The sequence below is a fragment of the Terrimonas alba genome (genome assembly GCF_042434975.1).
Classification (GTDB): Bacteria; Bacteroidota; Bacteroidia; order Chitinophagales; family Chitinophagaceae; genus Terrimonas_B; species Terrimonas_B alba.
The window spans coordinates 115,344-170,868 of record NZ_JBHMQM010000004.1 but is presented as its reverse complement, the minus strand read 5'-3'; the positions used below and the strand labels follow the sequence as shown (position 1 = coordinate 170,868).

62 protein-coding genes, 3 tRNA genes, 1 pseudogene and 1 riboswitch (1 of these 67 running past the window's edge) are annotated in these 55,525 nt (G+C 41.5%); of the genes and pseudogenes, 36 read left to right on the top strand and 30 right to left on the bottom strand.

The features are described 5' to 3' along the window. Positions 1-68 precede the first annotated feature (68 nt). The 5 genes from ACFEL9_RS12755 to ACFEL9_RS12735 all read left to right on the top strand — a co-directional run bounded on the left by ACFEL9_RS12755 (position 69) and on the right by ACFEL9_RS12735 (position 2,491). Positions 69-1,142, top strand: a complete 1,074-nt coding sequence (locus tag ACFEL9_RS12755) for a DNA topoisomerase IB (protein ID WP_385890468.1) — start codon at positions 69-71, stop codon at positions 1,140-1,142. A gap of 53 nt (positions 1,143-1,195) precedes the next feature. Further along, positions 1,196-1,369, top strand: a complete 174-nt coding sequence (locus tag ACFEL9_RS12750; protein ID WP_385890465.1) for a hypothetical protein — start codon at positions 1,196-1,198, stop codon at positions 1,367-1,369. A gap of 46 nt (positions 1,370-1,415) precedes the next feature. Continuing rightward, entirely contained in the window at positions 1,416-1,877 is a 462-nt protein-coding gene (locus ACFEL9_RS12745; protein ID WP_385890462.1) for a PA2169 family four-helix-bundle protein, read from the top strand. Positions 1,878-1,947: 70 nt separating this feature from the next. Then, positions 1,948-2,307, top strand: a complete 360-nt coding sequence (locus tag ACFEL9_RS12740) for a hypothetical protein (RefSeq protein ID WP_385890461.1) — start codon at positions 1,948-1,950, stop codon at positions 2,305-2,307. Further along, entirely contained in the window at positions 2,285-2,491 is a 207-nt protein-coding gene (locus ACFEL9_RS12735) for a hypothetical protein (protein WP_385890459.1), read from the top strand. The genes ACFEL9_RS12740 and ACFEL9_RS12735 overlap by 23 nt, the downstream gene beginning before the upstream one ends. Before the next feature lie 232 nt (positions 2,492-2,723). On the opposite strand, the gene ACFEL9_RS12730 is transcribed toward ACFEL9_RS12735, so the two are convergent. Then, positions 2,724-2,891, bottom strand: a complete 168-nt coding sequence (locus tag ACFEL9_RS12730; RefSeq protein ID WP_276503993.1) for a DUF1328 family protein — start codon at positions 2,889-2,891, stop codon at positions 2,724-2,726. A 223-nt stretch (positions 2,892-3,114) separates the two neighbouring features. Here ACFEL9_RS12730 and ACFEL9_RS12725 point away from each other — a divergent pair, with 223 nt between their 5' ends. Further along, positions 3,115-3,984, top strand: coding sequence for an SDR family oxidoreductase (locus ACFEL9_RS12725; RefSeq protein ID WP_385890456.1), 870 nt, complete (start codon positions 3,115-3,117; stop codon positions 3,982-3,984). 50 nt (positions 3,985-4,034) lie between these two features. Next, positions 4,035-4,129: riboswitch (TPP riboswitch) on the top strand. A gap of 34 nt (positions 4,130-4,163) precedes the next feature. On the opposite strand, the gene ACFEL9_RS12720 is transcribed toward ACFEL9_RS12725, so the two are convergent. Beyond that, positions 4,164-4,502 (bottom strand): DUF6970 domain-containing protein, encoded by a 339-nt coding sequence (locus ACFEL9_RS12720; RefSeq protein WP_385890453.1) that lies wholly within the window; start codon positions 4,500-4,502, stop codon positions 4,164-4,166. A gap of 60 nt (positions 4,503-4,562) precedes the next feature. Here ACFEL9_RS12720 and obgE point away from each other — a divergent pair, with 60 nt between their 5' ends. From obgE to ACFEL9_RS12695, 5 genes are all read left to right on the top strand, one after another. Beyond that, complete coding sequence (gene obgE / locus ACFEL9_RS12715) at positions 4,563-5,564, top strand: GTPase ObgE (protein WP_385890450.1); 1,002 nt, start codon at positions 4,563-4,565, stop codon at positions 5,562-5,564. A gap of 146 nt (positions 5,565-5,710) precedes the next feature. Further along, entirely contained in the window at positions 5,711-7,876 is a 2,166-nt protein-coding gene (locus ACFEL9_RS12710; protein ID WP_385890447.1) for a S46 family peptidase, read from the top strand. Positions 7,877-7,978: 102 nt separating this feature from the next. Further along, positions 7,979-8,647 carry a hypothetical protein gene (locus ACFEL9_RS12705; RefSeq protein ID WP_385890445.1) on the top strand — a complete coding sequence of 223 codons (669 nt, stop codon included), beginning with the start codon at positions 7,979-7,981 and terminating at the stop codon, positions 8,645-8,647. A gap of 20 nt (positions 8,648-8,667) precedes the next feature. Then, entirely contained in the window at positions 8,668-9,783 is a 1,116-nt protein-coding gene (locus ACFEL9_RS12700) for a mandelate racemase/muconate lactonizing enzyme family protein (RefSeq protein ID WP_385890442.1), read from the top strand. A 550-nt stretch (positions 9,784-10,333) separates the two neighbouring features. Next, positions 10,334-10,999, top strand: a complete 666-nt coding sequence (locus ACFEL9_RS12695; protein WP_385890441.1) for a hypothetical protein — start codon at positions 10,334-10,336, stop codon at positions 10,997-10,999. Between the two features lie 337 nt (positions 11,000-11,336). Here ACFEL9_RS12695 and arsN2 read toward each other — a convergent pair whose 3' ends face one another. The 7 genes from arsN2 to ACFEL9_RS12660 form a co-directional block, all read right to left on the bottom strand. Beyond that, the gene (arsN2, locus tag ACFEL9_RS12690) at positions 11,337-11,768 is read right to left on the bottom strand and encodes an arsenic resistance N-acetyltransferase ArsN2 (RefSeq protein WP_385890440.1); all 432 of its coding nucleotides are present in this window, start codon (positions 11,766-11,768) and stop codon (positions 11,337-11,339) included. A 44-nt stretch (positions 11,769-11,812) separates the two neighbouring features. Then, on the bottom strand, positions 11,813-12,004 hold the full coding sequence (locus ACFEL9_RS12685) for a hypothetical protein (protein ID WP_385890439.1): 192 nt from the start codon (positions 12,002-12,004) through the stop codon (positions 11,813-11,815). A 44-nt stretch (positions 12,005-12,048) separates the two neighbouring features. Next, entirely contained in the window at positions 12,049-12,897 is an 849-nt protein-coding gene (locus ACFEL9_RS12680) for an arsenite methyltransferase (protein WP_385890437.1), read from the bottom strand. A 54-nt stretch (positions 12,898-12,951) separates the two neighbouring features. Further along, positions 12,952-13,284, bottom strand: coding sequence for an ArsR/SmtB family transcription factor (locus ACFEL9_RS12675; protein WP_385890435.1), 333 nt, complete (start codon positions 13,282-13,284; stop codon positions 12,952-12,954). A gap of 124 nt (positions 13,285-13,408) precedes the next feature. Then, positions 13,409-13,702 carry an NIPSNAP family protein gene (locus tag ACFEL9_RS12670; protein ID WP_276503979.1) on the bottom strand — a complete coding sequence of 98 codons (294 nt, stop codon included), beginning with the start codon at positions 13,700-13,702 and terminating at the stop codon, positions 13,409-13,411. Positions 13,703-13,846: 144 nt separating this feature from the next. Continuing rightward, complete coding sequence (gene xth / locus ACFEL9_RS12665) at positions 13,847-14,572, bottom strand: exodeoxyribonuclease III (protein WP_385890432.1); 726 nt, start codon at positions 14,570-14,572, stop codon at positions 13,847-13,849. Positions 14,573-15,119: 547 nt separating this feature from the next. Beyond that, entirely contained in the window at positions 15,120-15,335 is a 216-nt protein-coding gene (locus tag ACFEL9_RS12660; RefSeq protein ID WP_276503972.1) for a hypothetical protein, read from the bottom strand. Positions 15,336-16,062: 727 nt separating this feature from the next. Here ACFEL9_RS12660 and ACFEL9_RS12655 point away from each other — a divergent pair. Beyond that, positions 16,063-16,260 carry a hypothetical protein gene (locus ACFEL9_RS12655; RefSeq protein ID WP_385890429.1) on the top strand — a complete coding sequence of 66 codons (198 nt, stop codon included), beginning with the start codon at positions 16,063-16,065 and terminating at the stop codon, positions 16,258-16,260. Positions 16,261-16,270: 10 nt separating this feature from the next. On the opposite strand, the gene ACFEL9_RS12650 is transcribed toward ACFEL9_RS12655, so the two are convergent. The 10 genes from ACFEL9_RS12650 to ACFEL9_RS12605 all read right to left on the bottom strand — a co-directional run bounded on the left by ACFEL9_RS12650 (position 16,271) and on the right by ACFEL9_RS12605 (position 22,830). Beyond that, positions 16,271-16,690 carry a hypothetical protein gene (locus tag ACFEL9_RS12650; RefSeq protein ID WP_385890426.1) on the bottom strand — a complete coding sequence of 140 codons (420 nt, stop codon included), beginning with the start codon at positions 16,688-16,690 and terminating at the stop codon, positions 16,271-16,273. Positions 16,691-16,745: 55 nt separating this feature from the next. After that, a complete protein-coding gene (locus tag ACFEL9_RS12645; protein ID WP_385890424.1) occupies positions 16,746-17,192 on the bottom strand; it encodes a hypothetical protein in 447 nt (148 codons plus the stop codon). Beyond that, a complete protein-coding gene (locus ACFEL9_RS12640; RefSeq protein WP_385890421.1) occupies positions 17,186-17,797 on the bottom strand; it encodes an RNA polymerase sigma factor in 612 nt (203 codons plus the stop codon). The genes ACFEL9_RS12645 and ACFEL9_RS12640 overlap by 7 nt, the downstream gene beginning before the upstream one ends. Beyond that, positions 17,775-17,915 (bottom strand): hypothetical protein, encoded by a 141-nt coding sequence (locus tag ACFEL9_RS12635; protein WP_385890418.1) that lies wholly within the window; start codon positions 17,913-17,915, stop codon positions 17,775-17,777. Before ACFEL9_RS12635 ends, ACFEL9_RS12640 begins: the two co-directional genes overlap by 23 nt. 259 nt (positions 17,916-18,174) lie before the next feature. Continuing rightward, the gene (locus tag ACFEL9_RS12630) at positions 18,175-19,302 is read right to left on the bottom strand and encodes a multinuclear nonheme iron-dependent oxidase (protein WP_385890415.1); all 1,128 of its coding nucleotides are present in this window, start codon (positions 19,300-19,302) and stop codon (positions 18,175-18,177) included. Between the two features lie 34 nt (positions 19,303-19,336). Continuing rightward, the gene (locus ACFEL9_RS12625) at positions 19,337-19,510 is read right to left on the bottom strand and encodes a chryseobasin-related MNIO class RiPP peptide (protein WP_385890412.1); all 174 of its coding nucleotides are present in this window, start codon (positions 19,508-19,510) and stop codon (positions 19,337-19,339) included. A 177-nt stretch (positions 19,511-19,687) separates the two neighbouring features. Then, positions 19,688-20,815, bottom strand: a complete 1,128-nt coding sequence (gene chrA / locus ACFEL9_RS12620; RefSeq protein WP_385890409.1) for a chromate efflux transporter — start codon at positions 20,813-20,815, stop codon at positions 19,688-19,690. Beyond that, entirely contained in the window at positions 20,812-21,234 is a 423-nt protein-coding gene (locus tag ACFEL9_RS12615; RefSeq protein WP_385890406.1) for a DoxX family protein, read from the bottom strand. The genes chrA and ACFEL9_RS12615 overlap by 4 nt, the downstream gene beginning before the upstream one ends. A gap of 252 nt (positions 21,235-21,486) precedes the next feature. Further along, positions 21,487-21,810, bottom strand: coding sequence for a hypothetical protein (locus tag ACFEL9_RS12610; RefSeq protein ID WP_385890404.1), 324 nt, complete (start codon positions 21,808-21,810; stop codon positions 21,487-21,489). 312 nt (positions 21,811-22,122) lie between these two features. After that, positions 22,123-22,830: a Crp/Fnr family transcriptional regulator gene (locus tag ACFEL9_RS12605; protein WP_385890402.1), complete on the bottom strand. Its 708-nt coding sequence runs from the start codon at positions 22,828-22,830 to the stop codon at positions 22,123-22,125. Between the two features lie 100 nt (positions 22,831-22,930). Between ACFEL9_RS12605 and ACFEL9_RS12600 the strand changes: the two genes are divergently transcribed. From ACFEL9_RS12600 to ACFEL9_RS12575, 6 genes are all read left to right on the top strand, one after another. Next, entirely contained in the window at positions 22,931-23,338 is a 408-nt protein-coding gene (locus ACFEL9_RS12600; protein WP_385890400.1) for a glycine cleavage system protein H, read from the top strand. Beyond that, positions 23,313-23,969: a methyltransferase domain-containing protein gene (locus tag ACFEL9_RS12595; RefSeq protein WP_385890398.1), complete on the top strand. Its 657-nt coding sequence runs from the start codon at positions 23,313-23,315 to the stop codon at positions 23,967-23,969. Before ACFEL9_RS12600 ends, ACFEL9_RS12595 begins: the two co-directional genes overlap by 26 nt. Positions 23,970-23,986: 17 nt before the next feature. Next, positions 23,987-24,283, top strand: a complete 297-nt coding sequence (locus ACFEL9_RS12590) for a hypothetical protein (protein ID WP_385890395.1) — start codon at positions 23,987-23,989, stop codon at positions 24,281-24,283. Between the two features lie 15 nt (positions 24,284-24,298). Continuing rightward, on the top strand, positions 24,299-24,553 hold the full coding sequence (locus ACFEL9_RS12585; RefSeq protein WP_385890394.1) for a hypothetical protein: 255 nt from the start codon (positions 24,299-24,301) through the stop codon (positions 24,551-24,553). Positions 24,554-24,987: 434 nt separating this feature from the next. Next, positions 24,988-25,278, top strand: a complete 291-nt coding sequence (locus ACFEL9_RS12580; RefSeq protein WP_385890392.1) for a hypothetical protein — start codon at positions 24,988-24,990, stop codon at positions 25,276-25,278. Then, positions 25,271-26,926: a SulP family inorganic anion transporter gene (locus ACFEL9_RS12575; protein ID WP_385890391.1), complete on the top strand. Its 1,656-nt coding sequence runs from the start codon at positions 25,271-25,273 to the stop codon at positions 26,924-26,926. The genes ACFEL9_RS12580 and ACFEL9_RS12575 overlap by 8 nt, the downstream gene beginning before the upstream one ends. Positions 26,927-27,607: 681 nt before the next feature. Here ACFEL9_RS12575 and ACFEL9_RS12570 read toward each other — a convergent pair. After that, on the bottom strand, positions 27,608-28,399 hold the full coding sequence (locus ACFEL9_RS12570; RefSeq protein ID WP_385890389.1) for a fibrobacter succinogenes major paralogous domain-containing protein: 792 nt from the start codon (positions 28,397-28,399) through the stop codon (positions 27,608-27,610). Positions 28,400-28,725: 326 nt separating this feature from the next. Continuing rightward, positions 28,726-28,799 (bottom strand) — tRNA-Asn (locus ACFEL9_RS12565). Positions 28,800-29,140: 341 nt separating this feature from the next. Here ACFEL9_RS12565 and ACFEL9_RS12560 point away from each other — a divergent pair. Next, the gene (locus ACFEL9_RS12560; protein WP_385890387.1) at positions 29,141-30,970 is read left to right on the top strand and encodes a PAS domain S-box protein; all 1,830 of its coding nucleotides are present in this window, start codon (positions 29,141-29,143) and stop codon (positions 30,968-30,970) included. Between the two features lie 78 nt (positions 30,971-31,048). Here the strand turns inward: ACFEL9_RS12560 and ACFEL9_RS12555 are convergent, their stop codons facing one another. The 3 genes from ACFEL9_RS12555 to ACFEL9_RS12545 all read right to left on the bottom strand — a co-directional run bounded on the left by ACFEL9_RS12555 (position 31,049) and on the right by ACFEL9_RS12545 (position 33,521). Further along, complete coding sequence (locus ACFEL9_RS12555; protein ID WP_385890385.1) at positions 31,049-31,402, bottom strand: Rieske (2Fe-2S) protein; 354 nt, start codon at positions 31,400-31,402, stop codon at positions 31,049-31,051. Positions 31,403-31,489: 87 nt separating this feature from the next. After that, entirely contained in the window at positions 31,490-32,707 is a 1,218-nt protein-coding gene (gene hflX, locus ACFEL9_RS12550) for a GTPase HflX (RefSeq protein ID WP_385890383.1), read from the bottom strand. Between the two features lie 88 nt (positions 32,708-32,795). Further along, positions 32,796-33,521 carry an outer membrane beta-barrel protein gene (locus tag ACFEL9_RS12545; RefSeq protein ID WP_385890381.1) on the bottom strand — a complete coding sequence of 242 codons (726 nt, stop codon included), beginning with the start codon at positions 33,519-33,521 and terminating at the stop codon, positions 32,796-32,798. A 661-nt stretch (positions 33,522-34,182) separates the two neighbouring features. On the opposite strand from ACFEL9_RS12545, the gene ACFEL9_RS12540 reads away from it, so the two are divergent. From ACFEL9_RS12540 to ACFEL9_RS12510, 7 genes are all read left to right on the top strand, one after another. Further along, positions 34,183-34,256: transfer RNA gene (locus ACFEL9_RS12540), tRNA-Ile, on the top strand. A 74-nt stretch (positions 34,257-34,330) separates the two neighbouring features. Beyond that, positions 34,331-34,585 (top strand): GIY-YIG nuclease family protein, encoded by a 255-nt coding sequence (locus tag ACFEL9_RS12535; RefSeq protein WP_385891491.1) that lies wholly within the window; start codon positions 34,331-34,333, stop codon positions 34,583-34,585. Further along, positions 34,563-34,641, top strand: a tRNA-Gln gene (locus ACFEL9_RS12530). Before ACFEL9_RS12535 ends, ACFEL9_RS12530 begins: the two co-directional genes overlap by 23 nt. A gap of 375 nt (positions 34,642-35,016) precedes the next feature. Continuing rightward, on the top strand, positions 35,017-35,997 hold the full coding sequence (locus ACFEL9_RS12525) for a GDP-mannose 4,6-dehydratase (RefSeq protein WP_385890379.1): 981 nt from the start codon (positions 35,017-35,019) through the stop codon (positions 35,995-35,997). Positions 35,998-36,007: 10 nt separating this feature from the next. Beyond that, positions 36,008-37,576 carry an ArnT family glycosyltransferase gene (locus ACFEL9_RS12520; RefSeq protein ID WP_385890377.1) on the top strand — a complete coding sequence of 523 codons (1,569 nt, stop codon included), beginning with the start codon at positions 36,008-36,010 and terminating at the stop codon, positions 37,574-37,576. Between the two features lie 44 nt (positions 37,577-37,620). Continuing rightward, complete coding sequence (locus ACFEL9_RS12515) at positions 37,621-38,565, top strand: glycosyltransferase family 2 protein (RefSeq protein ID WP_385890374.1); 945 nt, start codon at positions 37,621-37,623, stop codon at positions 38,563-38,565. Next, the gene (locus ACFEL9_RS12510; protein ID WP_385890371.1) at positions 38,562-39,431 is read left to right on the top strand and encodes a lysylphosphatidylglycerol synthase transmembrane domain-containing protein; all 870 of its coding nucleotides are present in this window, start codon (positions 38,562-38,564) and stop codon (positions 39,429-39,431) included. The genes ACFEL9_RS12515 and ACFEL9_RS12510 overlap by 4 nt, the downstream gene beginning before the upstream one ends. A gap of 4 nt (positions 39,432-39,435) precedes the next feature. Here the strand turns inward: ACFEL9_RS12510 and ACFEL9_RS12505 are convergent, their stop codons facing one another. Further along, positions 39,436-39,573 carry a hypothetical protein gene (locus tag ACFEL9_RS12505; RefSeq protein ID WP_385890368.1) on the bottom strand — a complete coding sequence of 46 codons (138 nt, stop codon included), beginning with the start codon at positions 39,571-39,573 and terminating at the stop codon, positions 39,436-39,438. Between the two features lie 286 nt (positions 39,574-39,859). Between ACFEL9_RS12505 and rimP the strand changes: the two genes are divergently transcribed. The 7 genes and pseudogenes from rimP to ACFEL9_RS12470 all read left to right on the top strand — a co-directional run bounded on the left by rimP (position 39,860) and on the right by ACFEL9_RS12470 (position 49,512). Further along, positions 39,860-40,330, top strand: coding sequence for a ribosome maturation factor RimP (gene rimP, locus ACFEL9_RS12500; RefSeq protein ID WP_385890367.1), 471 nt, complete (start codon positions 39,860-39,862; stop codon positions 40,328-40,330). Between the two features lie 144 nt (positions 40,331-40,474). Beyond that, complete coding sequence (gene nusA / locus ACFEL9_RS12495; RefSeq protein ID WP_276503946.1) at positions 40,475-41,722, top strand: transcription termination factor NusA; 1,248 nt, start codon at positions 40,475-40,477, stop codon at positions 41,720-41,722. A 108-nt stretch (positions 41,723-41,830) separates the two neighbouring features. After that, the gene (gene infB, locus ACFEL9_RS12490; RefSeq protein ID WP_385890364.1) at positions 41,831-44,725 is read left to right on the top strand and encodes a translation initiation factor IF-2; all 2,895 of its coding nucleotides are present in this window, start codon (positions 41,831-41,833) and stop codon (positions 44,723-44,725) included. A 124-nt stretch (positions 44,726-44,849) separates the two neighbouring features. Beyond that, the gene (locus ACFEL9_RS12485) at positions 44,850-46,229 is read left to right on the top strand and encodes a peptidylprolyl isomerase (RefSeq protein ID WP_385890361.1); all 1,380 of its coding nucleotides are present in this window, start codon (positions 44,850-44,852) and stop codon (positions 46,227-46,229) included. Positions 46,230-46,353: 124 nt separating this feature from the next. Next, entirely contained in the window at positions 46,354-48,201 is a 1,848-nt protein-coding gene (locus ACFEL9_RS12480; RefSeq protein ID WP_385890359.1) for an amidophosphoribosyltransferase, read from the top strand. 312 nt (positions 48,202-48,513) lie between these two features. Further along, positions 48,514-48,804: pseudogene (locus ACFEL9_RS12475) on the top strand (cysteine hydrolase family protein); the annotation flags it as partial. 213 nt (positions 48,805-49,017) lie between these two features. Beyond that, positions 49,018-49,512, top strand: coding sequence for a SixA phosphatase family protein (locus ACFEL9_RS12470; RefSeq protein WP_385890357.1), 495 nt, complete (start codon positions 49,018-49,020; stop codon positions 49,510-49,512). A gap of 243 nt (positions 49,513-49,755) precedes the next feature. On the opposite strand, the gene ACFEL9_RS12465 is transcribed toward ACFEL9_RS12470, so the two are convergent. Continuing rightward, positions 49,756-50,889 (bottom strand): glycosyltransferase, encoded by a 1,134-nt coding sequence (locus tag ACFEL9_RS12465; RefSeq protein WP_385890355.1) that lies wholly within the window; start codon positions 50,887-50,889, stop codon positions 49,756-49,758. A gap of 232 nt (positions 50,890-51,121) precedes the next feature. Here ACFEL9_RS12465 and ACFEL9_RS12460 point away from each other — a divergent pair, with 232 nt between their 5' ends. After that, positions 51,122-51,364: a hypothetical protein gene (locus ACFEL9_RS12460; RefSeq protein WP_385890352.1), complete on the top strand. Its 243-nt coding sequence runs from the start codon at positions 51,122-51,124 to the stop codon at positions 51,362-51,364. 68 nt (positions 51,365-51,432) lie between these two features. Here the strand turns inward: ACFEL9_RS12460 and ACFEL9_RS12455 are convergent, their stop codons facing one another. From ACFEL9_RS12455 to msrB, 3 genes are all read right to left on the bottom strand, one after another. Beyond that, complete coding sequence (locus ACFEL9_RS12455) at positions 51,433-52,689, bottom strand: pyridoxal phosphate-dependent aminotransferase (protein WP_385890351.1); 1,257 nt, start codon at positions 52,687-52,689, stop codon at positions 51,433-51,435. 149 nt (positions 52,690-52,838) lie between these two features. After that, positions 52,839-53,249, bottom strand: a complete 411-nt coding sequence (locus ACFEL9_RS12450; protein WP_385890348.1) for a hypothetical protein — start codon at positions 53,247-53,249, stop codon at positions 52,839-52,841. A 166-nt stretch (positions 53,250-53,415) separates the two neighbouring features. Beyond that, the gene (gene msrB / locus ACFEL9_RS12445; protein ID WP_385890346.1) at positions 53,416-53,997 is read right to left on the bottom strand and encodes a peptide-methionine (R)-S-oxide reductase MsrB; all 582 of its coding nucleotides are present in this window, start codon (positions 53,995-53,997) and stop codon (positions 53,416-53,418) included. A gap of 175 nt (positions 53,998-54,172) precedes the next feature. Between msrB and ACFEL9_RS12440 the strand changes: the two genes are divergently transcribed. Next, positions 54,173-54,760, top strand: coding sequence for an adenylate kinase (locus tag ACFEL9_RS12440; RefSeq protein ID WP_385890345.1), 588 nt, complete (start codon positions 54,173-54,175; stop codon positions 54,758-54,760). 100 nt (positions 54,761-54,860) lie between these two features. After that, positions 54,861-55,340, top strand: coding sequence for a hypothetical protein (locus ACFEL9_RS12435; protein WP_385890343.1), 480 nt, complete (start codon positions 54,861-54,863; stop codon positions 55,338-55,340). On the opposite strand, the gene ACFEL9_RS12430 is transcribed toward ACFEL9_RS12435, so the two are convergent. After that, on the bottom strand, positions 55,337-55,525 hold the end of the coding sequence (locus ACFEL9_RS12430) for a viral A-type inclusion protein (protein ID WP_385890340.1). Its footprint extends 285 nt past the window's final position; only the last 189 of its 474 coding nucleotides appear in the window; its start codon lies beyond the right edge, outside the window; its stop codon occupies positions 55,337-55,339. The two genes, ACFEL9_RS12435 and ACFEL9_RS12430, sit on opposite strands and share 4 nt — an antisense overlap.

The following is a 55,525-nucleotide window of genomic DNA, read 5'->3' as shown; positions in this document are numbered from 1 at the left end:
TTATGGATTCACTATGGTAAAAAAGCCTGGCACTCGTTTTTCAACAATTGTAATGCTATTATATTTATATGACTCAAAAGCTTCGCCTTTCGCATAAGAAAATATTACAACTGGATAAAAATACCCGGCAAGCTGCCCAGGCAGCCAATCTTTTATATGTCTCAGATCAAAAACCTGGCATCAGCCGGAAAAAGAAAGGGAAAAGCTATGTGTATATTTTCCAGGGCAAATTAGTTCGAAAAAAAGAAGTGCTGGAGCGGATAAAAAAACTCGCCATCCCACCATCCTGGACAGATGTCTGGATTTGTCCTTTCCCCAACGGGCACATACAGGCCACAGGTATCGACATGAATAAGCGAAAACAATATCGCTACCATAGTGGTTGGCATGGCCTGAGAACACATACAAAATTCCATCGGCTGTATGAATTTGGAAAATCACTACCCAGGTTGAGGCGAAAGACCAGGAAAGACCTGAAGGAAAATGGACTCACTGAAAAAAAAGTGCTGGCAACCGTCGTAAACCTGATGGAACAAACCCTTATCCGCGTAGGCAGTAACGGCTATGAAAAGCTATACGGATCCTATGGTCTCACCACGTTAAAGGACAAGCATGTAGCTATAAAAAAAGAAAATATCCGCTTTTCGTTTAAGGGCAAAAAAGGGATTGAACACTCCATTACGATCAGGAATAAAAAGCTGGCCCGGATCATCAAACAGTGCCGGGATATACCGGGTAAAGAGTTATTTCAATACTATACTGAAGAGGGACAACAAAAGAGCATTGACTCCGGAATGGTGAACAATTACATTAAAGAAGCGGCGGGAGAAGAATTCTCCGCTAAGGATTTTAGAACATGGGCCGGTTCATTGCATGCCCTGTGTTGTTTTCGAACGATGGCGAAGGGAGAAACAGCTACAGAGATCAGGAAAAATATTGTGTCTGTACTGGATGAGGTGAGTACAAAATTGGGCAATTCGAGGAGTATTTGTAGAAAATACTATGTGCACCCCAGCCTTATTCAACTGTATGAAGAAAGTAAATTAGAAAGTTATTGTAATTCTTCGCCCCCTGATCCAAAGGGGAATGGCCTTAGTGCTGAGGAAAAGATCTTACTCTCAGTGGTAAAAAAAACGATGTAAAAAATATCCGGAAAATTACTGGTATGGTTTTTATCCCACTTATAAAAAAGGTTATGAAAAACACGAGTCTTAATGCAAATCAAAGTAAACCAGTTGTTGGTAATAAGCCATCGCCTGAAATACGGGATAATCTTGACAGTCGCAAAAAGGAAGAACAGGATTTCAAAGGCGATGATATTACACACAACAAAAAAGAACACCATAAAGAACCTAAAACAAAAAAATAGTTTTTATACAACCGACCTTTTTTGTAAACCTTAAAAATGAATAATTATGAATATCAATGAAAAAACAGCCGAGGTTCTAAATGACCTGGTGCGTATTAATAACGATAGAATAGAGGGTTATACCAAAGCAGAAAATGAAACAAAAGCAGGTGATGCCGACCTGCAGTCGCTGTTCAGACAAATGGCTGCTGAAAGCCGCAGCTATGTAAATGATCTGAGCAAATACATTTCTGCAACCGGTAGCAACATCACAGATGATACTACCGTACGAGGCAAAATATACCGGGCATGGATGGATGTGAAGGCGACATTTAGCGGTAAAGACCGCAAGGCTATTCTCGCATCTTGTGAATATGGAGAAGATGCTGCACAAAAAGCGTATGATGCCGCTTTGTCAAGTGATGCAGAATTACCCACAGAGTTAAGACAGCTGATCATGGATCAAAAACAAAGTTTGAAAAAATCGCATGATCAAATCAAGGCGCTCAGGGATGCACAACATGCCTAGTTAGATAAAAGCACGGCATTTAACTGTTGTGCTTTTATTTAAACTCTTTAATTGACTCTAAAAACAACTTATGCAAAAAGATAGCACCACCGATGAAATGAAAACACTTTCCTCCTGCTTAAACAAATTGGTTTTAAGTGGATACACGGAAGATTTTAAAGCCGCCGAAAGAGGACTTCTCTCCTTGAAAAGCGAAAGAATTTACGAGCCGGCAGAAGTACACGTGGTGGATTTCTTCCGTTTTGAAGGAGCTAGTGATCCGGCAGACAATACGATATTGTATGCCATCGAGACTTCGGATGGTCTCAAAGGCACCCTGGTTGATGCCTACGGATCTTACGCTGATCCGAATGTCACTTCTTTTATGAAACAGGTAGAAGACATTAATAAAAAACCTGTGGTAAAAAATGATGCAGCTTCAAACAACTGATCAGTACATCAAGGTTTGCATGAAAAGCTGGCTGATTTGTGAAGCCAGCGTCCAGGCTGAAGTAACTGGTCTTTCTCCCAGGCAAAACCTGATTAAAGAATGCCGGGATTGTGCTACAGCGTGTTTTGCTATTGTATCGAGCCTGGTAAATAAGCTGCCTACGACCTGGATGACCTTGTATTAAACTGTCTTCTTCATTGCCGCCAATGCTCTAACGAATGCGCTAAATATGATGACGAGAATATTCAGTTTTGTGGAATGATAAGCGGCATTGTGCAGACACCTTAAAAGAAATTACAGTCATCAATCTCAATTAGCATTTAGCTGAATATTCTCTCCTTTCATAGCAATCTATATAAAAAACCGGTTAATTGATTAACCGGTTTTTCTTTTCATAATGCTAAATGTTGTTTCATCTAAACGCCTTTGGTTGAACGGCCAAATATGAGTGAAATAAGAAACAACACCAGGAAGATGAAAAATAAAATTTTAGCGATGGAAGCTGCACCCGCAGCAATTCCGCCAAATCCAAAAATTGCAGCGATTATTGCTACAACCAGGAAAATAACAGTCCAACGTAGCATAAATTATTGTTTTAAATAAAAAATATAATTGAGTAACGCATAGTAATTTAATGAAAAATCCGTGCCGCAGTAATTTTAAACCTGTAACACTAAAAAGCTGGGGAATTTATTCAGCAACCCGGCTGAAAGCCGCATAAATAAAGGGATTTTTTACTCATATAGCTGACCTTTTCAAGCAATAAACATGGTATAAATCTTTCTTTAGTTTTTATTAAAAGAGCTTATGCAAAAAGGTAGTACAAAAAAAATGGTGCGGCCACCACAACATCAACCGAGACCGGGCATTGAAAGCAGGATGAAACCAAATCCCGTTTTTGATTACCCGGAGTTGAAAGGAAACAACAGGTTAAAAAATAAAGTGGTGCTTATTACAGGTGGGGACAGCGGTATCGGAAGGGCTGTAGCTGTATTGTTTGCAAAGGAAGGCGCCCAGGTTGCCATCTCATACCTGAACGAGGATAAGGATGCGAGAGATACCATGGAGTATATAGAAACTAATTATGGCGCAGAATGCCTTTTGCTCAAGGGTGATCTTTCACGGGAAAGGCATTGCATATCCATCGTACAAAAAACAATAAAGCACTTTGGCAAACTGGATGTTTTAGTAAACAATGCAGCGATACATTATGAAAACAAATCTTTGCAAACAATCAGCAGTAAAGAATTGATCAGGACATTTGAAACAAATATTTTTTCTTTTTTCTGGGTTACCAAAGCTGCGCTTGAGCATATGAAGAAAGGAGCTTGCATTATCAACTCTTCATCAGTAACAGCTTATCGCGGTAGTGGAGCATTAATTGATTATGCGTCTACAAAAGGCGCCGTCGTTGCATTTACCCGTAGCCTGTCTTCCAACCTGGCAAAAAAAGGAATAAGAGTAAATGGGGTGGCTCCCGGCCCTATCTGGACTCCGCTGATTCCTTCCAGCTTTAAAGGCAAAAAAACGGCCCAGCATGGCAGTGACGTTCCACTTCAGCGGGCCGGAGAACCGGTAGAAATTGCGCCGAGTTATCTCTTTTTAGCCTGTTCTGATTCCAGCTATATGACTGGGCAATTTTTGCATCCCAATGGTGGGGAAATAATAAACGGATAAGTTCTGCACATAATAGCGCAATGGCATGCTTTTGGTACTTTATAAATCAAATCTCTTTTTGGGGGTGATTCAACGTAATCTGAGAATATACCCGTAAATACCTGATCTGGGTAATGCCAGCGAAGGGAACAACAAAAGAGAAAAGAAGGGTTTTGGTCAACACCAAAACCCTTTGTTTTTTAGCGATCATCTTTCCACAGCAGCCGAACATGTTTGGCTTTGTAAGAAAACTCAGGGCATTTATTGTCACCCTTTCCGGTGTATCCGCCGGAAGGAGCACAAATAAGATTGCAATCCTTGTCATATAAATTGTTGTATTGATCGCAGCAGGGACTTGAAAACAAAAAGACCCGTTTGTCCTCGTAAGTATATTCATTCACCTCAGCAGGAGGATTCCATTTTGGCTCTTTCCGGATAGCTTCTATTTTTTGTTGAATACAGGAGGGGATGCTGTCTTTCGATTTATTACATGTTTGATTTAACAAGGGCACGGCCAGCAAAAGGAAAATAAACTTCATGCTTTAATATTTACATTTTTGACACGGTATATTTGCATTTCGTTGCAAAAAAAAGACCACTTGGAAAAAACCAATTTCGTAGACCAGATTCGAATATTCTGCAGAAGCGGCCATGGAGGTGCGGGTAGCAGGCATTTTATGCGTAATAAGTTTACAGCAATGGGTGGCCCTGATGGCGGTGATGGTGGTCGTGGCGCTCATATCATCTTAAAAGGCAACAGAAACTTGTGGACACTGCTTCACCTTCGCTATTATAAAAATGTACTGGCTGAAGATGGCGGTGTTGGTACCGGCAATAACAGTACGGGTCGTGCGGGTAAGGATATCGTCATTGAAGTGCCGCTTGGTACCATTGCAAGAGATGAAGAAACCGGGATGCAGGAAGTGGAGATCTTAAGCGACGGCCAGGAAGTTATTTGGATGCCCGGTGGAAAAGGCGGGCTTGGCAACAGCCATTTTGCAACAGCAACTAACCAGGCTCCCGAATACGCACAAAAAGGATTACCAGGAGTTGAAGGTTGGAAAATTCTCGAATTAAAAGTGTTGGCCGACGTGGGCCTGGTAGGATTTCCCAATGCTGGCAAATCAACGTTGCTTTCAGTAATCACAGCCGCAAAACCCAAAATAGCCGATTACGCCTTCACTACTATCACGCCTAATTTAGGCATGGTGGAGTATCGGGATGGACGAAGTTTTTGCATTGCCGATCTGCCTGGCATCATCGAAGGGGCTGCTGAAGGCAAAGGGTTAGGCCATCGTTTTTTGAGACATATTGAACGAAACCCTGTCTTGCTTTTTTTAATTCCGGCTGATGCATCGGATCATAAAAAAGAGTTTCAGATACTTGTCAATGAGCTGGAAAAATATAACCCGGAACTGCTGCATAAACAATTTGTGATCGCCATCAGCAAAAGCGATATGCTCGATGATGAGCTAATGGCTGCAATCGAAAAGGAATTACCCGCTGAAATCCCCCACGTTTTTATTTCCTCCCTTACTAATAAAGGCCTGATCGAATTAAAGGATCTGCTTTGGAAAGTCCTGAATACTCCAACGGAGTAGTTTAATAGGTGTAATGAGTTTAAGAGGTTAGCTAGGCAAACCTTAAACTTTTAAACCTTTTGAACTTCTGGAACCTGTTCTTCTGCGCCACTTTTGGCCACACTTTTATTTTATAGTACGTTTGTTTCATACAAAAATCACATAACATGAAGAAGATTCTCGTTACGATTGCGCTATCTTTTTTGCTGGTACTCAAATCGTTTGCAGATGAGGGAATGTGGCTACCAATGTTGCTGGGCCAGCAGGTCTACAATGATATGGTAAAAAAGGGTTTGAAGCTGACCAAAGATCAATTGTATAATATTAATAAGGCTTCGCTGAAAGATGCAATCATCATTTTTGGCGGAGGTTGTACAGGAGAAATCGTTAGTGCTGAGGGTCTTATTTTTACTAACCACCACTGCGGCTATGATGCCATTGCATCGGCCAGTACACTAGATCATAACTATCTTCAAAATGGCTTTTATGCAAGAAATAAATCGGAAGAAATTCCTACCACCTTATCCGCCCAGTTTTTATTGAGAATTGATGACGTTACCAAAGAAGTGATGGACTCCTTACAAGGGCTTACCGGGGCAGACAGGTGGAAAAAACAAGCGTCGGTGTTGGCATCTATCAACACCCGGATGAGTGATCCAACACAAAATATCGAAACGAGAACAAGTCCTTTATTCAAAGGCAATCAGTTCCTGGCATTCGTTTACCAACGATACACAGATGTAAGATTAGTAGGAACACCGCCTGAAAGCGTTGGAAAATTTGGCGGTGACACGGACAATTGGGAATGGCCACGACATACAGGTGATTTTTCAATTTTCAGGGTTTATTCAGGCGCAGATGGCAGGCCGGCAAAATATGCGGAAGATAATAAGCCTTTAAAACCAAAATGGTTCTTACCTGTTTCCCTCAAAGGTGTAAAAGAAGGTGATTATGCTATGATATGGGGCTATCCCGGTAGTACCAACCGTTACGAAAGTTCCTATGGAATAAAACTCGCTACGGAGATTAACAACCCTACGCTGGTGAAACTAAGGGATATGCGATTGAAATATATGTTTGAAGAAATGAAGAAATATCCCGCTGTCAAATTGCAGTTGGCCTCTTCTTATGCCAGCATCGCCAACTACTGGAAATTCTTCGATGGTGAAACCAGGCAGTTGTTGAAATACGACGTGTACGGACAAAAGAAAAAAGTAGAAGAAAAATTTATCAATTGGGCCAATGGCAAACCTGAATACCAGTCCATATTTACGGATTGGCCTGCTGCTTATGAGGCCTGGAAAAAGTACAGCAAGCACCGGGTTTACATGAACGAAGGAATCTTTGGTTCCCCGCTTATCGGGTTCGCTGCGTCCTTAAAGCAATTAGAGGCCGCCCTTGTCAAAACAGGAATTTCGAAAGCCGATCTTCAAAAAGCTCTTGATGCAGCTAACAAAGCAAGAACATCATTCTTATCGGAAGAAAATAAAAAGTCGGATGAAAATATTGTGGCTGGTGTCACCATGCTTTATTACCAGGATATTCCAAAAGATCAACAGCCCGTTGGCTTTTATGGCTCATTGAAAGATCGATACGGAGCCCTGGACAATGAAACCACTTACAAAAAATATGCGGCTGATATTTTTGGCAAGACCATGATATTCGACGATGCAAAATGGAATGCTTTTATCGCAAATCCCGATGCGACTGTTTTACAGAATGATCCGGCCTTTGCGCATGCCAGCGCTTTTTATGATAATTACAATAGTAAGTATGCGCCTTATTATTCCCAATTCATGGTAAAAAATAATGACCTGGGCCGGCTTTATCTAAAAGGAATCATGGAGATGGATCCTGTCAAAGCCAAAATGATGTATCCCGACGCCACTTTCACGATGAGGGTTAGCTACGGCGCTGTGAAATCCTATCGCCCGAGAGATGCAGTGTTCTATGACTATGTAACCACTTCAAAAGGCATTTTGGAAAAATATGTTCCCGGCGACTATGAATTTGATTTGCCGGCTAAGCAAATTGAGCTACTAAAGAAAAAAGATTTTGGCCAATACATTGATAAGAAAAGAAATGATCTCGTTGTTGGCTTTATTACCTCTAATGATATCACAGGTGGTAATTCGGGTTCGCCGGTAATCAATGGAAACGGAGAGCTTATCGGGCTTGCATTTGACGGCAACTACGAAGCGTTAAGCCACAAACTGGCTTTTGACAAGGATCTGAACCGCACCATCAATGTCGACATTCGCTATGTGCTTTGGTGTATTGATAAACTCGGCGGAGCGGGTCACCTTATAAAAGAGTTGAAGTTGATGAAGTAATAGCTTGTTTAAAAAATATTTTCGTTACCGGTTTACCGGTTACCTGTTAGAGGACTGGTAACCGGTATTTTTTTTCTTATCATTGCAAAGCAAAATTAATTGTTGAAGAAAGCCATCGCCATACTACCAGGCCTCTTGTTATGCTTAACCGCTTTTTCACAGCAGCCGCAGTTTAGTCTTTCCACTGACGCCAGTTTGATGCGAAGTTTCAGAAAAGATCAGCGGTTTTGGGCTTTCGGACAAACAGTGACCGGTCATTTTCATTTTACACCGAGGAATGGGTTATATGCATGGCTGGCTTATTATACCAACGGCAAATTCAACAACCATGTAACAGCCGGCGCTAAAACAGTTTTTACCACGCCGATGGAAATAAATTATATCAACCAGGCCCTTCTTCGCTACAAACATATTTCAATTGGCTGGAGACATTATTTCAAAGGAGCATATAATAATGAAGATACCTGGAACCTTTATGGCTACGCCGGTTTTGGACTGCTCCTGGGTACAGTGGAGAATAACCATTCTGTAGCAATCGACACTGCAGACTATCATCTTCCGGTGTTGAGCGGCAAAGCAAACTTTAAGCGATTAACGTATGATCTGGGCCTTGGTTATGAAAAGCCTCTAGGTGGTGATATCTCTCTTTATATGGAAGGCAGGGTTTTTATTCCTGCAATGGGTTATCCCAGTCCTTATCTTTTTGTAAACGAAAGAGCTCCCCTGGCTGCTTCCGTGAATCTGGGGCTAAGAATTTTATTTGACTATTAAACACCTATTTTATTACAAACATGCCAGCAGAACTAAAGATCAGCCAGGTAGCATTATACAAACTTTTTATTCCGCTCAAAGAACCATTTGTAATATCACTGGGTCCCATTCCCAACGCAGAAAATGTTTTAGTTGTTATTCATACCGAACAAGGAATAACTGGCTTTGGTGAATGCAGCCCTTTTATGAGTATCAATGGTGAAAGCATGGATACCTGTTTTATCGTGGGACAGTATTTTGCTAAATTGTTTAAGGGTAATAATGCATTGGCCATTGAAGATCGCATTGCTGACATGGATAAACTGATCTATGGAAACAGCAGCATTAAGAGTGCTTTTGACATGGCCTTGTATGATATTGCTTCACAGCATGCCGGTGTACCGCTGTACAAATTTCTTGGCGGCAGCAATAACAAAACAATCATAACTGATTATACCGTCAGCATCGGCGAACCGGAAAAGATGGCTGCTGATGCTGTGAAAATAAAAGAAGAAGGTTATCCTGCTATTAAGATCAAATTAGGAAAAAATGGCGCTATTGATGTGCTGCGGATAAAAGCAATCCGTGAAGCAGTAGGTGACGAAATTCCTTTGCGTATCGACGCCAACCAGGGTTGGGATGTAGAAGAAGCTATCAGCACACTAAGAGCACTGGCCCCTTTTAATATCCAGCACTGCGAAGAACCGATCCCCCGCTGGGACTTTATGCGGCTACCGGAAGTCAGGAAAGAAAGTCCCATACCTATAATGAGTGATGAAAGCTGTGGTGACGAGCATGACGCAAAGCGTTTGATTCAATTAGGCGCCTGCGACTATATGAATATTAAGTTGGGCAAATCAGGTGGCATCTTCAAAGCATTAAAGATGGTAAAACTGGCGAAAGCCGCTAAACTTCATTTGCAGGTTGGCGCTTTTATGGAATCAAGACTGGCCATGACAGCTTTTGCTCACTTCTCACTCTGTAGCCCCATCATTGAACATTTTGATTTTGATACAGCACTCATGTTTAGTGAAGATCCCGTAACCGGCGGTATTGTCTATGAAAAGAATGGTGTGGTAAGAGTGCCGGAGGTGGCCGGTCTTGGCGCCTCCGTTGATAGCAATTGGTTGAATAAACTGGAAAAAGCCATCGTTTGACAAACTCTCCTATAGGTATGGATGATCTGCTTGTATTTAAATCTTTCTATACTCAGGAAGAAGCTTATTCGCTTTGAAGCACACTGCCGGCCATCATAGCAGGATTTATTCTTTTACAACAACGGAAATCGCCGGATGCTGCTTTAGACAGGAATTTCAATACATGGCATACCTGGTATAAGCAATATAACCTGGTTTCAAATTTTCCCGATACTAACACACTGCCTATGGGATACCTGACAACTCTAATCCATTTTATTCTCGTGTTGCTACACGCCATTGCTATTCGGGAAAAAAATCAACGACGATATCAAATTGTCCAAATAGATGGAGAATTAAAATAAGAGCCATTTTAATTTTTCACATCTTTGACTATAAAACTTAAGACTAGCAAATTAACTACCCTTGAGTGGTAAAAAATCCCCCTTTCTGCGGCAGTTTCAAATTGATTGTAGCATGTAAAGCATTGATTTATTATCCAGTGCACCCGGGTCTTCTCTTTTAGTCACGCAGGCATCGTATTTGTCCTTTTAATTACAAATGAAAAGTTATGTGGCAAAAGATTAATAAAGGAAGAATGCTTATTCTTACAATGGTGACAGGCTTAGGACTCATCGCTTCACCCTTTTTACAAGCTCAACAACATATTATAGCCAACAAGGATAATACGAGGCCTGTAACAGGCAGGCAATATTCCAGCCTGGCCAATTTGCCAAACATGTCCATTACAAAAAATAGTGGTTACAATGAAATACAATGGACTTCGGTAGCAGAACAGGCCAGTCAAAAATTTTATGTTGAATATAGTTTTGACGGAATTCGTTATGAACCCGCAGGACAGGTAAGCTGGATGAATGGAACATACAAATACCGTCACCAGTTGACCGATACACGACCAATAATATATCGTGTCAGGGTAGAAGGACTAAACAACAATCTTTACTATTCAAAAACATTCAAACTTGAAGGAAACGGAATTCCCCCTGTTGAAATATACCCGGTGAATATTACAGGCAATGTCATCAATGCAAATGCCGGGTTACCGGTTGAAAGAGTTATGATTGTTTCGGCTGACGGCTTCCAGGTTTTTGCGAAAGACCTGAATGGTCAACGTGATTTTATACCGATTGTCATTCCTTCGCTAAATAAAGGTATTTACCTGATCACTTTTTATGGAAACGGATGGCAGAACACAACAAGATTTCTTATCTCCTGATTCTGACAAATAAGAAAGGGCCTGATGGAAATCAAGCCCGGAGGTTATTTTTTCAGATTAGTATAGGTTGAATAATTCAAGAAATATTCCAATTTTTTCAGAAGCCGTGGAGAATTATTAAAACAATTTATATACGCTGATTAGGCGTTAGTTTTGTGAGATTACTGCGTTATAATTTTTCCACAATCACTTTTCTCTTATCCAAAAAGCGGGAAAAATTTGGACATTTTACGCTGGTTGTCTCCACACAAATTAGTCTATTAGTAACCATCTGGCATAGTCTCACGCTGAAGACTATTTGATTTTCCTGCACAAGAGAAATAGCTGTTGCGCTAATTCAATCAATCGGCTTCATCATCACTGTGGCACTGACCGGGCAGACGCTGCTAAACTCTGAAGATGCTTTAACGGACTCCGGCACTTGTTCCCGGTCTATTGTTTTATATCCCTTTTTTTCAAAATACTTCGATGCTGTTTCTGTCAGCAAGTACATCGACATGATTTCTTTTGATTTGGCTGCCTGTTCAAGGGTATTAACCAATGTTTCGGCAATTTGTCTGTTTCTAAAACCAGGATGAACTACCATGGACCGCAATAAGCCAAAGCGTCCATATCGTTCCATTCCAATTACGCCTACCAGTTGATCATTCTCAATTGCGGTATAAAAATCAGTTAACAATACGGGTAAATCCTCTGCCGGCAATTTTTGCGATTGCAACAATCGTATTATCTCGTCACGTCTCTGGTCTTCAGCATGTATTATAGGCATAAGAAAAGTTTGTACTACGAAAATATAAATACAGGTCCAGGTTTTTACAAACCTGTTCTTATACTAACCTGCTTTTTGTTTTTTTGAATGTTCCAGCTTTCCGAAACAGAAAATTGCTTTTGATTGCATTTGTAGATATTGACGACTTCGTTTGCTGAGCCTTCAAATTTTTGCATGCAATAGTCTACACAGCAGGCTGCTTCATTTTGTTTTACTTCGTTGTTAGTGGAGTTCATTGTTTATTGTTTTAAATGGTTAAAAATCCTGAGTTGATGATAAATTAATTACAACAGTCAGGTCCGCAGCACGATTTCTTTTCTTCCGCTGGTTTTTCGGCATACACCGTAACACTTCTGATGCCCGTTCCCGATTGTTTAAAACTCTCTATTTGAGTTGTCGACAAATAGTTTTTTAAAATGTCATCCGGGATAATGATAGGCTTATCTTTCTGAACCGTGATATTTTTAAATCCATTGGCTTCCATCAATTGGAGGTAATCCGCTTTTTGAATCGCTCCGGCCACGCAACCGGCGTACATTTCTGCTGCTTCTTTAATTTCTGCTGGCAGTTCCCCCTCGAGTACGATATCTGAAATGGAAAAATGGCCACCTGGCTTTAATACCCGGTAGATTTCTTTTATAACGCCATCTTTATTGGGCACCAGGTTGAGTACGCAGTTACTGACTATTACATCCGCCACATCCGCACTGACAGGCATCTTTTCTATATCACCCTGCCTGAATTCAACGTTGTTGAAACGCCTTACTTCAGCATTTTTTCTTGCCCGCTCTATCATGGCAGGCGTAAAGTCAATGCCGATCACCCTACCGGTTTCACCTGTCTCGTGTCTTGCTATAAAAGCATCGTTTCCGGCGCCGCCGCCGAGGTCAATTACGGTATCTCCTTTTTTGATCTTCGCAAATTGGGTGGGCAGTCCACAACCCAACCCTAAATCGGCGTCAGGATTGTAGCCTTCAAGCTGTGCATAGTCATCGGCCATGATGCTGTATACATCAGTACTGCAGCAGCCCGAACCACAACAGGAACTCTGATTGGTTTCTTTATCCTTCAAGGCAATTTCACCATATTTCTGCCTTACGAGGTCTTTTAGATTTTCTTGAGTGTTCATATGTTTTAGTTTTAAGTTATCGTAATATACCGATAGGATTAGTCAAAAAAAATGTCAGCTGCAGTTATCGCAACCAACTTTGTAAGCATCAAACAACTGGTTGATCCAGGCCTGGGCCGCTTTCCATTCTTTTTCATCAATGCAATAACAAACCCTGGCTCCTTCAATCTCACCTTTGATCAAACCCGCTTCCTTCAACTCTTTTAAATGTTGCGAAACGGTGCTTTGGGAAAGTGGCAACACATCTACGATATCACCACACATACAGGATTGCTGCCTGGCCAAAAAATTAAGGATGGCTATTCTCGCAGGATGAGCCAAGGCCTTAGCATATTTTGCCAGCCTGTTTTCCTTTACACTGAACTCGTATGATTTTGTTGCACCCATAATCGTATCGCAATATTACGATAAGATTTCACAACAAAAAAAATTTTTCGCAGAATTTGTCATTCTGCAGACAATTCGTTCTGCCTTAAATAAGGCTTCCAATATGTTTCACGCCGGGACGCTGCTACCAAACCTGGAATATTTCTCTTGACCCCGTCAGGTACATATCGTGGTATCCTTTCATTTTCTCCTGCATTTCTTTCATCTTGTCCGTGTCTTGCTTATACTCTTCCCAGCTTTCTTCATAGGCTGTGAGGTTCTCGTATTGAGAAACCATTATCACCCTGTTGTACTGGCCCGTCATATCCGTCAGGATATTTACCAGCTCTTTGTTGCCGGCCATTACTTCTTTAAAAAGCTTTGCTAATTTGGAAGCATTCCCGGGCTTGCAAACAAAAGTGTCATGTACAATGATCATAGCTTTATTTTTTTCATGATAAGTGCGGGTGTAGGGAAAAGATTTCAATTTGTATGCTAAAAATGTGTCCAAAGGAAGTTGTATTAATTTTACCCCTAATCGTTTCCAGGCTTATGAAATGGATGGAAAAATTCCTTACCCAATTTATTTTTCTTTTAGTTCAATCCAGGCAGGTGCATGATCACTTGTTTTTTCCCAACCTCTTACATGGCGGTCTACTCCGGCCGCAACAAGCCGGCGACTTATTTGCGGACTTAATAAAAAATGATCGAGCCTGAGACCTGCATCACGACTAAAAGCATTGCGGAAATAATCCCAGAAAGTATAAACTCTCTCATTTGGATGCAGTTTGCGGATTGCATCTGTCCAGCCCTGGTCCGTCAATCGTTTAGGCTTATATACATCCAACTCCGTTGGCATCACGTTAAAATCTCCAATCAAAGCCACCGGTACCTCATGAGCAAGTAGTTTTTTTGCATGAGCAGACAACCGCCTAAACCACTTCAGCTTGTAGTCAAACTTAGGACCGGGATAGGGATTACCATTGGGCAGGTATAAGCAGGCAATCACCATCTTGTTTATAATCGCCTCCATATAACGACTATGGCTGTCTTTCGGGTCTCCCGGCAATACCCGCCTCAACTCCTGTATTTCTCCATAGCGGGATAAAATAGCAACGCCATTCCAGCTTTTTTGTCCATGCCATATGGAATGATAGCCTGCCGCTGATATCTCCTTTTGAGGAAATTTGTTTTGCATCGCTTTAAGCTCCTGTAAACAAACGATATCTGGTTTTGCCTCTTTCAGCCACCGGAGTAAGACAGGCAGTCGTCCATTAATGCCATTCACATTATACGTCGCAATTTTCATCGTAGTAATTTACGGCCCTATCCAAGGCAGTGTTTCAGGCAGAAGAAATTACGTATGGTTATAACTAATATTCCAAAAGAATACTTTATGAATAGCCAAAAACTATAGACCCGGGCAGACGAATCCAAATTCTCAAACCTATACCGGTTGAATTAAAAATCAGCGGGCCCGCTTACAGAAAATCATGCTTTTTAACTTTAATGTACCCCTCCTGCAATGGAGGGAGCAGGACCTTACGAACCTGTGGCAATGCGTGCAGGCTTATCAATTTCGCCCGGCTCTTCTTTTTTCTTTCCTTCTTAACGATAGTTAGGCCAGGCATACCTGATGAGGTAATCGAATTTTCAGTCATAAGTTTAATGATTAAGGGAGCTGTACAAATGAAAAAAGTATGCCGGATAAGGATTCAAATGTCATCTTATCAACATATTTTTTTAAAAGAATGTCAATGTTTGATCATTAATTTGAAGGCTGCAACCGTCGCTTTAAACACTAATCAAAAGCCGCATATAACCAATCTGCCCCCAACAAATAGAAAAAAGATTGATTAATTTTCGGTGGAAATGGAAGAATAGGTTGCTACCGGAATATTGACCACCTTTTTCCTCCATACAATTTCTTCCTGTATTTCTATTAAAAGAAGACGGCTATTTCTTAACTCCGTTTCTGATGCGCCGGAAGTAATCAATTGAGTATGCCATGCAGTCTGATCGACCAACAGGTCCAAAAGATCGGATAACTCCAGATTTTTTAAATCCAACATCGCAGCTGCGTTTGGATGCAGATAGCAAATGGCGTGCAAATAAAAATTACGCTTTATACAAAAAAGATCGGGGAGGATTCGAGAAAATACCTCTACATTAAAACGAGATGTAGAAATATTTCCAACAAAATATAGCCGACTAAAATTATAACAACTAACAGTCGGTAGGAAATTGATTAAGAAATTTTAACCGCTCCCATTCACTCACCAGGTAGCTTATTGAAATTATTCCCTGGCCGGATAGCCTTTCTTTTTTCAATCTCTGCCTGGATCTGTTTGAGTTTGGCCTTACTGTTTTCTAAATCTTGCCGGCCGGTGCTTCGACCTATGACCCGGATATGATCGGCTGTATACTGGCTAATAAGTCAAACAACTCGGGCAGGTTATATTTCTTTAAATCAATCATGATGGCAAATTGAAATCATCTATGTGTACAAAAAACATACAAATAGTTCTATTTTTGAAGTCCCGGAGATGTTTTATAAAGAAAATGCGGAAAACTGCCAGGGGCTTTGCACATAGTCCGAAAACCTGCGCCAACTACGGAGGAAAACTACTCCAGCTTTCATTCATACCATTTGATTACCGGTTTGTAGTATTACATTTCTCCCCTAATCGAGTATCTTTAAATACTTGCTTTAGGGATCAGATTAAGGCAGCATGGTTGGCCATTTTAAACCAACTGCGCGGGTATGACGATTATTATTGGAGACTATTAAACAGGATTATGACTGAAGAATACCTAAAACAACTGAACCTTGATGAACTCATTCAGCTTATGATGAAAAACATCCAGGAGCTGCAAGCTATGCATAAAGCCAACAAGCAACAGCAGGGAATGGATGAAAAAAGAAAGCAGGTGGAATTGCTGCATAAAATTATCGCTGAAAAAAAAGGAGAGATCAAACCCGATCTTTCAAAATAGAAGGCCCCGCTTATTTCCCCGAGCTTTTCAAGTAAAGGAAATAACCTAAAAAGCTCAAGGCAATGCAAAATGACATGATTGCCAGAGAATGAATACCCAGCGGCATAGTATAATTTATCAATGTAAGGCCGGCACCCAATCCCGCTAAAATCGCAGCCCATTTTATATTACTATCCTTATTTTCACGGGCATCCGTTTGTAAAATCGAGGAGGCAATGTTTTCGGCAATTCCTTTTTCTACGATTTTATTTTTCAGGCGATATTCAAAAATCCGCTTCAAAATAGAAATAATAAAAAACATGAAAGCCAGCAGAACGAATAGCACAGCAACGGTTCTGAATACTTCTCCGTCTATACGTGGATAATTGTCCTGGGCACTGGCAGACGAGGTTATTAATCCGGCCAAAATAAGTGTAACGATCTTTTTCATTTTTATATTTTTTTAATCCTATTGAATTTGACGTATACATTTGATGAATGTTGCACTATACAAGGTCCAATGCCTGCATTTTTCTTTGATAATTTTTATACATATCCAGGCAGAAGAAGGCCAGTATAACAATAACACTAACGATCATTAAATAAACCGCCAGCGAGGCGATCCCCTCAAACAACAAGGCCAGGTATTGGCGAAACACATATCCTGCGGCTCCAGGTAATATCATAACAAAAGCCAGCAGAAAGCCGGGCAAACGGTCTTTGACAACTGCTGCTTCTTGTTTGGGAAGTTGGGCTACCACCAATTCGGCAAGGTTGAATTCAAAAACAGGTTTTTCCTGTTCACTAATACCAGTAAACAATAGCTCATAAGCAGCAGCCCTGCTCTTGCAGTCCCGGCACATGCGCAGATGCTCCGCCATCTTGCTATTTGACTGTGGCCCTTCCAACAGGAATCGCTGAATTTCTTCGTCGGTTAAATGTTTGTCTAACATAAATCCTCCTTTTTGTAATGAACTAAGAGATTTTCTTTTAATACCTTTCTTGCCCGGAATAAATAGCTCTTGACGGTCCCTTCCGGTAAGCCGGTGATATAACCAATTTCATCATAGCTCAATTCCTGCTGATGATATAAACTGATCAATGTTCTATAAACAGGTGACAGTTTTTCAATCGCTTCGTGCAGGATGGCTGAAAGGTCTTTCTGCACGACAAGATCGTTACTGATCTGCAATGAATATGTTTGGAACGGGTCTCCATCGCCATGATCTTCTCCCGGAGCCTTGTCCTGGTCCAAATTGCCGGGGAGCAGCAATTTTTTCTTTCGCAGGTAATCAAAACAATTGTTATAGCTGACCTGTGCTATCCAGGTTGACAGTTTTGATTCAAATTTGAAAGAGCTTAGTTTATGGAACACTTTCAGGTAAATATCCTGTGCCAGGTCTTTTCGATCTTCCGGGCTATCAATCATTTTAAAAACGATTTGCGCTACAAGGGATTCCGTATTTTTTACAATAAGGCCAAAGGCGGCGTTATCGCCGCCCAATACCTTTTCTACCAGTTGCCTGTCTGACCAGCTATTCCCTGTTGATGTATTCACTGTTTGATTCGACGGGTGAAGAAAAGAAATGTTGCAGAAAAATGGGAAATAAATTGGTATTGTTTTTTAATACTGCATGTGGAAATAGCGGTATTTTCGCCTTCTTTTGTTTTGCCATCACTTAATGAAATTTCTATTCTAAAGCTTCTATATATTCGCGTCGCAAATCGGGCTGTACACGATTTGTTATTGAAGCCAAAGAGTCGCGATGGTTTGAACAAGCGTTTTCAGGTAATGATGGGAAAAACTGGACCCAGGTTTTTGAAATGAATTTGAGCAGGCAATAAAAAAATAATTCCCGCTGTTGTTTCAGCTACCAGTCGTGGCCTTTTTAACCCCTGTTCAGCAGTAACGTTCCCGATATCAGGGAGAGTCAATCATTTTTTCTTCCACTTCTGTGCAATCTTTATAGCTGTTTCAATCATATAGGGCTCCCAGTTTTCTATTTGCCATGCTGAAGATGCAAGAGAAGATTTTTTTAGTAAATGCATGGCTTCGTTATAAGATGCTGATGATTCCAGTATGAATGAAAGCTCTGATTGCTGCTGATACAGTGTTTCATCTTCGACAATATTGCCGGGCAATGAAAACGACAACGGAAGAAAACAATTAGCAGGCGGTGAAGAAGGCATATTGTTTTTTTCCCTGACGATATTTTCCATCATCAGAAAATCTTTGTAAAAGGATTGTTTGCTTTCATTTGTTACGAGCCCGTTTCCCAATTGCTCTAATACTACATATTTGACATTCGGGCATTGGCCGACCGTCATTTTGAGCAGATCAAAAACTTCTTCAGGGACCGCATCGTCATGTGTATCTCTTCTCACTTTTCGTCCCGGATCAGTAAGAGAATCTTCCCAGCTTCCTCCAGAAATATGGATTTCCCGAACCTTGTCGAGGGGATACAGGGCGATTATTTCTTCAAATGAAATGTCGAAATTATTAACCTGGCAGTAAAGGTTGTGCAGGTCAAGAATGATAAACCCATTTACCGGTTCAAGCAGTTGTTCCAAAAAAGTTCCATGCCGTTTTGTTTCATCAAGTGAATATGAAAAAGCCAGGTTCTCCAGGCCTACAGGGCACCGGCATACATCATAGATCCTTTTCAACCTGTCCCTGCCAATATCAAGAGAAGTTTGTGTATAAGGAATATTGAGCGGTGCGCCATGATGAAAGTCGTTACCTGTCATAAAACCGAAATGCTCAGTGACATGATCAAATTGAAAAGTTTCACAGGTTTGCTTTAGTTGTTTTAGCCAGTCTTGCTGACCCTGCAACCATTTTCCTGAAAAAATAGAAAAGAAAACACCGTGGCCGATCAAACGTTTTTCATTGCTAAATGCAGTTAATAACTCCATGAACCATGACGGAATTTGTTTTACATTGAACAACGCATCAAAAGACCATTCTATAGCTTCTATTCTTGATTCTTCCATTAAGGGCAGACAAGCTGCAAGAATGTCCGCATCCAGGTTGCAGGCTGTCGCTGATAATATTTTCGGCACCTCCGGAATTATGAATGATTAGTACCTGATTGTGTTATCCCATTCCACAGGCCGGGCAGGGCTCAGCCGGGTTCGTTTTCTCCTGTTCCTTCTGCGCCTCCTGCTTTGCTTTTGGATCGGGTATATCTTTATCTTTCTTACATGAAGTTGTTGTTTGTACCACAATGCCAATAAGAATGGCGCTGAGTAAGGATTTTGACAGTTTCATTTTTTGGTTTTTTGTTTTGATGGAATATGAAAATTAATCAGCTATGCCGATGACAACCGGAGTTACAAAAACGTGGCATGGCCTGCCCCGAAGAATATGAACCGGCTATAATAAAACGCTTCCATTAATCTTTTAGACCCATCTTCCTGATCAGGCAGCCGTGCTGCGTGTCGCAGCTTAAGTGAATAATGTCAATAAGTAACCTGTTAGTGAACCGCCTAATACTATCCAGGCGCTGTTTATTTTTTTGAATCCAAAAGTCAGCGTGATACTAATCAATGCAATGACAATTGTACGCCAGTCAGAAATACTGTCTTTGCCCATTGCATAGCAAACAGCAACAATAATAGCCACCGAAGCAATATTCACAGCGTCAAGAAATGCTGCAAATAGTTTTGAGTGCCGCATCCGTTTAACAAGCGGATTGAGTAGAGCAACAAAAACAAACGAAGGCAAAAAAATTCCGATGGTAGAGACTGTCGCACCGGTCAGGCCGTTGATTTGATAACCGATAAATGTCACCGAAGAAAAAACAGGGCCGGGTGTAAATTGTCCGACTGCAATAGCGTCTATTAGTTGTTGTCGGGATAATAGTCCTCTTGCAACAAGTTCCGCATCAAGGAAAGCAAACAATACATATCCACTTCCATAAAGAATGGCTCCTATTTTCAGGAATATCCAGAACAGGGTCATGTTGGTTGCCGGGGAAATTGATGTGTTTGAAATTTGTAAAAGCGCCGGAAAGAAAAAACCGTTGACTGTGTTCTGTCTTTTGAAAGCGGCCAATACCGATGCTAAAATTCCTGCACCAAACATCAGGTAAATTTCATTGAAATTCAGCAATGAAAGTATCAATACCGTTGCCCCGATAATTCCCAGTTCCATTGTTTTCAACGATTTTTTGGCAAGAGGATAAACAGCCGCCAGGATAACCGCAATGATGGCGGGTTTGATACCATAAACAAACGGCTGCACCTGGGGTAGATGTCCGTATTGTTTATAAAGCCATGCAAAGAACCCTGTGATAAAAACGGCAGGCAGAATAAAACAAAGACCTGCTACGATTAAACCCTTCCATCCTGCTTTTTCATACCCGATATGGATTGCCATTTCGGTGCTGTTGGGTCCCGGGATTAAATTGGTGGCTCCAATGAGGTCAAGAAAATGTTGTTCGCTCATCCATTTTTTGTTTTCAACAACTTCCTGTTGCATCATCGCAATATGAGCCGCCGGCCCGCCAAAAGCAGTAACACCCAGGCGGAGAAATAATTTTGCCACATCCTTTAATGCTGCACTACCGTTCATTTGCCAAAATACTTCTTATCAAGTGAGTAACTACCGCCACCATAGTATAATGTAAACAGCAGCAGCATTGTCATTGCAAAATCGGTTCTGTATTCATGTGCCATTGACCAGAAACCTTTTTCAACCAGGATGGGATATTTTGTGGTAACAAAAGCAACCAACATTATAATCAATAAGGGAATGGAAGCTAATCGTGTAAAAAGACCTGCTAAAAGCAATACTCCGCAGGTGATCTCAAAAACGCCTGTAAACGGCGCCCAAAATTCAGCATGTTCAAAGCTAATTTTTGCGAAGCGACCTACACCAACAGCACCAGGTGTAATAAATTTTTGAAGCCCTTCGGACAGAAAAATCAAACCGACAATCAGTCGTGGAATTAATGTTGGCGCGGACGATGTTTTAAAGATTTTATTTTTCATGCTGATGCCCGAAGTCCTGGTTACTGAAAGGTGAATTGCCGGGAATTTTCACCACATTAAATTCAAACCCGGTGGCACGGTGACAGCCGTTACAGGTGTTTGTCACCAGGAAGTAATTGCTTTTGAACCGGGAGAATTTTGTTCCCGGATGGCTGTGGTAATACTATCCAATGTAGGTTTTATCATGCCCGGCATTTGGCTTTCTTTCCGTTCAGCCATGCGACAACAGTTATTCACTGTATTTTTTTTTGTTTATTCTGTCTTCCACTCGTAGATATTGATTTCAATTTTTTTGAATATCGTATCTGAACTAAAAACAGATTCCAGTTGGTCGATGACAATACTTTCCATTAATTTCAAACGGGTAGCATCAACGTATTTCAACTGTTTCTCGTGTATTTCTTTTAAATGCTGTTTGGTGACAGGTAAGTGATAATCCTTATACCCATTTAATAGTTTATGTCGAAAGGGATAAAGTGTCAATAGTTCTTTGACATTCCACCAGTACGGCTCTAAAATAAATTCGGCCTTTGCTGTATCATTAGGGTAAAAATCGATTTTCAATGCTAACGCCATATAAGTGTTTTACCTGGGGAACTCTATTAGCACACAATACAAAACAGGATCAACAATTCAATTTACAGATAATTTTGTGATTGTTCATATAAGCTGATTAATCGTGCGATTGTTGCATGTTAATCAGAACTCACAATAAAAGACATAAGGAGATTGCTGATAAAATCCAGTTGTATTAACCTTTGATATATTTTACGGTGTTGACCGGTCAGCCTGGCGAAGCCTGGCTATAATGCCTGGTGGTCACATTATTTTGAAAGGGCCGGAAAGAATAGTGTTTTTCGCTACTGTGATTGTCAAATGCCGGCCATTCTATTTATGGTTACCGATTGCAATCAGTTTCTTCACGTCATGAACGATTATCTTCCTACCCCTGGTTTCCAGAATATTCGCTTCTTTAAATTCGCCCAGCACCCGTACTATATTTTCTCTTGCTGTACCCACCAGGTTGGCCAGGTCATCACGGCTCATATTGATTTCAACAGGCATGCCTGGCTGAAAATTCACTTTGTATTTCTCGCGGAGTACAATCAGCTGAAGAGCCAGCCGCTCTCTTACCGATTTTTGGGCAAACATGGAAAGACTGTTTGCCAGGACAGCAAACTCATGGCTGAGTGTTTTTAATAAGCGCCTGGACAGAATTTCAGATTGATGCAAGGCGGCCATGAAATCTTCTTTAGGAATAAATGCTATCCGGCTTTCTTCCAATGTAGCAGCAGAATCCGGGTACCGGTCTTCGGCAAGTATGGCATGATAGCCGATTAATTCGCCGGTATTGGCTACATAGATGATTTGTTCTTTGCCTTCTTTGTCTACTTTATATTTTTTTATTTTTCCCTCTGTAATAAAAAAAATGCCGGAAGGAGTAGAACCCTCTCTAAATATGATTTCTCCTTTTGCATATAGTTGTTCAGATTTATGAGTGGTTAACAATGCATAATCTTCCGTTGGCAAATCTGCCAAAATGGATTCGCTTTTAAAGCTCCATTGATCTATGGGAAAAATGCCTCGTATGCTCATGTTGGTGGGCAAATTTACCCATTTAAAAATTGATAAAACTCACTTTTTGAAGTGACAAGGTTTAACGCAATGCAGTGATAGCACAGGTAGTTTTGTAGCTATGAAAACGGAACAACCGGCAAAAAAAGATTTGTATTATACCAAAGACCACGAGTGGATCGACTTCCAGGGAACGATTGCCTATGTGGGCATTTGTGGCTTTAAATTGCTTGGCTTTAAAGAAATACAGCAGCTGACCTTTAATGAACCTGCGGGATTCAAGAAACAAGGAGAAGTATTGGCTACGATCCGGTACAACGATTATCAAATTGAAGCACACATGCCGGTAGACGGTAAAGTATTAGAGATAAACAATTCATTGGGCAGCGGCAATGTAAATATGCTGATAGCGCAACCAGAAGGCAGCGGATGGATTGCAAAGATTATTCCGGCACAGCCTTATGAAAGAAAAGACCTGCTAATGCCAAAAGAATATCAAATGAATGGCAAAGGGAAATCCACCGTTTAGTATTCACCAGGAAAACAAATTACTCATGGCCCTTCTTGAAAGAAAAGTTGATGCTGATAAATGGTTTTATTCCGATCTAAACTTCGATCAACTTTATCCGGTGGCTATTCAGCAATTGGCCCGCATGCACTGGACCCCACTGGATGTAGCCCGAAAAGCTGCCAACTTCCTCGCAATAAAACCAAATGTAAAAATATTGGATATCGGCAGCGGTGTGGGTAAGTTTTGCCTGGGAGCTGCTTATTACAAGCCTGATGCTTTTTATTATGGGACCGAACAAAGAAAAAATTTAGTATACCAGGCCGACGCCGTCAAAGAAATGCTGGGTTTTGAAAACGTCGCCTTTTTTCATTCCAATTTCACACAATTAGATCTCAGGGATTATGATCATTTCTACTTCTACAATTCCTTTTATGAAAACCTTGCCGGCACAGATAAGATTGACAACAGCATAAATTACTCCGGGGAATTGTATGACTATTACAGCCGCTATTTATGTAATCAACTTGAGGGAATGCCGGCAGGCACAAGACTGGTCACTTTTCATAGCCTGGATGATGAAATACCACACGGTTATCAGAGAGTGGATTCAGGAGTTGACGACCTGTTGAAGTTTTGGATTAAAAAATAACAGCCCGATTTAAGAATATGCCAATTGATTTTGAATCAGAAATAACAGAGATAAGCGGCAAGCTCAGCCAGGTGGAAGGTTATTTGAGTTGCGAGAAAATAATAGTTCGCAATATTCAAAAGCAATTTCAAAATGGCAAGAATGACGAAAACATCCTTGCGTACCTGAGAGGAGCTTCAGACTGGTTTAATAAACAAATAAAAACCGGCCAGCAGTCAGCAGAGAGTGTCAATTACATGTATGCGTCGGGTTTCATCGATACCCTGTTGAAGATGTCTTACTGGAAAAACTGGGTAAGAACTATTGACCGCTAATATTAAAAAACCGCCATGACTATTGAAGAATACAAAACGTTTATTGTGCAAAAACTGGGAATGGCAGGTGATTGCGAAGAAACAGAACAGATCATTAACAGATCGATAGAGCTTTTGAAAGAAAAACATTTACCAGCAAAAGTAAAGTCAGATTACCTGGCTAAATTGAAAGAAGGATTGAAGGAGCTATCGCCTGCCAGCTTTGATTATATCCACTGGTGCAATATACAGTGCGCCATTTTGTATTTAAGACGGCTGGCAAAAAAGTAATGCCTGGAATTAAGTTAATAAAAGTAAGAAAGCGTGTTTGGAAATCCTTTTCCAGGTTCAAACCGGAAGACGGACAACCCGGATACTGCTAATAAATAAAAAGTGTATTGATAACGATAATGGGTGATGTAAGATTATTCGTGAAGATTTTTACAAGTGTAGCCGTCCCGATCGTTTGGATGGGCGACGTTCAGCGGCAAAGGACACCAAAATCCGCGGACTTAGCCCTCCAAACTTTATGCAGCTGTTTTTGGAAACAAAATTATTTTTCTTACCGGTTCCTGTCATTGAAAACAGGCTACACCAGAAGGGAGTTTATTTTAAAAAATTCTTTCCGTTGTTCCCGCCCTCGTATATTATTTGCATGTGTTTACTACCATGTTTTTCCAATCTTTTAACAGATCAGTATTTTTTAATTTTAAATTTAATTAGTGATGTCTCTTTCCTTAGACGAGTACCGGTGTAAACTTATCAATGCAATTTTATTTGCCGGCTCCCAGCAAGAAGTCAGGCGATTTTGTGAATCTGCGCTGGAAGAGCTGGAACATGATAAAATAGATGACGCTGTTATAACCCGCTTTACAAATCAAATGATCGGGGAATTGGAACAATTTAATCCTATGAATAAGGATGCTCAGCAATGGAGTAATATAACAATGGCAAGAATTTATTTCAACCGGATGAAACACCGGTTTCATGTTATTAATTCAGCGAACAATGTTTAGGCCCAAATTACTTGATACCCTGAAAAATTATAACCGGCAACAGCTCACCAAAGATTTGATGGCCGGATTGATAGTAGGTATTGTAGCGCTGCCACTGGCCATTGCCTTTGCTATTGCGTCGGGTGTATCACCGGAGAAAGGCCTTTATACAGCCGTGATTGCAGGGTTCATTATTTCGGCAATGGGCGGAAGTCGTGTGCAAATAGGTGGTCCTACCGGCGCTTTCATTGTCATTGTATACGGCATTGTTCAGCAATATGGCATTAATGGTTTGATCATTGCCACGTTTATTGCGGGTGTTATGCTTATCATTATGGGCATTGCCCGGCTGGGTTCAGTCATTAAATTTATTCCTCATCCCCTGATCATCGGCTTCACCAGCGGCATTGCGCTTATTATCTTCTCCTCGCAGATGAAAGATTTTTTTGGTCTGCAGATGGGAGCGGTTCCGGCTGATTTTATTAATAAGTGGGAAACTTATGTTGAAAATTTTCAGACGATAAATGTCAATGCTTTTGTAGTTGCTGCTGTAACCGTTTTGATCGTTTTCCTGTGGCCGAAAATAACACACAAGATACCGGGATCGTTAGTTGCCATTATCCTTACCACTGCTGCCGTGCAACTACTGGATCTGCCTGTTGAAACCATCGGCAGCAAATTTGGAAGCATTCCTTCCAGCCTGCCGGCCCCTGCTATACCTGATTTAGATTTCAGCACGATAAAGAACCTGATACAACCTGCTTTTACCATTGCATTACTGGGTGGCATCGAATCTTTGCTTTCCGCCGTTGTGGCCGATGGAATGATTGGCGGTAATCATAAATCAAATATGGAGTTGGTGGCCCAGGGAACCGCGAATATCTTTTCTTCCATCTTTGGCGGCATTCCTGCGACAGGCGCCATTGCGCGGACTGCAACTAATATAAAAAATGGGGGACGCACACCCATTGCAGGTATCACCCATGCTATTACCTTATTACTCATCATGCTTTTTATTGGTCAATGGGCGGCACTAATACCTATGGCAACCCTGGCAGGCATACTGGTGGTAATTGCCTACAATATGAGTGAATGGGAAAGTTTTATATCGGTATTAAAAGGTCCCAAAAGTGATGTGGCTGTTCTGATCACCACCTTCCTGTTAACTGTTTTAATCGATCTGACAGTGGCGATTGAAATAGGAATGATACTGGCCGCTTTTCTCTTTATGCGGAAAATGATTCAATTCAGCACGGTGAGTATGTTGAAAAAAGAAATTGATGATACGGATAACGGGAAGGATGAAGAAGCTATCGGAAATTTTACTGTTCCCAAAGACGTGGAAGTTTTTGAAATTACAGGGCCGCTATTTTTCGGCGCTGCTCATAAATTTAAAGATGCGATTAAATTTATTGAAAAAAGACCCAGGGTGCTGATAATACGAATGCGGCAAGTGCCGATTATTGATGCCACAGGTATAAAAACGATTGAAGAAGTATATAAAGAATCAAAAAGACGAGGCACTAAACTGGTATTAAGTGAAGTGCACAGCGAACAGGTGCTGAACGAGCTGAAAGGCGCCCGGTTACTTTTTGCCATAGGCAAAGCTAATGTGACGACCACATTGGAGCAGGCGATTGAAAGGAGTAGGGCAATTTTACGAGGATAGGCTTTTTGTAACTGGAGCCGGAGATTACCCTCCGGCTTTCGCGTCCTTCTATACCTTTTATATTTGAGGTGACCTGTATTTCAGAAAGATTGACTTTATTGCCAAAGGCTAGCCTCTCCACTTGCTTTTTAAGTGCATCTTCAAATTTACCTCCTGCGTCATTGTTGCATTTTTTACAAACTAAAATATTAAAATGCCCACCTACAGATTTAGGCGGAAATGGTCCAGCGAGAATTCCTCACTTATCGATAACCCAACGGATTTGCGGCAACTATTCCATTCTTTAAACATATTGGGCAGAGATATGCATAATGATCGGGTGGATTTCTGGAATCAAGAAACACCGAAGAAAGGTATTGCTCTTGATAAGGGCGTAGTGATGAATAATACCATCCAAAGCGTTTTGCTATTTCTTCCTTGTTTATTTGCATCTAGTATAGTAAAGTTAAATGCCAATTGAAATAGGAGTTTGAGAGCACCAGGACTTAAGACGAAGAACCACAACTAATTTGAGGGTCGTGTCGGAATGGATAAAATTAAAAAGGGTCTCAATTGCTTGAAACTCTTTACTGGACTGTGTAGACCCTGCAGAGCACGATCCCGCGCCCCCCGATTGAACCGGGGTACTCTAACCGATTGAACTTTTATCAAACAGCTCTTAGCTATGATGCCGGCCTTAGGTTAATTCTTTACGCAACGAACAGACATTCCGCATGTCTTGATTTGATTCGCATCACCGATATAAGCACCAATATGATCAATGTTGTGGGCCCAGGCGTCAATATCTTCAGTAGTCACTTCTGCATTTGTCGAAGTCCACCAGTGTCCGGAAGTGTTAATAACTGCAAAAGAGCTAAATGCAGGAAGTGCGATTCCTCCTGGAAGTGCAGTGAAACCACTGCTGTTAGTGGCACCGGTGTTTGGCGCTAACCAATGTACAGTGCCCGTTTCTTTCATTTCGCCTCCTGCTACATTTATGCCTCCCAAACAACCAGCAAGAATTAGCCATTCTTCACGACTTGGTACATGCCAGCCTTCAGGCGCCAGGCCCCTTGGATCGTTTACAGCATACCAATTGTATAATTTGCCATATATAAGGCCATTTGCAGGATTAAAATCGTAATAACACCACGCCCCTGTGGTGGTTGTTCCCAATTCTGTTGGACTAGTAACCTGTGGAATTGGGTCACCATTCCTATAATGATCTACATTCAAATTTTTAACCATCCAGGTTTGGTCGCAGATAGTAGTTGTTGGTACTGAACAATCTCCTTGAATATCTCCATGAGCCAGATGTGCAGCTAAGGCATTTTGGGAGATTTCGATTGTTTTTGAAGAATGGCATACCATGATTTTTGCCTTTTTATTGGCGGTAGCACTTGCAATCTCTTTTGATTCTTTCTCTGTGGAGATTTGCTTTTGACAGCTGGTGAAAACTAAGGTTGCCAGCAATGGTAATAGTAGCTTTTTCATAAAAAGTATTTTCTTGATTTGTATTGCTACTTCAGAGACTTGTGATAATGAAGCTGAAAAGAGTTGTTATAGGGGAAGGCGATTAAGGGAAGTAATCTTTATAAAAGGTAACCAATTATTTTATTAAAATCAAACAACTATCGCAGACAAACAAAAGCCCAGGTAGAAACTCAGGCGATTAAGTTAAATGGCGTGTGATTATGGCAAAAAGTAGGTTTGGTATCCAAATCAAAAAACGCCCCTAATTAACGGCTTGTATGCAAATTGTATGCAAATGGCTAAAAACAAAAAGGGCTTCATTAGATGAAACCCTTTACTGTTGGCTGCTCCTGCTGCTGGACTTGAACCAGCGACCCTCTGATTAACAGTCAGATGCTCTAACCAACTGAGCTAAGCAGGAATAATTTCCTTTGGGGGTGCAAAAATAGGGATTTTCTTTTTCCAGCCAACTTGTTAGAACACAAAAAAATAAAGCCCATCAAAAAATTTTGTCAACATCCGGGTTATCTCCGTTTCGGGCAATTACGAAATCAACTGGGTATTTTCCCTGATTTTTATAACTATCCGATCACCAAACCTTCTCTCCGCCAGAATTTGAGTCGATATTTATCGTTGAAACGTCCGATATCCAATGAATCCTATCTTACACTTTAGCCAAACAGGCCGTGACAACACTGTACCTGCCAATGTCTCCTTATTAATAAGATTGCACAACCATTTAAATAGCCCAAGCCAAAAAGTATGACCAAGCTCCTTACCACCGTGCCTAAGATTCAACGCAATGTAGTGCTGGTATTTGGAGCGGCCCTGCTGACTATCGCCCTGTTTGCCACCCTGATTGCTCTTGACAACCGGCAAACCAAAAACGCCGAAGATCTCGTCAATCATACCTATAAAATAAATCGCCAGGCCGAAAGTATTCGGTCGGCACTTGCTGAAAGTGAATTATTAACCTGGCAATTTTTGACCAGTCGTGACCAGCGTTGGCTTCCGGCCCTTCGCTCCGCCTGGTCCGGAATGACACAACTGTCAACCGAAACTCATTCATTGGCAAACGCTCCCGCCCAACTGGAAAAAATGACCCAGTTAAGAACTTTGATTACCAGGAAAATCGCCTCCCAGCAGTCTATTATCAATACTAATGACCTGAATCAGCAGCCTGGATATGATGGCGAAGGCCAGCAACTTACCCTCACCATCCAAACGTTGATCGGCGAGTTTCTGCAGCGCCAGGAAGAACTGTTGAAAGAACGGACCTTAGCAAATATCCGGGCCCGTAACAGGGCGACTGCTACTATCACTATAGGCGCAGCCCTGCTATTTCTTTTTATTGCCGGTTCCCTTTATCGCTTAAACAATGATATCCGTCGCCGCAAACTGGCCAAGGAAGAAATTAAAACCAGGGAAGCAAAATACCGTCGCCTGATAGAGGATGCGGGTGTTACCCTGTTTACATCGGATACCAATGGCCTGTTTACCTATGTCAACGAACGCTGCCAGCAACTGACAGGATTTTCGCAGGAAGAGTTATTAGGCCAAAGTTTCACCACGCTTTTATTACCATCGTGGATTGGGCAAATTTCGGCTGTGTATTTACAGCAAGTGAGAGATCAATCGGCTGATCTTACCGTAGAATTTCCCATTCTAACCAAAGACGGTGATATAAAATGGGTGGAGCAACACTCGGTAGTTTTATACAGCGATCAAAAAAATCCGATCGGTTATCAATGTGTAGTAAAGGACATTACGGAGAAAAGAAAACAGGATGAAAAAATAAAGGAATCTGAATTCCGTTTTCGCACTACCCTGGAAAAAATCGGCGATAATATCTGGGAACATGATTTTTCGACAGGAAGAACTCATTTCCCACAAACATCGCATGACCTGCTGGGTTTCCAATCGCATGAATTTTCTAACTATGCGGATCTCTGGTGGTCCCGTATACATGAAGATGATAAGTGGGTGCTTGAAGAAAATATCAGGAAATACAAAGCCGGAATTATTGACCGGCACTCAGAAGAATACCGGATGATCAGTTATGATGGCAGGGAAAAATGGATACTGGACCGCGGAATTGTAACTGATAAAATGCCGGATGGAACGCCTATAAAAATATTAGGCACTCATACGGATATTACAGCCCTGAAAGATGCCCAAAAAGAATTGCGTGAGTCCGACCTTAAAATAAGGGCCCTGCTGGAAGGCAGTAAGGATGCATTTTACATGCTTGACATGAATTACAACATCATGCTGGTGAATAAAGCGGCTCAGCGTGACATGCGAATGATTGCAGGCAAAGACTGCAAACCCGGCGAAAGCATGCTGGACTATATTTCTCCTGTAAAAAAAGAAATTTTTCAACGCCTGTTTCAACATGTGCTGGCAGGAAACTCAGAAGAGTGGGAAGTAATGCTAAACTCCGCGGAAGGAGAAAAATGGTTCCATATTAATTTCTACCCGGTGTTGAATGCCGGGAATACAGTACAGGCTGTCAGCCTTTCTGCTAAAAATATTACTCAAAGCAAACTGATTGAAGAGGCCCTCGAAAAAGTTCCGGCCAGGTGGTCTTAAAAAAACTGCTTTCTTCTGATAGAGGTAAAAAGTATAACGAGAGTAGACGGTTTTAAAATTGGAGGCCGGAAGAAGGATCTAAAACCAATTGAAGAATCCACCCGGTTCCATGCCCACAAAAATGCCGTCTTCTTTTAATTCCACGGGCCAGTTTTTTAAATAGTATCCTTCGCCACTTACATTTCGTCCATTCTTCAGGTCATATTTATAGCGATGTAATGGACATACCACCCTGCCCAACGCATCTATATAACCCTCTGCCAGTATACCACCAGCATGCGGGCATTTATAGGCAAAAGCAAAAAAATTGTCACGATGTTTACCAATACAAATTTTCTTCCCTTTTACTTCCACCATGGCAATATTGTTATCCGCAAAATCCAACTCGCCAGGATGATCAGCGATTTTATGCCAGGTATATTGTTTTGTCACGATACTTCTACTTTGCTCAGTACATCAATTTGACCCGAAAAATTATTACGAAGTCCCCACTCGCTACTTACCACACCCCACTTCCCCTTAATACAAAAACTCTGTCTTATAAGGGTATCTTACCCTATACATTTCTCTCACTTTTTGCAGAATCGTTTCACGCAGTTTATCCAGGTTTCTCCTTTCTATTGCGGATACAAAAACAGCGTTACCATTGGTTTCGTTATTCCATCTTTCGTAGAGATCCTCCAGTATTTCTTTTTTGGTGCTTTCTTCCAACCACTCATCAAAGGTTTTTTCTTCATACAGATCCATTTTATTAAAAATGGTCAGCGTTGGTTTTTCGGAAGCATTCATTTCATGCAATGTCTTATTCACTACGGCTATCTGGTCTTCATAATTAGGATGGGAAATATCGACCACATGTAATAAGATATCTGCTTCTCTTACCTCGTCCAACGTACTTTTAAAACTTTCTACCAGGTGGTGCGGCAGCTTACGAATAAATCCAACTGTGTCGCTTAGCAGGAAAGGGGTATTTTCAAAAACTACTTTACTGGTAGTTGTATCCAGTGTTGCAAATAATTTGTTTTCCGCAAAAACATGCCGCTTGCTCAGCAAGTTCATGATCGTTGACTTACCCACATTGGTATAACCTACGAGTGCAACACGAATAAATTCACCTCTGTCCTTGCGCTGTGTGAACGCTTGCTTGTCGATTTCGGCAAGTCGTTTTCGCAGCAGCGAAATTTTATCCCGTACTATACGGCGGTCCGTTTCTATTTCGGTTTCACCCGGACCTCTTGTACCGATTCCACCACCTAAACGTTCCAGGTGCTTCCACATACCTCTTAACCTCGGAAGTATATATTGATATTGCGCCAACTCTACCTGTGCTTTGGCCTGTGCTGTTTTTGCCCGGCGGGCAAAAATGTCAAGTATCAGGTCAGAACGGTCGATAGCTTTTATGTCCAGTGCTTTTTCTATATTGGTAATTTGAGAACCGCTGAGTTCGTCATCAAATATTACAACACGGATATTTTTGCCCTGCACATAATTCTTTATCTCTTCCAGTTTCCCTTTGCCAACAAATGTGCGGCTGTCAGGATGCTGCAGTTTTTGAATAAACCGTTTTACCGTAACAGCACCCGCCGTTTCAGCCAGGAACGATAATTCATCCAGGTACTCCTGTACTTGTGTTTCTGTCTGGTCTTTCTGCACCAGGCCGACAAGCACCGCCGGCTCCTCTTCTTTGATAATATTTTTTTTATCCAGCATATTCAAAAAAACACCCTCATGATACATGAGGGATGCGCAAAGTTAACGGTAGAAAATAAAAAAGGACTTCACTATTCCGTGAAATCCGTTCAACCTGTTTCAAGCCAGTTTGCAATTATAGTCCACTGATCGTAAGCCCGATCGAAAAAGGTCTTATTTCAGCCGCCACTCCTTCTTTAAACAAAGTAGTGAGCTGGTAGCTTCCATACAATGTAAAATGCCCGACACCTACCCTGGCCGTGCCTACCAACCGGGTCGTATTAAAAAATCGTTTGCTGGTTTCTTTCATCGTGTAAGAGTTCAGCGTATTGCCACTTTTATTTTCGAGGTCCTTGTTGCGGGTATGTGCATTGATCATAGTTCCTACCTTGGCGCCGATAGCAAACTTGAAACTTTTATCGCTGTTAAAAGGATTGGCAACATACCTGAACTCTACGGGAGCCTCGAGGTAGGTTGTGTTTAATTTTGTCTTCTTAAAATGGTTAGTATCTGATTGATCCCTGAACTGCAGTGTTGTGGTGGCATCTTTAATGCCGACATAGGTGTCTTTGAAAATGATATGATCGGAAGAAATTCCCGGGCCAAAAGCCATACTCAGTTTAGGATTGGTTTTAAACGGAAAATCAAACATGAAATAGACATTGAAACTTTTTGAAAACCCGCTGGTATTGATCGAGTCTGGCTTTCCTGCCCAGCCCGTATAACCCAACTGGATCATAAAGTGATCATTGGCACGGCCTGCAAGGCTAAGAGGCTCTTTTTTCCTGGTGACGATTGAATCTTGGGCAAATAACGAATTGATGAGGAGACAACTAAATGCAAACAGGGCGATTTTCTTCATAAATCAAGTTAAGGTCGCAAATATATTTTTCTTTCGGTTAAAGTAAGGTTAAGAACAAAGCAATTATTTTATTTCTTACTTTTGCCCTCCATAAAAAAGTTCTTAAGAAAGTTGATCGAATAAACCAGGACCCTTAGAATCGGTAGGGTCATAGTTTAAAATAGTTCGTTAGTCAGGACCCTTAGCTCAGCTGGCTAGAGCATCCCGATTAATATCGGGAGGGTCGCAGTTTAAATAGTTCTTTTTAATAATTGAGTTGATCAAATAGTCAGGACCCTTAGCTCAGCTGGTTAGAGCATCCCGATTAATATCGGGAGGGTCGCAGTTTAAATAGTTCTTTTTAATAATTGAGTTGATCAAATAGTCAGGACCCTTAGCTCAGCTGGTTAGAGCATCCCGATTAATATCGGGAGGGTCGCAGTTTAAATAGTTCTTTTTAATAATTGAGTTGATCAAATAGTCAGGACCCTTAGCTCAGCTGGTTAGAGCATCCCGATTAATATCGGGAGGGTCGCAGTTTAAATAGTTCTTTTTAATAATTGAGTTGATCAAATAGTCAGGACCCTTAGCTCAGCTGGTTAGAGCATCCCGATTAATATCGGGAGGGTCGCAGTTTAAATAGTTCTTTTTAATATTAATAATTGAGTTGATCAAATAGTCAGGACCCTTAGCTCAGCTGGTTAGAGCACCTGACTCATAATCAGGGGGTCGCAGGATCGTGCCCTGCAGGGTCCACAATATCGTGTCCGCCTTCGGCGGATCCACAAGTTTAAAAGCATTTGTAATTTCGGTTACGGGTGCTTTTTTTTATGTACTACGTTTACATTCTATATTCATCATCAAGGGACAAATATTACATCGGGTCTACAGTAGATCTTGCTTCGCGGTTGGTTAAACATAATTCAAAGCATAACGGTTTTACACAGGGAGCGACCGAATGGGTAATTACTTTTTCAGGAACATTTTCCAGCAAACAAGAGGCCTTGAAAAGAGAACAGCAAATAAAATCATGGAAGAGCCGCAGGCTTATTGAGAATTTGATCCGCCAGTGCTCAGTTGGTTAGAGCATCCCGATTTGATCGGGAGGGTCGCAGGATCGTGTCCGCCTTCGGCGGATCCACAAGTTTAAAAGCATTTGCAATTTCGGTTACAAGTGCTTTTTTATTTATTACGGCTACATCTTATTATACAGCTGATCATTGGGGATGGCTTTTTGAAAAGTGATCCGATAAAGTGTTTATTGGGCAAGTAGCAATTCACAGCTGATTTTTCATCAATTTTAGCTTTTAAAAGACGCTCATTACTTCATAGTATTACCATTTGTTCTTCTTTAAACTTTATACATCTAAAAATGTTATAGGTCAAAATCCTGCTCATATTTTTTTTGATAGTTAATCGGTGGTTAACGCAAGTAATGATGGAGTAAGGAAACCGGAAATTGTACCTTTGATAATTATTACAGTTTTATTCTGTTATCCTAAAAAAATCTGGTGTAATGAAGCGCATTCTTGTTACCGGCGGAGCAGGGTTTATTGGCAGTCACCTGGTTGAGGCATTATTGGCAAAAGGTGATTACGAGATTTATTGTATTGATAATTTTGATCCGTTTTATGCTTACTCCGTAAAAGAACAAAACCTGCAAACCGCAAAATCGCATCCGTCATTTCGCCTCTACCAGTTCGATCTTGCACTCACCACCCCCGAAGAGCTGCTTAAAACATTTGATTCAGTTTCTTTCGACGCTATCATTCACCTGGCTGCTAAGGCAGGTGTCAGGCCCAGTATCCAACATGCAGCTTCTTATTACAGCACCAACGTAACGGGCACCCTGCACTTGCTGGAGTTTGCCCGTCAGGCCAATATTCCCCGCTTTGTATTTGCCTCATCCAGCAGTGTGTATGGCCGAAACCCTAATGTGCCATGGAAAGAAGCAGACCTGCTTCACCAACCCATCAGTCCCTATGGCGCCACCAAATTGGCGGGTGAAGAAATAGGAATGGTTTATTCGCAGCTGTATCCCTTACAATTTATTGCCCTTCGCCTGTTTACAGTATATGGACCAAGACAAAGGCCCGACCTGGCGATTCACCGATTTTATGACCAGATCCGGGACAATCGACCCCTAAACTTATTCGGTGATGGCAGCACCCTTCGTGACTATACCTTTGTCAGTGACATTGTCAACGGAATCATCGGTGCTTTAAACTATACGGGTAAAGATTCGACCATTTTTAATCTTGGCGATAGCAGGCAAATATCTTTACTGCAGCTGGTACAGGTACTGGAAGAAAGTATGAATACAAAAGCGGTCATAAACTGGCAGCCTGAACAGCCGGGTGATGTGCCGCAAACTTTTGCTGATATTTCAAAAGCTGCCGGTCTTTTAAATTATCAGCCCGCTGTTATGTTTGAGGAAGGGATTCAACGCTTTGTTGAGTGGAAAGAAAAACAGCCTTTGCACCTGAAAACAGCTTGAAAATAATAGGATGCATTCAAAATCTTTTTGGCTGGTAATCCTGCTTGCAGCTTTTCTTTTATTTGTTAAACTGGGCGCAACTACGGTTTTCCAGGTGGCAGAAGCAAGAAATACCCGGGTGCCAGCCGAAATGATTGAACGAAAAGATTACATCGTACCTTTTTTCAACGGCGAACTAAGAACGGACAAACCTCCATTGCACTATTATGCTATGTTATTGGCTTATCGCCTGGGCGGTATTAATGAAACCAGTGCAAGGTTCTTCTCTGCGGTTTGTGGCTTATTCGTTATTGTTGCCACCTGGTTATTTGCAAAAAGAAATGCCGGAACCGGCGTCGCCCTGTGGAGCTGCCTTGTTTTATTGGCATCTGTTCACACTATTTTTCAATTTCGCCTGGCGACACCAGACCCTTATCTTATAGCCTGTCATGTATTGTCTCTTTTTTGTTTTTGGGAAGGATTTAAAAATTACAAGCGGTCCTTTTTATGGTTGATGTATTTCTTCCTGGGACTCGCTATACTGGCAAAAGGGCCCGTGGGATTGGTATTGCCAGCCATCACAATCTTTTTATTTCTTCTTTTGAAAAGGGAATTCTCTTTCAGTGCTATCTGGAAACTCAGACCATTACAGGGATTGATCATTATAATGGCTGTTGCTTTACCCTGGTTTTATTTGGTACATGTAAAAACTGGTGGCATATGGACCCATGGATTTTTTTTTGAACACAATATTGGCCGATTCAATAAACCATTTGATGGTCATAAGGGTCCGTTTATACTAACCTGGGCCTTCGTGATCATGGGTCTTTTCCCTTTTTCTATCTTTCTCATAAGGGCTGTTACAATGGCATGGCAAAAACGAGTCTCGAATACCTGGCTTTTTTTTAACCTGGTAGCAGCCGCAGTTGTTATTTTGGCTTATTCGCTGTCGGCTACAAAACTTTTAAACTATACCACCCCGGCCTACCCGTTCCTGGCACTCGTTATTGGTTCTTTTATCTTTTCAGTTATTGAATCAAAAGAAGCGGGCAAAAATTTATGGCCCGAATGGATCATATTGCTGCTAATGACACTGGTATTACCAGCAGGATTATATTTTTGGATGCAGTCTGAAAAGCCGATGGTGCCGATTGCCTGGATGAGTGTTTTATTATCAGTATTCCCATTAACTATGTCGATAGCCGTTGCTTATTATAAAAAAAAGCGGATAGAAAAAACTTTTTATTTGGCTGCGGCAGGAGCAATACTTGTCAATATTTTATTCTTTTGCATTTTACTTCCTGCGCTGGATGCCAATGGCTCGGTGCATCAATTAAAAGATAGAGTAAAACCTGGCATGACTGTTATCGCTTATCGTAAATTTAATGACGCATTTACTTTTTATCATCAAAAAAATATTCCTGTTATCAACTCCACAAGCACTATTGTTGAACTTTTGAAACACAATCCTAATGCACTGATAGTAGAAAGAGCCAGTGCACCGCATCTGATGGACAGTGTTCAGGGGCTGGTCATTAAAGACAGTGCAAAAGATCTTTTTAGCAGGCAATACAGTTTTATATATGAATTGAAGAAGTAAGCCTAGAAGAAAAGAAACTATCAGTAACAAACAAAACCACAAAGGTGAAATCAATTTCAGTAGTCGTCGCATTATACAACGAGGCCGGTAATATTAAAGCCTTGCTGGAACAAACAACTGCAGCTTTACAAAATTTAAATTATGAATTAATACTCGTAGATGATGGTTCTACGGATGAGTCCGTTGCTGTCATCAGGCAGCACCTTCAGCCACATATGAAGTTGGTTATCCTGCGAAAAAATTATGGGCAATCAGCTGCAATGGCTGCCGGAATTGATGCCGCAAGTGGTGAGTTCATTGCCACTATGGATGCCGACCTTCAGAACGATCCTTCAGACATTCCCTTTATGTTAGATAAAATGATAGCTGAAGATTGGGATCTCGTTGCCGGTATACGGGCCAACAGGCAGGATAATGTAATCAGGAAAATACCCAGCCGTATCGCCAATAAGATCATTCGCACAACTACAGGCGTTACCCTGCATGATTATGGCTGTACTTTAAAAGTTTTTCGGCGTGATATTGCCAAGAACCTCGGACTCTATGGTGATATGCATCGTTTTATTCCCGTGCTCGCAGCTGTGCAGGGGACAAAAATGACCGAAGTGCCGGTGAAGCATCACCCACGCATTCATGGTAAATCAAAATACGGGATGGGTCGCACATTTAGAGTGATGAGTGATCTCCTGCTGATTTTGTTTATGCAAAAATATTTTCAACGACCCATGCACATATTTGGTCCTGCAGGATTATTATCCTTTTTTGCAGGTTTACTGGTCAATGTATATTTATTGGTGTTGAAAATCCAGGGAGCACGGATTGGTAACCGGCCCTTGCTGATCCTGGGTGTGATCTTGCTGCTGGCGGGTCTGCAATTAATACTGTTTGGATTTGTAGCAGAAATATTGATGCGCACTTATTACGAATCACAACACAAGAAAGCTTATCGCATACGATCTGTGATCCAAAATAACAGTGGTAAAGAATGAAGAAATGGATGCTCACTGTTCTCAAAGGAATTGTTGCTATCGTAGCAATGTATTTTGCTTTTCGAAACATCAAGTGGGAAGAGCTGAAAGCCATCCGGTGGAACATTTCTTTAATATGGCTGTTACCCGCCATACTTCTTTACAATGGTTCACAGTTTATCAGTGCCTACAGGCTATTACAATTTTATAAACTACCCGACCCCACGCTTGTTTATCGTTTCAACCTGCAGTTATACTACATAGGCATGTTTTATAATCTTTTTTTACCGGGTGGCGTTGGTGGCGATTTTTATAAAGTGATGGTTATAAAAAAAAGAGGTGCCGCATTATTAGAGGCCACCAAAGCAACTTTGCTGGATAGGGTTACCGGCTTACTGGTACTATTGTCGATTATAACCGTTCTCGCCAATTTCGTTGAAATCAATCTACCACATAAAATTTTACGGATAGCCGCTATCGCCATTATTCCCGGTTTTTTTTGTTATTGGCTCATAATCCAACGTTATTTCAAACCATTTGGTGCCGCTATACCAAAAGCTATTTCATTATCGCTTCTCATCCAGTTTTGTCAATTGTTATCTTTTTGTTGTCTTCTTCTTTTTTTCCATGCTCCATGGGAGTCTCTGCCCAGGTATGCAGTAGTATTTTTTGCCGGCTCGGTGATTGCCGCTTTGCCGGTAAGCATAGGCGGTATCGGAACCCGGGAATTAGCTATGGCTACGGGTGCGGCATACTTCTCCCTGTCTCCGGCCATTGCTGTATCGGCCAGCCTTTTTTTCTACATCATTACAGCATTAAGCGCTTTAACCGGCTGGCTTTGCAGCAAGCATTCGCTTATCCGGATAAGGGAGGAGAAAAACAATTAAGGATTTACTTTACCTCTTCAAAATCAATGTAGTCGCCTGTTTTTTTTGACACAGGTTTTTCATCAGCAGGTCTTGCAGAATCCTGGTACATATTGGCTTGCTCCTGCATTTGGGTATGCATTTCCCGAAACTTTTTTTTCATTTGACGGGTCGTTTTATAAATGGGAACTATAAAACGAAAAACCAGGTTAAAAAGGAACCAGGCCAACAGCCCGTATAATATTACCTTCATCATAACCACACAAAGCTACAATTACCTACTAAACCCTGATGAATTGGATCGTTAAAAAGCGGCGAATGACAGAGAAAGATCGGTAAATTGAGGTGTAACGATAAGTTTTGGAGAGAATAACTTATTTCCCTTACTTTTGCAGCGGAAGCAGAATTAAAGAAGGGAACGAAGACGTTCCCTTCTTCTTTTATCTACTATGAGCATAGACGGACAAATACAGTTACTGGAACAAAAGGTGAAGGCGATGATTGAAAACGAACCTGGGATCTTCCTGGTGGAGATCAGGATCAAACCAACTAATAATGTGAAAGTATTTTTAGATGCGGATACAGGAATGAGCCTGGATAAGTTGATACATTACAATAGGAAACTATACAGAGATTTGGAAGAGAGCGGTTTTTTCCCGGGCAATGATTTTTCACTCGAAGTATCTTCACCGGGATTAGACGAACCGTTAAAGCTCCACCGTCAATACTTGAAAAATGTTGGCCGGTCCGTAGAGGTGATTCGTTTGGATGGGGTAAAAAATGAGGGTAAGCTTATTACTGTTTCTGATACTGATATCGTAGTTGAAGAGGAAAAAGGGAAAGGAAAGAAAAGAGAGTTGGTCCACCACACCGTTCCGTTTTCAGCTATCAAAGCAACCCGTGTACAAATTAAATTTTAAAAAAGCGAAGTCCCGCTTGCTATTTTTATATGAATGAGCAGAAGGACAACGCATAAAACAACAAAAATTCAAATCAAATTTTGAGAAAAGCAGTGAGTTGTGGCTCAATGCTCCGATCTCAGACCTGACAAAAAATTGAGAGTTATGGCAAGTATCAATCTTATTGAAGCGTTCCAGGAATTTAAGGATGCGGAAAATATTGACCGCCCTACCATGATGAAAGTGGTAGAAGATGTATTTAAAACCCTGCTTCGCAAAAAATACGGCAGCGACGAAAACTTTGATGTTATCGTAAATGCTGAAAAAGGCGACCTTGAAATTATCCGTCACAGGATGATTGTTGAGGATGGACAGGTAGAAGATCCGTTGGCGCAGGTAGCCTATTCCGAGGCTGTTAAGATTGAACCAGATTTTGAAGTGGGTGAAGAGTTGTTCCAGGAAATTGATTTGTACGACTTTGGACGCCGCGCCATTCTAGCCGCCAAGCAAACCTTGGCCAGCCGGATCAGCGACCTTAAGAAAAACGTATTGGCCCAAAAATATAGTGACAGGATCGGAGAGATCATTAGCGCAGAAGTGTACCAGGTTTGGAAAAAAGAGATCTTATTGTTGGATGAAGAAGGTAACGAATTGATCCTGCCAAAAAGTGAACAGATACCCCAGGATTATTTCAAAAAAGGAGAAAATATCCGTGCCGTAGTGAAAAGGGTGGACATGAAAAACAATAACCCGGTGATCATCCTATCCCGAACAGCCCCTGAGTTTTTGGCTAAATTATTGGAGATAGAAGTGCCGGAAATTTTTGACGGCCTGATCGTAATTAAAAAAATTGTTCGTGATCCGGGTGAAAGGGCTAAAGTTGCAGTAGAATCTTATGACGACCGCATAGACCCTGTTGGAGCCTGCGTAGGTATGAAAGGTAGCCGTATCCATGGCATTGTCCGGGAGCTGAAAAATGAAAATATTGATGTTATCAATTGGACTAACAATATCCAATTGCTCATCCAAAGGGCTCTCACTCCGGCAAAGATCACCAGCATGGAGCTGAATAACGAAAAAAATCATGCGAGTGTATATCTCAAACCAGACCAGGTCTCACTGGCTATTGGCCGTCGCGGTGTAAATATCAAGCTGGCTTCTGAATTGACGGGTTATGAGTTGGATGTATATCGTGATTCTGAAGAGGAAACCGGTGAGTTTGATGTAGATCTTGAAGAATTTAGCGATGAAATCGAAACCTGGGTTATTGATGAGTTGAAGAGAGTGGGCTGTGATACCGCAAAAAGCGTATTGCGATTGACACCTGCAGAACTCGAAAGAAGAACAGACCTGGAAAAAGAAACTATCGACGATGTGAGAAAAGTATTGCAAGCAGAGTTTGAAAATGAATAAAAAGTCAGTTGGTCATATAAGTTGAACGGTCAAAGCAGCTTTTTGGAGTGACCTGGTGACTACAATGACTTATATGACAAATTTGACATATTGAATTAAAATAACTGAATGGCAGAAATAAAACTTCCAAGATTATTAGCAGCAGCTAAGGAGTTCAACATTGGACAGGATACCTTAATTGACTTCCTGATAGGAAAGTCATTTCCTAAAGAGGAGCTTAAGCCTACGTCCAAACTTACCGAAGCAATGTATAAGGCATTGCAACAGGAATTTCAAAGCGATAAGGCAGCAAAAATGAAAAGCGACCAGGTGGATCTACCCAAAGGTTCGCAGGACGCAAAAAAGAAAAAAGAAGAAGAAGAAATCAATTTTAAGAAAGAAGAGAAAAAAGTAGTTCCTAAAAAAGAGGAGCCGCCTGTCGTAGAAGTGGTAGAGGAGAAACCGGCACCAGCAAAGCCAGTTGAAACTAAAGAAAAGGAGGAAGAAATTGTAAAAATTGAAGCTCCCGAAATTTCGACGCCGAAGATTATTGACAAAATTGATTTATCGGCAATCGATTCTTCAACCCGCCCTAAAAAGACGATCAAGAAAAAAGCTGAGCAGGAAGCTGAACTTCCTCCGGTAGAAGAAAAATCGGAAGAGGTGAAAAAGCCGGCCGCGCAAGCTGAAGAAATTAAAGAGGTAGCCAAAAAGGAAGAGCCAAAAGAAGAAAAGGTCGTTACACCAGCCGAAGAACCTGTTACAGAAGAGGATACTCCTCCTGTAATTGAGAATATCAGGGCTGAAAAGCTGGAAGGTCCGAGAATATTAGGCAAAATCGATTTGCCCGTTAATAATGATACGAGGCCCGTCAAAGATGAGAAACGGAAACGGAAACGTATTCCTATTGAAAAAAGAGAAGTCAGACCTGATAATAATCAAAATCAAAACAGGGGCGACAGAAGGCCTGGACCAGGTGGACCCGGTGGCGGCGGCGGCGGCGGTTTCAATCGCGGCGATCAACGGGGCAGAGGAGGACAGCACGGTGGACCCGGTCACGGAGATCAGCGTGGTGGACGTCGTCCAATGATTCATCGCGAAGAAAAGCAGATCGATGAAAAAGCCATCCAGGAAAAAATAAGAGAAACCCAGGCCAAGTTGACCGGTGGTGGCGGCAAGGGCAAAAACCTGAAAGCCAAAATTCGTCGTGAAAAAAGGCAGGAACTGGCTGATGCCATAGGTGAAGCAGCCGATGATAACAAATTGCAGGTGACTGAATTTATCAGCGTAAGCGAATTAGCTAACCTGATGGATGTAAGTTTTGCAGAAGTGATCAGTAAATGTATGAGCCTTGGTATCATGGTATCTATCAACCAGCGTTTGGATGCCGAGGTAATTGAATTGGTGGCAAGTGAGTTTGGTTTCGATGTTGAATTTATCAACATGGAAAAACAAATGGAGATGGAGGAAGAAGACGATGAAGATGATGAGGAGGAACTGGAACCTCGTTCACCGATTGTAACCATCATGGGACACGTTGACCATGGTAAAACCTCGTTGCTCGATTATATCCGTAGTGCCAATGTGGTAGCAGGTGAAGCGGGTGGTATTACCCAGCACATCGGGGCTTACCAGGTTGAATTACCCAACGGAAAAGAAATTACATTCCTCGATACTCCCGGTCACGAAGCGTTTACTGCGATGAGGGCCAGGGGTGCGAAAGTTACAGATATAGCCGTTATCGTTATTGCAGCTGATGATGCAGTAATGCCTCAAACCCGTGAAGCAATTAGCCACGCACAGGCGGCTAATGTGCCCATGATCTTTGCCATCAATAAGATTGATAAGGATGGAGCAAACCCTGCAAAGATCTACGAACAACTTTCCCAGATGAACATTTTGGTGGAAGAGTGGGGTGGTAAATTCCAAAACCAGGAAATAGCTGCCAAGAGCGGTTTGAATATCGACAAGCTATTGGAAAAGATATTGCTGGAAGCTGAACTCTTAGACCTGAAAGCAAATCCTAACAGGGAAGGTACAGGAACCATCATCGAAGCTTCATTGGATAAAGGCCGTGGTTATGTAGCTACACTACTGGTTGAGAATGGAACCTTACGGGCAGGAGACCTGGTCGTGAGCGGTCAATATTATGGTCGGGTAAAAGCTATGTTCAATGAACGAAACAAGCGGGAAGACGAAGCTGGTCCTTCAGCTCCGGCGGTTATCCTCGGATTAAACGGGGCTCCCCAGGCTGGTGAAAAATTCAAGGTATACGAAGATGAATCTGAAGCCAAAGAAATAGCTAATCGCCGGGCTCAAATATTGAGAGAGCAGGGTATGCGGGCTAAGAAGCACATTACCCTCGATGAGATCGGCCGTCGTTTGGCGTTAGGAAACTTTAAGGAATTAAAGATTATTATAAAGGGTGACGTGGACGGTTCAGTAGAGGCCTTGAGTGATTCATTGCAAAAACTTTCTACCCAGGAAATTCTGGTAAGTGTAATTCACAAAGGCGTGGGCCAGATCAATGAAAGTGATATCGTTTTGGCTGAGGCATCTGATGCCATCGTTATCGCCTTCAACGTTCGTCCTTCGCAACAGGCATCAAGGCTGGCAGAAAATGCGGGTATTGAAATCAAGATGTACTCGATCATTTACAATGCTATTGAAGAAGTGAAGAGTGCGATGGAAGGTATGTTAGAGCCTACCATCCAGGAAAGGATCATCGCCAATGTTGAAATACGTGAAGTGTTCAAATTTGATAAAGCTACAGTCGCGGGATGTTATGTAACCAGTGGAAGAATGAAACGGGATTCCAAGATACGCCTGATCCGTGATGGTATTGTAATCTATCCGTCCGCAGGTGCCGTAGCTGAATTGGGCTCACTGAAACGTTTTAAAGATGATGTGAAAGAGGTATTGTCGGGCATGGAATGTGGTTTGACCATCAAAAATTATAGCGACATCAAAGTAGGTGATGTAGTAGAAGCCTACGAACAGGAAGAAGTAAAACGGACTTTGTAAACAGAAGTCCTGAAGTCAGACATCAGACCTCCGACTTCAGGACTTTGTTCTTTTCCTCCGAAATCTTTGTTAAATACCTTTCAACGTGTTTACTGGTTTGACCGGTAAAATTACTTTTGATATCATGTATATTTTAAAAAGAACACTGGCTGCCAGCCTGTTATTTCTAACAGGGGCGATGGCTGCCCAGGCGCAACCAAAAAAAATAAAAGCCGATGGCATCATCGCTGTAGTGGGTGATCGAATAATTCTGCAGTCGGATATTAAAAATTCCATTGAAGATGCGAAACGCCAGGGAAGTACGGTGCCGGAAGGTGCTGAATGTATGCTGATGGAGCAAGCTGTTGTTTCAAAAGTACTGATGCTGCAGGCCGAGAAAGACTCTTTACCAGTATCTGATGAAGATGTGGAAGCTGAGTTGGATCAGCGGGTCCGTCACTTTATCAACCAGGTAGGAAGCCAGCAGGCACTGGAAGAATATGCGGGAAAAACTGTTTACCAGATCAAGGATGATGCAAGAGAATCCGTAAGAGAAAACAAGTTAGCGTCTGCCATGCAACAGAAGATTGTGAGCGGTGTTAAGATTACTCCAACAGAGGTAAAAGCTTTTTTTGATCGTATTCCTAAAGACAGCCTCCCATTTTTTGAATCAGAACTGGAAGTGGGCCAGATTACTATTATTCCAAAAGCCTCTAGAGACCTGGAGCAATATATAGTGTCCGAACTGAACAATTATAAACGGCAGATTGAAACAAAAGTGGCTTCTTTTGAGCAATTGGCACAACGCTATTCAGAAGATCCGGGAAGTAAAGACCGCGGCGGACGTTATCAAATTAACCGCAATGAAAAAACATGGGACCCAGCCTTTCTTTCAGCTTCTTTCCGTCTTAAAAATGGTGAAATATCGTCGCCGGTAAAATCAGAAAAGTTCGGCTACTTCCTTATACAAATGATGGAAAGAAGAGGCGATGATGCAGATGTTCGGTTAATTTTAAGAACCCCCCCGGTAACAGATGCTGAAATCAACCAGGCCAAAGCAAAACTGGATACGGTTCGTTCAAAAATTATCGCCGGCACTATTGGTTTTAATGAAGCGGCCACGAAATATAGCGATGACGAAGCGGCAAAATACTCGGGTCCATTTTTGCTCAACCGCGACGGCTCTCCATATGTCACTATCGATCAAATGGATAAGGAAATGGTAGCCATGTTGAGCAAAATGAAAGTGGGCGATTTTTCCCAGCCCACACCATTTACGACCGAACAAGGTAAAAAAGGCGTTCGCATTGTTTATTTAAAATCCCGTTCCGAGCCTCACCGGATGAACATGTCCGATGATTACAGCAAGATTTCGCAAGCTGCCCTGGAGGAAAAGAAAGCCCAGGCACTTGACAAATGGATAAAGGCTAAACTACCCACCTATTACATCATGGTGGATGACGATGCAAAAGCGGAATGCCCTAAAATGCAACGCTTTGCAAGCACTGACCTGAAAGGCTATTAAATATTCAAAAATATCTGGAAGCCGCTCCATTAAGGAGCGGCTTTTTTTATCATTTCATTCAAGTTCGGCACTCCGTTTAATCGTCGTTCTAGCTTACCTTTGCGCCTTCCTTTCAAATACATACATGAGTGACCCGATCAAGCACGAATGCGGCTTAGCATTCATCCGGTTAAGAAAGTCTTTCTCGTATTATCAGCAACAATACGGCACCGTATTATGGGGACTTACCAAGCTTTATCTGTTAATGGAAAAACAGCATAACCGCGGCCAGGATGGCGCAGGTATAGCTACCGTTAAATTGAATGTAGAAGCTGGTTACCCCTTTATGAACAGGATGCGAAGCAATGCTAAACAAGCTATTGCAGATATTTTTCAACAAGTAAGCAGTGAGATAGAAGAATTGGAAAAATATCATCCGGGTATAAGAAACCATCCCGGATTGATGAAAGGTCACGTAAGCTATTTGGGCGAACTGTTATTGGGACATCTTCGCTATGGCACACAGGGAAAAAATAAACTGGAATATTGCCATCCCTTTATTAACCGCGACACCATACCGGCCCGCAACCTGGCCATGGCCGGCAATTTTAACCTGGTAAATACCGACGAACTCTTTGCCCTGATTGGTAAAGAACCATCAGAACAAATGCGGTTCAGTGACCTTGCTGCGATGATCGAGGTGGTGCATGATTTTTTATGTAAAGCTGATGAAGAAGCACCGCAAGGTTATGATATAAAAGAAGTCTTGAAAAAAGCTTTCTCCTTATTTGACGGTGGTTTTCATGTCGCTGGTCTTACGGGTAACGGAACTGGTTTCGTACTTAGAGATGCTCACGGTATTCGCCCCTCCTACTATTATGTCAATGATGAGGTAATCGTTGCGGCATCTGAGCGGGCCGCCATTCGCACTAGTTTTAACGTAGGCGAAAATGAGGTGAAAGAATTAATGCCGGGCGAAGGATTAATTGTAAATGAAAAAGGCGATTACGAGATTGTCCAGATTTTGCCAGCGAAAGAAAGAAAGGCCTGTAGTTTTGAACGGATTTATTTTTCGAGAGGCAGTGATGAGAAGATCTATAAAGAAAGAACAGCACTCGGCTATAACCTCAGCGAGCAGGTATTAAACGCTATTGACAACGATACACGCAATACTATTTTTTCTTTTATTCCGAATACGGCTGAAGTAGCATTTTATGGTTTGGTAAAAGGCATGGAAGACTACCTTAATAAAAGAAAAATTGAACGAATTCTTTCCTGGAATAAAGATTTTGATGAAGAAAAGCTGACAGAAATGATCAGCCGGCGCATTCGGATGGAAAAGATCGCTATCAAGGATGTGAAAATGCGCACTTTTATCACCGAAGATGCCAGCCGTAATGAAATGGTGCAACACGTGTATGACATTACTTATGGTACCCTGCGGCCCAATGAGGATACATTGGTAGTGATCGATGATTCCATTGTAAGGGGAACAACGTTAAAGGAAAGCATTATCCGGATGCTAGCCCGTCTGAAGCCAAAACGTATTATCGTTGTTTCTTCCTCGCCCCAGATACGTTACCCTGATTGTTATGGCATTGATATGAGCCGCATGGGCGATTTTATAGCCTTTAATGCCGCCGTAGCACTTATGAAGGAACGTGGTATGGAGGGTGAGTTGAAAGAATTGCTGATCCGCTGCAAAGACTTACAACGTAATAACCAATTGCATACGGAGAATATCGTTAAACAGGTGTATAAGCCTTTTACCGCTGAGGAGATTTCGGCTAAAATTGCTCAATTGGTGACACCTTCTAATGTGGACATTCCCGTTGATGTCATTTTTCAAAGCATTGAAGACCTGCATAAGGCTTGCCCCAACAATTTAGGTGATTGGTATTTTACCGGCAACTACCCAACACCCGGGGGAAATAAAGTCGTAAACAAGGCTTTTATTAACTACATGGAGGGAAAAAATGTAAGAGGGTATTAAGTGTTGAGCGCCGGAAACCAATAATCAAATGCATCATGGATAATGAATGTATTGTCATTATTGATCCTCAAAAAGATTTTACCAGCATTCATGGCAACTATGCGCAAAGGCACATGGGTATATGCCAAATTCTGGATGCAAAAGCAAATATAAACAAGCTGTTAAACCAAATAGGCAAAAATCGGTTTGTCATTGTCATTTCAAATTATTCGATAAACCAGTTTGCCGGGGGCCTGTCGATCTGTATACCTGTACAGAGGGTCATGAGATCGATATAAAGCAAATACCAGCTTCACATACGTTTCAAAGAAAGAGCACAGTTGTTTTTCCTCTTTTAAGTTTCTCCATTACTTAAACATTAATAATATCCACAAGCCGGTACTATGCGGCTTCCTGGCAGAATACTGTGTGATGAGTACTGCAACCGATGCTTTAAGAAATGGATATACTGTCAGCTTGTTAGAGGATTGTATTGGAACGGGAGATGATGTTCAGGTTCGAAAAAACAAAAGCCTGAGCGAATTAAAAAAGCTGGATGCAGCGGTTGTTAGCCACGAAGATTATTTAAATTACCCCTATACTAACCCCAGTTTACGCCGTTGAGAAAGTTGTGAAAGTGCGCATTTATCGCAGGCCGTTCTGCCTGTTCGGTCAAAACATTTCCTATTTCGTATCTTGTACTTTGTTGATATTAAAAAACTGTTACATGAAACCGAGCATGATAATTGTCATCTCATACGGGAGAATGAATATTGGCGAATTCCCTGTCTGCCGACAGGCAGGCATCCGGCCATTAAAAAAATAAAAAATATACGCATGAAAACACTCCTATTGGTGCGTCATGCCAAAAGCAGTTGGGACGATTTTTCTATAAATGATATTGACAGGCCATTAAATGATCGGGGAAAAAAAGACGCGCCGGCTATGGCAAAGCGATTGAGGGATAAGGATATCAAAATCGATGCGTTTATTTCGAGCCCTGCTAAGCGGGCCCGTAAGACGGCCGAAGCATTTGCAAAAGAATACAAAGAGGAAAAACAGAATATTGTTTTTATTGATGAATTGTACCTTGCCAGTCCCTCTACTTTTTTTGACGTCATCAGCAAAACGGATGATCAATTCAAAACGATTGCCGTTTTCTCTCACAATGATGGTGTTACTTCCTTCGCCAATATGCTTACTTCTACCAGGATTGATAATATTCCCACCGGCGGAGTATTTGCCGTAAGGATTAAAACAAAACATTGGTCCGATTTCGAGAAAGCGGAGAAAGAGTTCTGGTTTTTTGAGTCGCCCAAAAAAGCTGAATAAATTTTCTGACGCAATAGCAGACCACTAAACTGGGAAATCCATGGACAAGGATATCCGGCAACATTTTAAAATTGCACACTTGTCCGGTATGACATCCTGGAAGTTTTCAGAAAGATATACGATGTGGTAAAAGACGAAAAATAAAAGACGTTGCCTTGTTGCTTATCGGGACAGAAGAAGATCCCAAATATTCTAAAAAAGTATATGGGGCTATGGAAAGATATTTTGAAAGTAAAGAAGTAATCAGGCCATCGAAATGTTTGTTTTCTTCACTTTCTCAAGAAAAGAACTGACTACTGAAGAAAGCTTGGTCTCTTCCGTGTTTAAAGGGATTTTATAATCAAAAGCATCTGCCTGTTGCAATACTTTTTCCAATTGAAAATGGTGCTGCTTCACCGAAAAAGCGATTTTTTTTGTCATAAGATATTTTGCCAGGTATTCTTGTTCTGTTTGGCCCGGTGTGGGAATGATAATTGCCTTTTTCCCAAGTTTTGCAATATCCATTATGGTTGAGTAGCCGCTTCGGCTAATCATAAACTCTGCTTTCTCCATTTCTTTATTGAAATCATCAGTAGGTAAATGGTTAAAGAAACGAATATCATTGGTAGAGGGAATCAAACTCGCTTCACCAGGCAGCCCCCTGACTATGGTCGCCGTTCCATGATAATGGCCCACCGCATCGACTATTTTATTTTCAAGCAAACTCCGCTGAGGTTCTGGCCCGGATAAAGAAATAAATAAATGCTTCTTGAGTTGTGAGATATTATTCTTTTTTAATCTTGATAATGGTCCTACATAATAAACCGGCACTTTCGGAAATAGGGTGGGATGAGACAATTCACCAGCTAGCCCATATGTTCCTTCCAGGTCAGGAACCCAACATTCGCTAAAACGATTAATAAAAGAAAAATTCCTTTTTTGTATTAACCGGTCAACCCAGGGACCAAAAGGAGTTTTGATGGCGAGCTGGTGGGTTATAAAAGCAGATGGAACTCTTGAATGATACAGCCCAAAACGATTATCTGAAATGACCGCATCAATCTGGTATTGGTCCACTACTTCCCTGAGCCATTCGTTTTCGGTTTTGATCGCCCGTTGCAGTTTGGGAAGTTGGAAAAAAACCGCCCGAATTAGCCCAGTCGCCGTTTTCCCATACTTTATGCGGTAGCCACGCAGTTTCAGAAAATGAAGGGACGGGAACTCCTGTTTGAGCAAGCTTTCCTGGGCGCCCTCACCAGCCAACCAAACATCGGCATTTTGCCGCACCATTTCATAAATCAAAGGGATACAGCGTGTAGCATGTCCGAGCCCCCAGTCTAGCGGGGCGACCAGAATGCGTGGTTTACCTGCCTGTTTTACGGCGGAGTCTTGATACATGTTAATTTTTATGATTTTTAGGCAGAAAGCATACTAATTTCTTGATAATTTAGTTCTAAATTAGAATTCCAAATTATGAAGAACATCAATAAAATAGCTTTGTTACTTTTGCTGATAGGAATGGTTTTTCTTTCTGCCTGTAGCCGGAATTACTATTCCGGTTCTGGAAAAGGCAGCAATTGTGGATGTCCCAGTCATAAAGGTATGTCGGGTTACTAAAAGACGTTGAACGATGAAAATGCCAAACAGGGATTTATTAGTACTGCTGAAAAGCGAATTCATGAGCCAACAGGCTATCGAACACGAAGTAGAATGCCTGAATGATATGCTTCGCAGAAGTGAATCGGATGAGCAGTTTTGTATTGCTCATGAGTTGGTAGACCGGAACCGCATTACTTCCAGGCCAAAAAAGATCCTCCGGGCAGTTCGTTATACCGAGTTAAAAAAGTTTCGTTTTTTAATCAACAAAAATTAATTTTTACAGATCAGGCTTATAAAAAAGGAGAAAATTTTCATTTTCTCCTTTTTATTTTTTGATAGGCGCTACGAGATTTTCCTCAATGCTTCGCCTAATTTTTCAATCATTTCGCCGATCTCTTCTTTCTTGCAGGTTCCAACACTTAGCCTGTACCACGGCGAACTGTGGCTGGCGCCAAAGGCATAAAAAGGAACAACGGCCAGCTTGGCTTCGTTCAGCACATAATCGGTGACATCATTTTGATTCTCCAGCAATTTTCCGGCGACTGTTTTTTTACCGGCAAGATCAATTTTTATAGTAAGATAAATGGCGGCTTCGGGTGCTATGGCGTCTACCGGCAATCCTTCCATTTTTAATTGCTGAAAGCCATCATAAATTTTGCGCAGCCTTTCTTCTATCTCTTTTTTAAAATGGGTCATGTATCGCTTGATCGCATCACGGTTACCCAGGTAATAGGCCACTGCTTTTTGCTCGGCCATCGGGGCCCATGCACCAATATGCGTCAGAATGGCTTTCATTTTATTTATAATAGAAGCGGGACCAAAACTCCAGCCTACTCTTACACCGGTGGCGGCAAACACTTTGCTGATAGCATCGATGAAAATCGTGTAAGACCGCATCTGTGGTCGGAGAGAAACCGGATTGTAATGTTCAATATGGCCGTAAGTGAGATGCCAGTACATCTGGTCGTACATGACATATAGCTTTTTTTCGTTGTCCCCCCGCCTTTTATTTTCATCAAGCACCAGGTCACAAATGGCTTCCAGGTCCTGTTTTTTAAAAGTCGTTCCCGTTGGATTTTGAGGCGAGCATAATGCGATCAGCGATGCTTCTTTTATAAACGGACGTATATCATCAGCAGAAGGCATAAAATTGTTTTCTGCTTTTGCTTCCACCACCACATGTTCACCTTCTACAAAATGAGTGTAATGATTATTATTCCAACTGGGTACTGCATAAATTACCTTGTCGCCTTTATCACATATAGCCCTGAACACGGAATAGATTAAAGGTCGTCCGCCGGAAGCCACTAATACCTCGCTTATGCCATAATCAAGTCCTTCGGTGTCTTTTGTAAATGAAACGATCGATTCACGCAGATCAAGATTTCCTTCTGCGGCAGGATAATTGGTAAAATGCCGGCGATAAGCTTCTACGATAGCGTCTTCCAACTCTTTTGGAATCGGAAAAATCGAAGGATCAAAATCACCGACAGTGAAATTGTATATCCGCTCCCCCTGGCGAATCTTTTCCCTGATCTCTCCACCCAGTTTTACAATTTCAGAACCTATTAATGTTTCGGATAAATGCGACAGCTTCATGTCTTTTATATTTAGATAAACACAAGGCAGAAGCCTTCATGATGCCGCAAAAGTAGAATGATTCATGCAGATGACAAGCAAAGGCTTGACCAATGGCAAATACCAAGAAATAGCGTCGATATGACGGCTATTAATAATTTAAAACAACATTAATGATGACCGTGCCCGTGACCACGACCATGGCCTTTATGTTTATATGGTTTGCCGTAGTGACCCCGGTGTTTGCTGTATTTTACACGATGACTGTCATAGTATCGGTAGGCCCTCGGCTGATTAATTACAACCTTATATCCCCTATACAGATCATAGTTTCTATAAGCAGGAGGAAGATGGGCCGAAAAAATCCAATTGCCCCCTGAAATATAGACAAACTGATGTCGGGGTACATAGTAATACGCTTCAATGTCCGGCAAATAATAATATTCAACATAGTCGTATCCTCCCGGACCCCAATCAGGTTGAGAATTGATATTAATACTTACGTTGACCTGGGCTTTACTGTTATTTGCAAAAGCCAGTGCAACAATGAGGGTGGTGACGGATAAAATAGTTTTTTTCACAATTAGGGCATTTAGTTACTTAACAATTTTCAAAGAAAATGCCAACTCTACCTAACAATAACTTAAACCAAAACCTTCGTAGTTGCTTTCCAATGGTATTTGTACGATGATTTGGTCAATAAAAAAAGCCCTCATAAAGAGAGCTTATCTCATAAATACAAATCTGTTAATCTTGCTGAGGTTTTTCATTATACTTTTTCTCAGCTTCCTTCGCTTTGGCAAAATCCAATACTACACCGTTGATGCAATATCTCAAACCGGTTGGAGGAGGGCCATCGTCAAACACATGACCCAAATGAGATTTACAACGTCCGCATTGAACCTCGGTTCTTTGCATTCCATGAGAGTTATCCGGTGTATAAATAATACTTCCTTTACTAATCGGTTCATAAAAGCTGGGCCATCCGCACCCACTTTCAAATTTAGTATCGCTTTTAAACAACGCATTTCCGCAAACAGCGCAGTAGTACGTTCCTTTTTCAGTCAGGCTTTCATAAGGGCTGCTCCAAGGTCTTTCTGTTCCTTTCAATCTTGCAATATTGAATACCTCTTTAGGCAATACCTTTTGCCATTCACTATCCGAGACATTTACTTTACTTGTATCTGTATTGGAATAAAGCGGATGCTTTTTAGACATATCCATGCTTTGTTGTTTTGAGTTTGAAGAATTGTTATTCGACTGCGAATAGCTGCATTGCTGCAACAGCGAAGCCAGTAGCACAATCATAATTAATTTAGGTAGCCGCATATATATGTTTAACAAATTTACGATAAGCATGTTTTAACGGTTTTAGAAGTAACTGTCGCTGTCAACGATTAACATTTTATTGAAAATTCCCGAAATTTTGAACCTCCTTAAGTTGACTGCGGATTTTTAGCCGCACTACGTTATATTTGTCACTCACCAAGATTAGATAGCGATTATGTTTAATGTGATCCTGTTTGGCCCTCCTGGTAGCGGAAAAGGTACACAGTCGGAAAAATTAGTAGATAAATATGGGTTTGTACACCTGTCAACCGGCGATTTGTTGAGAAAGGAACGGCAGCTGAAAACTCCCCTTGGAATTGAGGCCCAACAATTTATAGACAAGGGCCAACTGGTTCCGGATGAAGTGGTAATTGGTATGATTAGTTCGGCCCTGGATGAGAATGTGGGAGCAAGCGGTTTTCTTTTTGATGGATTTCCCCGAACCGTAGCCCAGGCTGAAGCACTTGATCGTTTATTAAATTTAAAAAAATCTGAGATAGCCCTGGTCCTCTTCCTGGAAGTAAATGAAGATGAACTGATCAAACGACTCGTTCACCGTGGTAAAACTTCAGGCAGGACGGATGATGCTGATGAAAACATTCAGCGCAAAAGGCAAGAGGTGTATAAAAATGAAACACTGCCCGTTGCTGCTTATTATGCCAAGTCAAAGAAAGTAGTCAACATAGATGGTATCGGAACTGTAGAAGAAATTTTTGCAAGACTTTCCGCACAGGTAGATAAAAAAATGAAATCACTCGTTTAAATAGCAGGGACCCCGGAAATGCCGGGGTTCTTTTTTATGTGTTGAGTGGTTTCTTTTTTGTCAAACAGGATTCGTAAAATTGCAGCTTAGCGATCGCTATATGAGTTTCGAAAAAGAAAATTTTCTGCGTACAAAGTTGATTCGTTATCTACAACAGCTTGATCCTGCAACACCGCCACGCTGGGGTAAAATGAGTGTACAGCAAATGATCGAACACTTTGGTGGAGACGCTGTACGCAATGCCAACGGAAGATTAAAAACCGAAACTATTGTCACGCCACCCGAAAATCTGCAACGGATGCGGGATTTCATGATGGGAAATAAACCTTTTAAAGAAAATACCAGAAATCCTTTGCTTGGAGAAGAACCTCAACCTTTGCGACACAAAACAGTGCAGGCAGCCATAGGCGCCCTACAACAAGAACTCATTTATTTTTTTGAAGCCTTTGAAAAAAATCCGGACCTCATCACGAGGAACCCCCTTTTTGGCGATCTGAATTTTGAGCAAAACGTACAACTTTTACACAAGCACGCCTTACACCATCTCCGGCAGTTTGGCGTAGAGCCATTGGATGCTTAGAATTTATCCTTCAACAATGAATCGGCTTTTTGTAAGCCGGTCAATATTGATTCTTTTACTTTGGATACTTTCAGCTTCTCGGATTTTAAATATTCAATCCTTTTTTTCATATCGTTTTCCGCTGAATCTATATTGAATTCCTCCATCCATTTATTCATTGCAAATTCAGCATAGCTTAGCTCTTT

Coding starts and splice junctions, on each gene's coding strand:
- ACFEL9_RS12720 (WP_385890453.1), bottom strand. CDS start 4,502: ATGAAGTTTATTTTCCTTTTGCTGGCCGTGCCCTTGTTAAATCAAACA.
- msrB (WP_385890346.1), bottom strand. CDS start 53,997: ATGCGGCTACCTAAATTAATTATGATTGTGCTACTGGCTTCGCTGTTG.
- ACFEL9_RS12585 (WP_385890394.1), top strand. CDS start 24,299: ATGACTATTGAAGAATACAAAACGTTTATTGTGCAAAAACTGGGAATG.
- ACFEL9_RS12730 (WP_276503993.1), bottom strand. CDS start 2,891: ATGCTACGTTGGACTGTTATTTTCCTGGTTGTAGCAATAATCGCTGCA.
- ACFEL9_RS12600 (WP_385890400.1), top strand. CDS start 22,931: ATGAAAACGGAACAACCGGCAAAAAAAGATTTGTATTATACCAAAGAC.
- ACFEL9_RS12625 (WP_385890412.1), bottom strand. CDS start 19,510: ATGAAACTGTCAAAATCCTTACTCAGCGCCATTCTTATTGGCATTGTG.
- ACFEL9_RS12570 (WP_385890389.1), bottom strand. CDS start 28,399: ATGAAAAAGCTACTATTACCATTGCTGGCAACCTTAGTTTTCACCAGC.
- ACFEL9_RS12695 (WP_385890441.1), top strand. CDS start 10,334: ATGTGGCAAAAGATTAATAAAGGAAGAATGCTTATTCTTACAATGGTG.
- ACFEL9_RS12650 (WP_385890426.1), bottom strand. CDS start 16,690: ATGAAAAAGATCGTTACACTTATTTTGGCCGGATTAATAACCTCGTCT.
- ACFEL9_RS12525 (WP_385890379.1), top strand. CDS start 35,017: ATGAAGCGCATTCTTGTTACCGGCGGAGCAGGGTTTATTGGCAGTCAC.
- rimP (WP_385890367.1), top strand. CDS start 39,860: ATGAGCATAGACGGACAAATACAGTTACTGGAACAAAAGGTGAAGGCG.
- ACFEL9_RS12435 (WP_385890343.1), top strand. CDS start 54,861: ATGAGTTTCGAAAAAGAAAATTTTCTGCGTACAAAGTTGATTCGTTAT.
- ACFEL9_RS12545 (WP_385890381.1), bottom strand. CDS start 33,521: ATGAAGAAAATCGCCCTGTTTGCATTTAGTTGTCTCCTCATCAATTCG.
- ACFEL9_RS12740 (WP_385890461.1), top strand. CDS start 1,948: ATGCAAAAAGATAGCACCACCGATGAAATGAAAACACTTTCCTCCTGC.
- ACFEL9_RS12685 (WP_385890439.1), bottom strand. CDS start 12,004: ATGAACTCCACTAACAACGAAGTAAAACAAAATGAAGCAGCCTGCTGT.
- ACFEL9_RS12440 (WP_385890345.1), top strand. CDS start 54,173: ATGTTTAATGTGATCCTGTTTGGCCCTCCTGGTAGCGGAAAAGGTACA.
- chrA (WP_385890409.1), bottom strand. CDS start 20,815: ATGAACGGTAGTGCAGCATTAAAGGATGTGGCAAAATTATTTCTCCGC.
- hflX (WP_385890383.1), bottom strand. CDS start 32,707: ATGTATCATGAGGGTGTTTTTTTGAATATGCTGGATAAAAAAAATATT.
- ACFEL9_RS12745 (WP_385890462.1), top strand. CDS start 1,416: ATGAATATCAATGAAAAAACAGCCGAGGTTCTAAATGACCTGGTGCGT.
- ACFEL9_RS12710 (WP_385890447.1), top strand. CDS start 5,711: ATGAAGAAGATTCTCGTTACGATTGCGCTATCTTTTTTGCTGGTACTC.
- ACFEL9_RS12560 (WP_385890387.1), top strand. CDS start 29,141: ATGACCAAGCTCCTTACCACCGTGCCTAAGATTCAACGCAATGTAGTG.
- ACFEL9_RS12465 (WP_385890355.1), bottom strand. CDS start 50,889: ATGTATCAAGACTCCGCCGTAAAACAGGCAGGTAAACCACGCATTCTG.
- ACFEL9_RS12485 (WP_385890361.1), top strand. CDS start 44,850: ATGTATATTTTAAAAAGAACACTGGCTGCCAGCCTGTTATTTCTAACA.
- ACFEL9_RS12575 (WP_385890391.1), top strand. CDS start 25,271: ATGTTTAGGCCCAAATTACTTGATACCCTGAAAAATTATAACCGGCAA.
- ACFEL9_RS12590 (WP_385890395.1), top strand. CDS start 23,987: ATGCCAATTGATTTTGAATCAGAAATAACAGAGATAAGCGGCAAGCTC.
- ACFEL9_RS12480 (WP_385890359.1), top strand. CDS start 46,354: ATGAGTGACCCGATCAAGCACGAATGCGGCTTAGCATTCATCCGGTTA.
- ACFEL9_RS12755 (WP_385890468.1), top strand. CDS start 69: ATGACTCAAAAGCTTCGCCTTTCGCATAAGAAAATATTACAACTGGAT.
- infB (WP_385890364.1), top strand. CDS start 41,831: ATGGCAGAAATAAAACTTCCAAGATTATTAGCAGCAGCTAAGGAGTTC.
- ACFEL9_RS12660 (WP_276503972.1), bottom strand. CDS start 15,335: ATGTTGGATTTAAAAAATCTGGAGTTATCCGATCTTTTGGACCTGTTG.
- ACFEL9_RS12505 (WP_385890368.1), bottom strand. CDS start 39,573: ATGAAAAAAAAGTTTCGGGAAATGCATACCCAAATGCAGGAGCAAGCC.
- xth (WP_385890432.1), bottom strand. CDS start 14,572: ATGAAAATTGCGACGTATAATGTGAATGGCATTAATGGACGACTGCCT.
- ACFEL9_RS12460 (WP_385890352.1), top strand. CDS start 51,122: ATGAAAATGCCAAACAGGGATTTATTAGTACTGCTGAAAAGCGAATTC.
- ACFEL9_RS12470 (WP_385890357.1), top strand. CDS start 49,018: ATGAAAACACTCCTATTGGTGCGTCATGCCAAAAGCAGTTGGGACGAT.
- ACFEL9_RS12655 (WP_385890429.1), top strand. CDS start 16,063: ATGACTGAAGAATACCTAAAACAACTGAACCTTGATGAACTCATTCAG.
- ACFEL9_RS12520 (WP_385890377.1), top strand. CDS start 36,008: ATGCATTCAAAATCTTTTTGGCTGGTAATCCTGCTTGCAGCTTTTCTT.
- ACFEL9_RS12580 (WP_385890392.1), top strand. CDS start 24,988: ATGTCTCTTTCCTTAGACGAGTACCGGTGTAAACTTATCAATGCAATT.
- ACFEL9_RS12615 (WP_385890406.1), bottom strand. CDS start 21,234: ATGAAAAATAAAATCTTTAAAACATCGTCCGCGCCAACATTAATTCCA.
- ACFEL9_RS12725 (WP_385890456.1), top strand. CDS start 3,115: ATGCAAAAAGGTAGTACAAAAAAAATGGTGCGGCCACCACAACATCAA.
- ACFEL9_RS12735 (WP_385890459.1), top strand. CDS start 2,285: ATGATGCAGCTTCAAACAACTGATCAGTACATCAAGGTTTGCATGAAA.
- ACFEL9_RS12700 (WP_385890442.1), top strand. CDS start 8,668: ATGCCAGCAGAACTAAAGATCAGCCAGGTAGCATTATACAAACTTTTT.
- ACFEL9_RS12535 (WP_385891491.1), top strand. CDS start 34,331: ATGTACTACGTTTACATTCTATATTCATCATCAAGGGACAAATATTAC.
- ACFEL9_RS12510 (WP_385890371.1), top strand. CDS start 38,562: ATGAAGAAATGGATGCTCACTGTTCTCAAAGGAATTGTTGCTATCGTA.
- ACFEL9_RS12610 (WP_385890404.1), bottom strand. CDS start 21,810: ATGGCGTTAGCATTGAAAATCGATTTTTACCCTAATGATACAGCAAAG.
- ACFEL9_RS12675 (WP_385890435.1), bottom strand. CDS start 13,284: ATGGGTGCAACAAAATCATACGAGTTCAGTGTAAAGGAAAACAGGCTG.
- ACFEL9_RS12455 (WP_385890351.1), bottom strand. CDS start 52,689: ATGAAGCTGTCGCATTTATCCGAAACATTAATAGGTTCTGAAATTGTA.
- ACFEL9_RS12635 (WP_385890418.1), bottom strand. CDS start 17,915: ATGGCAAAACAAAAGAAGGCGAAAATACCGCTATTTCCACATGCAGTA.
- ACFEL9_RS12595 (WP_385890398.1), top strand. CDS start 23,313: ATGGCAAAGGGAAATCCACCGTTTAGTATTCACCAGGAAAACAAATTA.
- ACFEL9_RS12670 (WP_276503979.1), bottom strand. CDS start 13,702: ATGATCATTGTACATGACACTTTTGTTTGCAAGCCCGGGAATGCTTCC.
- ACFEL9_RS12680 (WP_385890437.1), bottom strand. CDS start 12,897: ATGAACACTCAAGAAAATCTAAAAGACCTCGTAAGGCAGAAATATGGT.
- arsN2 (WP_385890440.1), bottom strand. CDS start 11,768: ATGCCTATAATACATGCTGAAGACCAGAGACGTGACGAGATAATACGA.
- ACFEL9_RS12605 (WP_385890402.1), bottom strand. CDS start 22,830: ATGAGCATACGAGGCATTTTTCCCATAGATCAATGGAGCTTTAAAAGC.
- ACFEL9_RS12645 (WP_385890424.1), bottom strand. CDS start 17,192: ATGTTAGACAAACATTTAACCGACGAAGAAATTCAGCGATTCCTGTTG.
- nusA (WP_276503946.1), top strand. CDS start 40,475: ATGGCAAGTATCAATCTTATTGAAGCGTTCCAGGAATTTAAGGATGCG.
- ACFEL9_RS12750 (WP_385890465.1), top strand. CDS start 1,196: ATGAAAAACACGAGTCTTAATGCAAATCAAAGTAAACCAGTTGTTGGT.